Origin of the sequence: Blautia sp. MSJ-19, from assembly GCF_018918125.1 — a bacterium.
Classification (GTDB): domain Bacteria; phylum Bacillota; class Clostridia; order Lachnospirales; family Lachnospiraceae; genus Blautia_A.
In genome coordinates, this window is record NZ_JAHLQA010000034.1 from 170,132 (window position 1) to 227,377 (window position 57,246).

Sequence of the window (57,246 nt, forward strand, 5' to 3'; positions counted from 1 at the left end):
ACTATGGAAGAACAATCTGTCGATGAAGAAAAACTGTGGGAACTGCTTTCCGAACCATTAAAAGAAGCATGTACCAGATTTGTAGAAGCACGTACCAGAGAGGGACAGCATCTCAAAGAAGATCTTCTTTCCAAACTTACTGCTCTTGATGAAATGGTTTCCAGAGTAGAAACACGTTCTCCTCAGGTAGTTCAGGCATATCGGACAAAACTGGAACAAAAAGTCCATGAACTCCTTGAAGATTCACAGATCGACGATAACCGTATCGCTGCAGAGGTCGTATTGTTTTCCGACAAAATCTGTAATGATGAAGAAACGGTTCGCCTGCACAGCCATATCCACGGAATGCAGAAAATCCTTCAGGAAAAAGAAGGAGTAGGGCGAAAAATGGATTTCATGGCACAGGAAATGAATCGTGAGGCCAATACCATTCTTTCAAAATCCAGTGATCTGGAAGTTTCAAATATTGCGATCGATCTCAAAACAGAAATCGAAAAGATACGTGAACAGATTCAGAACATCGAATAACGGAGGCAGCTTTGGCTAAATTAATCAATATTGGATTTGGAAATGTAGTAAATTCCAGTAAAATCGTTGCAGTAGTCAGTCCGGACGCGGCACCAGTCAAGCGTATGGTCCAGAATATCAAGGGAACACGCTCCCTGATCGATGCCACACAAGGCAGAAAGACCAAGGCAGTTATTGTAACCTCTGATGATTATCTTGTTTTATCTGCGCTTCAGCCAGAAACAATCTCCAAACGTTTCGCAGAAGCCTATCATTATGAAGAAAAGGAAGAGGAACATGAGTAAAGGTATTTTAACTGTAGTTTCCGGTTTTTCAGGAGCCGGAAAAGGAACCGTCATGAAACGGCTTATGGAAAAATATGATAATTATGCTCTTTCTATCTCCGTGACAACAAGACAGCCACGCGAAGGAGAACGAGACGGTATCGAATATTTTTTCAGAAGCAGAGAAGAAGTAGAAGAGATGATCCGGAAAGATCAGCTCCTGGAACATGCAGAATATGTCGGTAATTATTATGGAACACCTCGTTTCTATGTTGAAGACATGCTTTCACAGGGCAAAAATGTCATTCTTGAGATTGAGATCCAGGGTGCCATGAAAATCAAAGAAAAGATTCCGGAGGCTGTTCTGGTGTTTATTACCCCGCCAACAATTGAAACTCTTCGGAATCGTCTGATCGGACGAGGCACAGAAACTGCCGAAGTAATTGAATCACGCCTGAAACGTGCTTCTGAAGAAGCTAAGGGCATCAATCTTTATGATTATATTCTGATCAATGACCAGCTGGAAGAATGTGTGGATCAGCTCCACAATATTATTTTAAGCGAACACTGCCGTGCGCAGCGCAATAAAGAATTTATTAATACGATCCTGGAAGATGCCGGGACTTTATGAAAGGAGATAAATAGTATGATACATCCGTCATATTCTGAACTTATTCAGGCAATCAACAACAATGTAGAGGAAGACGACAACACAATGATGCTGAACAGCCGTTACTCGCTGGTACTTGCAACCAGTAAAAGAGCAAGACAGCTGATCGCAGGTGCAGAACCACTGGTACCGGGTGCAGCAGGAAAAAAACCACTTTCTGTAGCAATTGACGAGCTTTACAAGGGCGAGGTAAAGATCGTAGCAGCTTCTTCTGCAGAAGAAGAAAAAACAGCAGAAGTTCAGCCGGTTGCTGAAGAGACAGGCGAAAGTGTTGAAGAAACAACCGAAAACAATCAGTAAACTACCATGATCAGAAGGCATTTGTCTTCTGATTATGTCTATCAGGAGATTTTATGAAAATATTATTTATATCACTTGGCTGCGACAAAAATCTTGCCGATTCTGAAGAAATGCTTGGTCTTCTCACAGGGAACGGACATGAGATCGTAGATTCCGAGGAAGAAGCAGACGCAATTGTTATCAATACATGCTGCTTTATTCACGATGCCAAGGAGGAGAGTGTTAATACAATCCTCGAAATGGCCGAGTACAAGAAATCCGGCACCTGCAAGGTTCTGATCGTAACCGGCTGCATGGCACAGCGTTACAAAGAAGAAATTACGCAGGAAATTCCTGAGGTGGATGCTGTTCTTGGTACTACTTCTTATGGAGATATCGTCAAAGCTTTAAACGAAGCACAGGCGGGAAATGTTTTTCAGGAATTCCGTGATATTAACGAGCTTCCGGAAGATTCCGGACGCAGAGTCATCACTACAGGTGGACATTTTGGCTATCTTAAGATCGCAGAGGGCTGTGACAAACACTGTACCTATTGTATCATCCCTTCTCTGCGTGGTAAATTCCGCAGCGTTCCAGAAGAACGTCTTCTGAAACAGGCTGAATATATGGCCTCCCAGGGTGTCAAAGAACTGATTCTTGTAGCTCAGGAAACCACTGTTTACGGTACTGATCTTTACGGAAAGAAAACTCTGCACATCCTTCTCAGGAAGCTTTGTCAGATCAGGGGCATTCGTTGGATTCGTGTGCTTTACTGTTACCCGGAGGAAATTTATGACGAACTGATCCAGGTCATGAAAGAAGAAAAAAAGATCTGCCATTATCTGGATCTTCCTATTCAACATGCAAGTGATCACATTCTTAGACGTATGGGACGCAGGACATCCAAAGCGCAGCTCATAGAGATTATTACAAAATTACGCAGAGAGATTCCTGATATTGTTCTCCGCACATCTCTGATTACCGGTTTCCCCGGAGAGACAGAAGAGGATCATCAGGAACTTATGGAGTTTGTAGATGAAATGGAATTTGACCGTCTCGGTGTCTTTACCTATTCACCGGAAGAAGGTACACCTGCTGAAACAATGGAAGGGCAGGTTCCGGAAGACCTCAAAGAAAAACGTCGTGATGAGATCATGGAGCTTCAACAGGAGATTTCCCTGGAAAAAGGAAATGGCCGGATAGGTCAGGAACTGCTTGTCATGATTGAGGGAAAAGTCTCCGGAGAAAGTGCATATATCGGTCGTACTTATGGAGATGCTCCAAAAGTAGATGGATATATGTTTGTTCAGACTGGTGAGCTGCTTGTTACCGGCGATTTTGCAAAAGTCCGTGTAACCGGTGCCCTGGAATACGATTTGATAGGAGAGTTGGCAGATGAATACACCGAATAAACTTACTGTAGCGAGAATGATCATTGTACCATTTCTTGTAATTTTTCTTCTGAGTGGATGGGGTGGAGATGCAAACCGCTACATTTCACTGGCTCTGTTTATTGTTGCGAGTGTGACTGACTGGTTTGATGGGTATCTTGCCCGAAAAAATAACCTGGTTACAAATTTTGGTAAATTTATGGATCCTCTTGCCGACAAACTTCTGGTCTGCTCTGCAATGATCTGCATGATCGAACTCAACCGGCTTCCGGCATGGTTTGTAATCATTATCATTGCACGTGAATTCATTATCAGTGGATTCAGGCTGATTGCAGCCGAAAACGGCATTGTGATCGCTGCAAATTACTGGGGAAAATTCAAAACTGTATCACAGATGATCATGATCATTCTTTTGATTCTTCATTTTGATGGTATTTTTGTTACATTGGAGCAGATTTTTATCTGGCTTTCCCTTGCACTGACGATCATTTCACTGATCACTTACATCTGGCAGAACAGATCCGTTCTTTCTATGCAGGAATGATTTTGTTAAAAAAATTAAAATCCCCCTCAGGACAGTGTAACTACTGCCTCAGGGGGATTTTTTATCGAATCATTTTCATAAGATTGACAATCCGGTCAATTTTGGCTGCTTCCTGTGAGGATTTTCCGGCTTTCATAACTTCAAGGACTGCCGAAATTTCTTTTTGCGAAAAATTCAGTCCGTTTTTTCTTCCTGATGCAGCCGCGTTCATGAGAAAGGGAAGCATGTCTGAAGCATTTTTTCCGTTTCCCTTTTCCGCGAGATTCTGAAGCATCTCCAGCTTTTCTTTCTCTATATTCCTAAGTTTCGGATCTTCTTTCCAGTCTTCGTTCATATTCCCTCCTGATTTTCTTCGTGGATCGTCTGCAGCATTTGGAGCATTACCAGTGCATTGGTAATCTGATCCAATCGTTGCCTGCTCCTGCCATAGCTGAATTTTTTTATATTTTCTAACATCTCAGCCGGATCCGTTGGCGAAATACTGCATATTTGTATTTCTTTACGGGGTCTTGAAAAAAGCTGTACAGTATTACGCAGTTCCTGGGTTTTTACATAAGCTGCAAGGATCTGCTGTCCCTGCATGGAAAGATACGGGACAAGCGCCTTAAGCATCTGCCCCTGCTCACTGCCAACCAGTTGATCGAGCATTGTCTGAGAGATGTTTTCCTGTTCCATCCTGCCAACTCCTTTCGGATTACTTTATGCTTTCGATAACTATTTTATGACGCGTCTGTTTCCTTTGACATATGATATAGTATCTTTATATTTGTAAAGGAGATTTCTTATGAATTCAGAAAAGCATAAACTTATCATAGATGGAAATGCATTTTATGAACTGGATCTGGAGTGTATAAAAAAACAAAAAGGATCCTGTCCGAATCAAAACAGAGAAAAAGAACTCTCCGGATCCGATTCCCGGCAAAAAAGGCAGAGGAAATAACCTCTGCCTTCGACTGCATATCAACATCCACAGCCGTTGTTTCCGCATCCGCCACAGAGCAGAAGCAGTACGATGATGATCCAGCAGGAGTCGCCATTATTGCCACATCCACAGCCATTTCCACATCCATTGTTTCCACACAGACACATCAGACAGATGATCCAGAGAATACAACTGCAGGAATTATCTCCAAAAAGACTGGTTCCATTGCCGCATCCACAGCCACAGTTGTTGCTGCATCCACATCCTTCATTTCCACATCCGCAGTTTGTAGCAGCCAAATCACTCATAATAAAGCCTCCAGATTTTGTTCACACTTCATATTATGGCAGATACCTGTCCGATGTGACATACTTATGTGACAGAGTACTTTCTAAATATTTTTATATCGCTTATTTCAATATTTCAGATTGAAAAAAGACTAAATAAGTAATTATTCAAAATATAGTTGAAAATAAGTGCCGATTGAGCTATAATCCAAATGTTAACATTGCTTGGATTGAGCAAAATCAGGGTTAAAGGAGAGGATAGAATATGCCTGATAAGGGACTGTTTGACATACATTGTCACATTGTTCCTTCGGTGGATGATGGAGCTTCAAGTGTAGAAGAAGCATTCAAAATGCTTCAAATGGAATACAAACAGGGTGTTCGAAATATTATCGCAACCCCTCATTTCAGATTACAGATGTTTGAAACCCCGATTGAAACAGTAGATCGTCAGTTTCATGTACTGAGACAACTGGCCCGGAAAGTCAGCCCGGACCTGCATGTATACCTGGGATGTGAATTTCACAGTAATCAGGAGATGGTACCGATGCTTCGCAGTGGAGAAGTTCATACTATGGCAGGTTCCCGCTATGTTCTTACCGAATTTTCCGGAAGTACAAAGTCCAGTTATATTCGAGAACGTTTATATTCCTTACTTTCTCATGGCTACAAACCGATCGTTGCACATATTGAGCGTTATGAATGCCTGCGCAAAGATTTGGGGCTTGTGGAAGAACTTGTGGATCTGGGAGCTTTTATGCAGATTAATGCAGACAGCATCATCGGAAAAGATGGATTTGGTACCAAAAGGTACTGTAAAAAACTTATGAAACTTGATCTGGTCAGTTTCGTCGGTTCCGATTGTCATGGAACCAGAGAACGTATTTCCCGTATAGGGGAGGCATACGATTATGTTGCAAAAAAAGAAGGTGAGTCTTACGCAGATCAGCTTTTCGTAAGAAACCCTCAAAAAATACTTGTGGATGCACAGCGTAGGAAGGAAAGATAAAATGGAACAGCAAAATTTACAAGACAATACCGATATTGAGATTGATGTATTAGAATTATTCCGGGTTTTATTAAATAAACTCTGGGCAATCATTTTATCCGGACTGATCGTCGGTCTGGCTTTTATTGCCGTAACAATTCTGTTCATCACCCCGCAGTATGAGTCAACTACCAAGATGTACGTCTTAAGTAAACAGGACAACAGTACTCTTACCCAGCAGGATATGCAGACAAGTTTGTCTCTGACAAAAGATTATGCAGAGCTGATCAAAAGCCGTACCGTTACAGAGGGTGTGATCACTCAGCTGGGACTGGAACTCACGCATGAAGATCTTTTAAAGAAACTGACTGTTGATTCTGCAACAGATACACGTATTCTTTCTATCACAGTACGTGATGCCGATCCGTACGAAGCATGCAAGATTGCAAATGCAATCCGTGATGTAGCTGCAAACCATATTAAAAACGTTATGGATATTGATGCTGTCAATGTTGTTGAAACAGCTAATATTCCAGATCAGAAATCCAGTCCGAGTCTCAGCAAAAACGGAATCATCGGCGGACTTCTTGGAGTTCTTTTATCTGTTATAATCATTTTGATTGCTTACGTATCAAACGATACTGTCAAAACACAGGAAGATGTCGAGAAATATCTGAACCTCAGTGTACTGGGAACTATTCCGCTGACAGAAACCGGACGTAAGAAAAAGAAAAAGAAACAGAAAAGAGTCAGAGGGAGAAAATAATCATGAAAGAAGTAAATATTTATCGTCAAAAACTTGATTACAGTGCAGATGAGTCCTATAAATCTTTACGTACAAACCTTCTGTTCTGTGGTGAAGACAAAAAAATCATTGCAATCACAAGCTGTACTCCAAACGAAGGAAAAAGTACCGTTTCTCTGAATCTGGCATTGTCTCTGGCTGATTCTGGAAAAAAAGTTCTTTTTATTGATGCCGATCTTCGTAAGTCTGTACTGGTAGGTCGTACTGAAGTAGAAGGAGAGGAGATTAAGGGATTGTCCCATCTTCTTTCACATCAGGAAACAATTGAAAATGTAATCTGCGCTACAAATGTTCCTAGATTTCATATCATTTATGCAGGTACAGTTCCACCAAACCCTGCTGAACTTCTGGGTGGACAGTATTTTAAAAGATTTCTTACTGCAATCCGTAAAGTCTATGATTATATCATCATTGACACACCGCCACTTGGAAGCGTTATTGACAGTGCTGTAATCGCAGAAGAATGTGATGGTTCCATTATTGTTCTGGAATCCGGTGTAATCAGTTACCGTTTTGCACAGGATGTTAAAGGTCAGCTGGAAAAATGCAACTGCCCGATTCTTGGAGTCATTCTCAATAAAGTAGATATGAGCAAACAGGGCTATTACGGTAAGTATTATGGTAAATATTATGGAAAATACGGCAATAAACCGGAGAAAGCAAACTAAGGAGCGATGTCGTTATGTCAAAAAAATGGATAGCTTTTATGGTTGTTGTTTGCGTTGGTCTGGCTGGTGCAGTTGTTACATTTCGTATGAATGCAGATCGTCAGGGTCCTGAAATCAACTTTTCAGATACAGCACCAACAACTTATAATGCCGATATGAATAATGCAGAGCTGTTGACAGGAATTACTGCAACAGATGATCGTGATGGAGATGTTTCTGCATCACTGACTGTAGAATCCGTATACGAAGTCAGTGATTCTGAAGTGGTGATCACTTATACTGCAAAGGACAATTCCAACAATATTACGAAGGTAAAACGTCAGTTGGAAGTAGATGCCTCCTCTAAAAATGCTCTGAACAGCAGTAACCTTGGAGAGCGTACGGACGAAGAAGAGTCTGCTGATTCTTCAGAAGCAGACAACGTAGATGCATTGTCTTCAGAACCTGTACTTTCTGGAACCCCGACACCGACCCTGGAGGAGGATAAAGCCGCCCAAATGAAAGAAGAGCAGGAAGCAGAAGCGGCAGCAATGCCAGCTCAGAATCCTAAAATTTACCTGACAGATTATCTTGTAACAGTTCCTGTTGGAACTTCTGTGGATCTTTTATCTTATGTAGATAATATCACGGATGATGTAGATGATCCTTATGCTCTTTGGCGTAAGATCCAGATTACCGGTGAAGTGAATTCAGCCATTCCGGGTACATACAAATGCACTTACTATGTAATTGACTCACAAAACAACATTTCCAACAATGCGGTTTTAACTGTTATTGTTGAAAAATAAAATTATAGGACGTGAAAAAATGAGAATAACCAAAAAACAGGATCGTCTGCCTGGAATCATTTTAACTATACTGTTGTTTGTAGCAGAAATCGCTTTCACTGTATTGCTGCTATATACAAATCTGCTTTCAGCGAAATACGTTGCTATCGTATTTGCAGTGCAGCTTGTTCTGCTCCTTGTAGTTTATCTGCTCGTCAGAAAATTTCGCAAACAGATTCGTTTCTGGATTGGAGTCATTCTGATGATCGTGATTCTTGCAATTCTTGGAATTGCCGGATTTTATATTTACAAGACAGTTTCTACATTGGATGATATTACCGGTGTAAATAAAGAAATCACTGAAATCAATGTTTATGTCAAACAGGATGATGCAGCACAGACATTACTGGATGCCTCAGGATATTCTTTTGGTATCCTTTCAGATCTTGACCGCAACAATACCGACACAGCGCTTCAGCAGATGTCCTATGAGACAGGTTCTGAAGCCGCACTTAAAGAATACAACAGCCTTACCGAACTTGCAGATGGACTTCTGAAGGGAGATTGTCAGGCAATTGTGCTTAACCGTGCTTATCTGGATGTGCTTGATCAGATGGACAATTATTCCACTTTCTCTTCCCAGATTCGTCAGATTGCTTCTGAACAGGTGGAGACTTTGATCGAACGCAACACACCTGCACCAGTCAACACAACAACTACTACAGATACTACTGTAAATACATCAAAGGATGTTGCTGTAACTGATCAGGTTTATACAATTTATATCAGCGGTATCGATACAAGGGGAGCGATGACATCTTCCAGCCTGAGTGATGTCAACATTATTCTTACGGTTAATCCACAGACTAAGCAGGTATTGATGATTTCCACTCCGCGTGATTATTATGTTCCGCTTTCCATCTCCAATGGAGTTCCGGATAAACTTACGCATGCAGGTATTTATGGCGTAAACGTATGTATGGATACACTGGATATGCTGTATGACATTGATATCAATTATTATTTCCGTCTGAACTTTGCGGGATTTATCAAGATCATTGATGCACTTGGTGGAATTACAATTGATTCTGATTATGATTTTACTTCCAAAAACGTAGAAGGTTTCCATTTCAACAAAGGAAGCAATCAGGTCAATGGTGAGCAGGCACTTGCGTTCTGCCGTGAAAGATATTCTTTCGCAGAAGGTGACCGTCAGCGCGGAAGAAACCAGATGGCTGTTATTCAGGGCGTTTTAAACAAAATTACTTCCCCGGATCTTCTTAAAAATTATCTGTCACTCTTAAACAGTCTGTCCGGATGTTTTGAGACAAATGTTCCTTATGATGTAATTACCTCTCTGGTAAAACAGCAGCTGGATGATGGTGGCAGCTGGCAGGTTCTTTCCTATAGTGCAGATGGTACCGGTGATTCACAGAAACCATACTCTATGAGTCAGAAAGCTTACGTTATGGTACCTGACCAGACTACTGTAGATAAGGCAAAGACTTTAATGCAGAAGGTCCGTGAAGGATTTGTACTTTCTGAAGCAGATGTTGCTGCTCAGTAAAATTTTTACAGCATTTTTTTAAACTATTTTCAATATAGAAATACTTTTATGGCACTTTAAGTTGTTAAAGTGCCATAAAACATACTTGACAAACTTTTTTTCAATTTGTATACTTTTAGAAGTATATAATATCGGCTTTGATGGGAAGAAGTAGCAGAAGAAACACACACAGAGAGTTGCCGGTTGGTGAGAGGCACGTGCACGACTTTTGTGAATACATCCCGGAGCTTCGCACCGAACAAATATAGTAGGCTGCGACGAATTGGCGCTCGTTATCGTGCTTAATGAGGTAGGAATATTTTCCTGCGAATTTAGGTGGTATCACGGGACCCGGTTCTCGTCCTAAGCGGACAGGAACCGGGCTTTTTTATACCATAGCATGTAAAGAAAACTGCTTGGCAGTTTTCTGCATCTCATAACAGGAGGAAATTATTATGACAGTATGGGAAGAACTTAAGGCCAGAGGCCTGATCGCCCAGGTAACAGACGAAGACGAGATCAAAGAAATGGTAAACAACGGTAAGGCTACTTTCTACATCGGATTTGACCCTACCGCAGACAGCCTTCATGTAGGACACTTCATGGCGCTCTGCCTGATGAAACGTCTCCAGATGGCAGGCAACCGTCCGATCGCACTTCTCGGCGGCGGTACCGGTATGATCGGTGACCCGTCAGGAAGAACTGACATGCGTCAGATGATGACAAAAGAAACCATCCAGCACAACATTGACTGCTTCAAGAAACAGATGTCCCGCTTCATCGACTTTTCCGATGGCAAGGCACTGATGGTCAACAATGCTGACTGGCTTCTGAATCTGAACTATGTAGATCTGCTTCGTGATGTAGGAGCTCATTTCTCAGTAAACCGTATGCTTACTGCAGAGTGCTACAAACAGCGTATGGAGAGAGGACTTAGCTTCCTTGAATTCAACTACATGATCATGCAGAGCTATGACTTCTATATGTTATACCAGAAATACGGCTGCAATATGCAGTTCGGCGGTGATGACCAGTGGAGCAACATGCTCGGCGGTACAGAACTGATCCGTCGTAAACTTGGCAAAGATGCATACGCTATGACCATCACACTTCTTCTGAACTCAGAAGGTAAGAAGATGGGTAAGACACAGTCCGGTGCTGTATGGCTTGATCCGAACAAGACATCTCCATTTGATTTCTACCAGTACTGGAGAAACGTAGACGATGCAGACGTTATCAAATGTATGCGTCTTCTTACTTTCCTTCCGCTTGAACAGATCGACGAGATGGCCAAATGGGAAGGAAGCCAGTTAAACAAAGCCAAAGAGATCCTTGCATACGAGCTGACCAACCTGGTTCACGGCGAAGAAGAAGCCAAGAAAGCTCAGGAAGGTGCAAGAGCACTGTTCTCCGGCGGCGCAGACACTGCACATATGCCAAGCACAGAGCTGACTGATGAAGATTTCACAGAAGAGGGAACCATCGACCTTATCACAATGCTGATCAAGGCAGGTCTTGTTCCGACACGTTCTGAGGGACGTCGTGCGATCGAGCAGGGCGGCGTTTCCATCGACGGTGAAAAGATCACAGACATCAAACACACAGTTGCCAAAGACGCACTCGCAGGTGACGGTGTTGTCCTCAAACGAGGCAAAAAGAAATTCAACAGAGTTTATGCTAAATAATAAGTATTTTTTTGATAAATACTTTTAGGAGGAAAGAATCATGAAGAAATACGGAGTAAACGAACTTCGTCAGATGTTCCTTGATTTCATGGAGAGCAAAGGACATCTCGCAATGAAAAGCTTCTCCCTGGTACCTCAGGGAGACAAGAGCCTCCTGCTGATCAACGCAGGTATGGCTCCACTGAAACCATATTTTACAGGCGCAGAGAAACCGCCGAGAACAAGAGTCACCACATGTCAGAAATGTATCCGTACCGGTGATATCGAAAACGTTGGTAAGACAGCACGTCACGGTACCTTCTTTGAGATGCTTGGTAACTTCTCTTTTGGGGATTACTTCAAGACAGAAGCAATCCACTGGTCCTGGGAATTCCTGACAGAAGTCGTTGGTCTGGATGCAAACAGACTGTACCCGTCAGTATATCTGGATGATGATGAAGCATTCGACATCTGGAATAAAGAAATCGGAATCCCGGCAGACAGAATTTTCCGTTTCGGTAAAGAAGATAACTTCTGGGAGCACGGCGCAGGTCCTTGCGGTCCATGTTCTGAGATCTACTATGACCGTGGAGAGAAATACGGCTGCGGCAAGCCTGGTTGCACCGTAGGCTGCGACTGCGACCGTTACATGGAAGTATGGAACAACGTATTCACTCAGTTCGAGAACGATGGAAACGGAAACTATACAACCCTGAAACAGAAGAACATCGATACAGGTATGGGTCTTGAGCGTCTGGCAGTTGTTGTTCAGGATGTTGACTCTATCTTTGATGTAGATACCATCTGTGCACTTCGTAACCTGGTATGCGAGATCGCAGGCAAGGAATATGAGAAGAACTATCAGGATGACGTATCCATCCGTCTGATCACAGATCATATCCGTTCTGCAACATTTATGATCTCCGATGGTATCATGCCGACCAATGAAGGACGTGGATATGTACTCCGTCGTCTGATCCGTCGTGCAGCACGTCATGGACGTCTTCTGGGAATCAAGGGAACTTTCCTTGCAAAGCTCAGTGCAGAAGTGATCAACGGATCCAAAGCAGGATATCCGGAACTGGAAGAAAAGAAAGAGTTCATCTTCAAAGTCCTGACAAACGAAGAGAACCAGTTCAACAAGACCATCGACCAGGGTCTCCGCATCCTTGCAGACATGGAAGAAGAAATGAAAGCAGCCGGAGTAAAAACTCTTTCCGGAGAAAATGCATTCAAACTGTACGATACTTACGGATTCCCGCTTGACCTTACCAAAGAGATCCTTGAGGAAAAGGGTTACGGAATCGACGAAGACGGCTTCCAGAAAGCAATGGAAGAGCAGAGAGTCAAAGCACGTACTGCACGTGAAGTGACCAACTACATGGGAGCTGACGCTACCGTATATGATGAGATCGATGTCAACGTAACGACAGAGTTCGAAGGATACGATCACCTCACATATGATTCCGAAATCACAGTTCTCACAACAGAAAAAGAAATCGCAACTTCTCTGATGGAAGGTCAGAAAGGTACTGTATTTGTAAAAGAAACACCATTCTACGCTACCATGGGTGGACAGGAAGGTGATACTGGTGTGATCGAGACTGCAAATGGCAAATTTGTAGTAGAAGATACCATCAAACTTCGTGGCGGTAAATTCGGTCATGTCGGACATATGGAATCCGGAATGCTTTCCACAGGAGAGACTGTAACTCTTAAAGTCAATGAGCAGGCCCGCCGTGACACAGAGAAGAACCACAGTGCAACACATCTTCTCCAGAAAGCACTCAAGACTGTCCTTGGTTCTCACGTAGAACAGAAAGGTTCCCTGGTAACTCCTGACAGACTTCGTTTCGACTTCGCACACTTCCAGGCAATGACACCGGAAGAGATCGCAGAGGCAGAAGCTCTCGTAAACAAAGAGATCCAGGCAGCTCTTCCTGTAGTGACAGATGTCATGGATATCGAAGAAGCCAAGAAATCCGGTGCAATGGCTCTGTTCGGCGAGAAATACGACCAGAAGGTACGTGTCGTATCCATGGGCGACTTCTCCAAAGAACTCTGCGGTGGTACACACGTTAAGAACACAAGCTCTATCATGCTCTTCAAGATCGTATCCGAGGCCGGTATCGCAGCAGGTGTACGTCGTATCGAGGCACTGACAGGAAACGGTGTTATTGAATATTATAAGAAACAGGAAGCTATGCTTCATGAGGCTGCCAAAGCACTCAAGGCACAGCCGGCAGAAGTTGCTGAGAAGATCACACATCTCCAGGCAGAAGTCAAATCTCTCCAGAGCGAGAACGAATCCCTCAAGAGCAAACTGGCTCAGGGATCTCTCGGTGATGTCATGGATCAGATCGTAGATGTCAAAGGCGTGAAACTCCTTGCAGCCAAGGTTGAGGGCGTTGACATGAACGGACTCCGTGATCTTGGCGACCAGCTCAAAGAAAAGATCGGAGAGGGCGTTGTTGTCCTTGCCGCTGTAAACGGCGGCAAAGTAAATCTCCTTGCCATGGCTACAGATGCAGCACAGAAAGCAGGAGCACATGCAGGTAACCTTATCAAAGGTGTCGCAGCGATCGTAGGCGGTGGCGGCGGCGGCCGTCCGAACATGGCTCAGGCCGGCGGAAAGAATCCGGAAAAAGCGGACGAAGCAGTCAAAGCAGCAGCAGGAATCCTGGAACAGCAGATTCACTAAAAAGCGCATTTTTTGTCAAAAATAATTTTTTTCTAAATTTAGCCAAAAGATGTTGACGAATGTTATCACTATGTTATATAATAACAGTCGTGCAAGAAAAATACCCAGACAGTTGTATTTTAGCACAATCTACAACTGGAGGGAGGTTAGGTGTGAGTCTATGTCAAACGTTATCGTAAAAGAAAACGAGACTTTAGATAGCGCTCTTCGCAGATTCAAGAGAAGCTGTGCAAAAGCAGGTATCCAGCAGGAAATCCGCAAGAGAGAGCATTACGAGAAACCAAGCGTTCGTCGTAAGAAAAAATCTGAAGCCGCAAGAAAACGTAAATATAATTAATTGTGCGCAAAAAATCCCTGGCGACAAGTTCGTCAGGGATTTTTAAAATTTGCAAATTGTCACTCAATTAACAATGCTGTAACAATGACTAAAGGAAATCTATATGCATCGTATTGTCCATACCTTTAAAAAGATCCTACAGTTATTATTTAACAGAATCTTCTATGTTGCAATTGCTTTGCTTGTTCAGATGGCCTGGCTTCTGATCACTGCCTGGCGACTTGCTGCATATTCAAAATATTTTTCCAACATAATAGGAATTCTCAGTGTTTTGATTGTCCTTTGGATCGTAAACAAAAAGATCAATCCTTCGTACAAACTTGGCTGGACAATCCTGATCATGACAGTTCCTGTATTTGGTGTGCTTCTGTATCTGCTTTTTGGCAAATCCAGAATTGCACAGGAAATACAGAACAAATACGCACAGGTTCAGGAAGAAAGTCTGCCCTATATGAAAGCTGTACCAGAAACAACCGAAGCTTTAAAAGAAGAATCGCCTTCTGCTGCCGTACAGTCCAGATATATCCATCAGTATTCCAGTTTTCCAGTCCATACAAATACAACTGCAGAGTATTTTCAAGTGGGAGATGACATGTTCCCTGTTCTGGTCCGGGAATTGGAACAGGCAGAACACTACATTTATATTGAATATTTTATTATCAACGATGGGGTCATGTGGCGTACGATTTTGGATATTCTGGAGCGCAAGGCTTCCGAGGGCGTTGATGTCCGTCTGATTTATGACGGCTTTGGCTGTCTGACCACTCTTCCGTATCATTATGATCGCTTTTTAAAAGGAAAAGGAATTCAGTGCCAGGTATTTAATCCTTTTCGCCCACTTCTGAATATCGTACAGAATAATCGCGATCATCGGAAAATATGCGTGATTGACGGAAAGACAGGTTTTACCGGTGGCATCAATCTGGCAGATGAATATATCAACCAGAAACGTCGTTTTGGACATTGGAAAGATACTGCTGTTATGCTAAAAGGCGAAGCAGTCTGGAATATGACCGTTATGTTTCTGCATATGTGGAATGTAATCGCCAACTCTACAGATTCAATTGATCATGAGGCATACCTTCCACACCGTTTTCATCCAGAACCTTTCGAAAGCGATGGATTTGTACAACCATACAGTGATACGCCTCTTGACGGAGAGATTGTTGGAGAAAATGTTTATCTGAACATTATTAATCGTGCCCGAAAATATGTTTATATCTGTACCCCATACCTGATCATCGACAATGAGATGATGACAGCGCTTTGTCTGGCCGCCAAAAGTGGGGTCGATGTCCGGATCATGACACCAGGCATTCCCGACAAAAAGATGGTTTTTCTTCTGACACAATCTTACTATGAACAGCTTCTGGAAGCGGGTGTACGAATCTATGAATATCAGCCTGGATTTCTGCATGCAAAATCTTTTGTCTGTGATGATGAGATTGCTGTAGTCGGTACCATCAATCTGGACTATCGCAGTCTGTATCTTCATTTTGAAAATGGTGTCTGGTTTTACAAAAATAATGTTATCCAGGACATCCTTGCTGATTTTCAGGAAACACTCAACTATTGCGATCCAATCAGCATCGAATTCTGTAAAAAACGTAATGTAATCATTCGAGGATTTCAGAGCATTCTCCGTTTATTTGCCCCATTACTCTGATTTTTATAAAACACAGGACATTTTTACTTGTTAATGAGATGTCCTGTGTTCTTTTTAAGTCATAATTCAGACTATTTTCTTTTACAATAATAACAAACAGTTCCTCTGAGGTTTTTATGAACAGCAAAAACCGATGTCTTCTTTCTATAATTCTCACATTTTTTATTCTGTATATGAACACGGCAAACATACTGGCAGAACCGATAGAAGCTGTTTCTCCGGAGATTTCTGCCCCAAGTGGTGTACTTATGGAAGCAGAAAGTGGGCAGATTCTCTATGCCAAAGATAAAGATACACGCAGAAGCCCTGCCAGTGTAACTAAAATCATGACTTTAATTCTTATTTTTGACAAAATTCATGATGGCAGTATCCAATTGAATGATACGGTTACGACCAGTGCACATGCCAAGTCCATGGGTGGTTCACAGGTGTTTCTTGAGGAAGGGGAAACTCAGACTGTGGAAACACTGATTAAATGCATTGTGATTGCCTCTGGAAATGATGCCAGCGTTGCCATGGCTGAATTCATTTCCGGAAGTGAATCAGAATTTGTAGCACAAATGAATCAGAGAGCAGCTTCTCTTGGAATGAAAAACACCCATTTTACAGATTGCTGTGGTCTGACAGATTCCGATGAGCACTATACTACTGCACAGGACATTGCTATCATGAGTCGGGAACTGATCATAAATTATCCGGAAATTTTTAAATATTCTTCTATCTGGATGGAAAATATCACACATGTGACCAGACAGGGCAGCAAAGAATTTGGACTGACAAATACCAATCGGCTGATTCGCACTTACCCTGGCTGCAAAGGTCTGAAAACAGGAAGTACCAGTAAAGCCGGCTTCTGTCTCTCAGCAGTAGCAGAACAAAAAAATCTTACATTGATCTCCGTAGTCATGGCTGCTCCGGACTATAAGGCCAGACTAAAAGATGCTGCAACGCTTCTGGACTATGGTTTTTCACACTGCAGCATCTATACCGATGAACAACCAGATCCTCTTCCTGATATTCCGATCCGTCAGGGAAAAATTTCTTCTGTTTCTCTGAAATACGAAAAAACTTTTCGTTACCTGAGTACAGATGGTACAGCACTTACAGAAATACAGAAATCGTATATTCTTCCCCAAAGTGCAGATGCTCCGGTCAAAAAAGGAGATAAAGCCGGAGAAGTCATATATTCCAATGGACACAAAGAACTTGGGCGTGTGTCGGTTCTTTATGCACAGACTGTAAAAAAACAGACATATCCGGACTGTATCCGGGAAATACTCTATACTTTCTGGTTCTGACCGGTTCTTCCGGATACCTGAAATCTTTTGACAAGGTCATCTGTTAAGGGTATAATATTATTCAAAACGCATTTGCATAATATCTCACAGACAGGAGAAAAGATATCATGAAAGAAATTCGAACTGAAGATGCTGTAGGTCATGTGCTTTGTCACGATATTACCCAGATCATAAAAGATGAAAAAAAGGGAGTTCTTTTTAAAAAGGGGCATGTTGTCCGTGAAGAAGATATTCCCGCCCTCCTTTCCGTAGGCAAAGAACATCTTTTTGTCTGGGAAAAACAAGAAGGAATTCTTCACGAAAACGAAGCTGCTGAAATCCTTTACAAAATTTCTGCAGGCAGCCATATGCATGGCAGTGAAATCAAAGAAGGTAAAATTGAACTGATTGCGGATTGTAACGGTATTCTCAAGATCCGTCGTGACGCTCTTCTGGCAGTTAACCGCCTTGGAGAGATGATGATTGCTTCACGTCATGGAGACTTTCCTGTCAAAAAAGGAGATAAAATTGCCGGAACGCGAATCATCCCATTGGTCATAGAAAAAGAAAAGATGGAGCACGCGACAGAAGTCGCAGGAGCGGATCCCATTTTTTCCATTCTTCCGTTCCACAGCAAAAAAGCTGCTATCGTAACCACCGGAAGTGAAGTTCAGAAGGGACTGATCAAAGATACGTTTACCCCTGTGTTACGCGAAAAATTAGAAGAATATTCCTGTTGTGTAATCGGGCAGACCATGCCTGGCGATGATCGTCATCAAATTACAAGGGATATTCTGGACTTCATTGACAAAGGGGCAGATATGGTAATCTGCAGTGGTGGAATGAGTGTGGATCCTGATGACCGCACACCGGGTGCAATCAAGGATACCGGCACAGAAATCATTACTTATGGTGCACCGGTTCTCCCCGGAGCAATGCTGCTTCTTTCTTATTATAACAAAGGGGAAAAACTTATTCCGATCCTTGGACTTCCAGGTTGTGTCATGTATGCCCGCAGAACGATCTTTGATCTGATTCTTCCAAGAATCATGGCAGATGATCCGATCTGTGCTGAGGAAATTTCCGCTTACGGCGAGGGCGGACTTTGTTTAAACTGTGAGATATGCACATTCCCAAATTGTGGATTTGGTAAATAACAGCCACCAGACAATCAACAGAGGACAATGATGAAAACTTTTAGAACCCGTACTTATTCTGTTTCTGATCATCGTCTGCCAGCAGGACGCAGCGTAACTTTCGCAGTCCTCGCTGATCTTCACGGACTCGTTTTTGGAAACAATCATCAGCAACTTTATGCTGCAATTGCCGAAGGCAGACCAGATGCCATTCTGGTCTGCGGAGACATGATCGTTAATCACAGACATGAAACCATGGAATCTGCTGCCGGACTTTTACTACGCCTGTGTGACCGTGTTCCGATCTTTTATGCACTTGGAAATCATGAATATAAAATGCTTTTGAATCCGGAAAGTCGAGAATTTTATCTCAATTACGAAAGGCTTCTCACAAGTGCAGGTATCTGTTTCCTTCATAATGAACATGTGGATATCTGTCTGGGTGATACCGACTTTGTTTTTTATGGTCTGGAACTTCCGCTCGAATATTATCACAAACCCAATTCACCGGCACTGAGTCTGACTTTCATGGAAAAACTGATCGGTATCCCCTCCCAGTCCGGGATTCATGTACTTCTGGCACATAATCCCAAATATGGTAATACGTATTTTTCCTGGGGGGCGGATCTGATCCTGTCCGGACACTATCACGGTGGAATCATGAGACTTAGCGAACATCACGGTCTGACCTGTCCACAGTATCTTTTATTTCCCCCATACTGTTGCGGAGATTTCCAAAAAGGCAGGCAGCATATGATTGTAAGTGCCGGTCTTGGAGAACATACAATTCCTGTTCGGATCCATAATCCACGGGAGTTGCTTTTTGTAAAAATTCACCACTGAAACCAAAAGGAATTCATTTATGGCAATACCTGTAAAAATTAACGTATTTGAGGGTCCTCTCGACCTTTTGCTCCATTTAATAGAAAAAAATAAAATTGATATCTATGATATCCCAATCGTGGAAATCACTGATCAGTATATGGAATATCTGCATTCCATGGAACAGGAGGATCTGGGGACCATGAGTGAATTTCTGGTCATGGCAGCAACCCTTCTGGATATCAAATGCAAAATGCTTCTTCCAAAAGAAATAAATGAAGAAGGAGAGGAAGAAGATCCCCGTGAAGAGCTTGTTCAGAAACTTCTGGAATATAAGATGTACAAATATATGTCTTATGAGCTAAAAGATTACATGGACAATGCTACCGGCGTTTTTTACAAGTCTCCTTCCATACCAGAGGAAGTTCTGAGATATCAGGAACCTGTTGATCCGGCAGAACTTCTTGCCGGTCTGACTCTGGAACATCTGAACAACATTTATCAGTCTGTACTGAAACGTCAGGAAGCCAAGATTGACCCGATCCGCAGCAAATTCGGTACCATCGAAAAAGAAGAGGTCAGCCTTTCTGATAAAATGCTGGATATGAAAAGTTATGCTGCTGAACACAGCCATTTCAGTTTCCGCCAGCTTCTGACCCGACAGTCTTCGCGTGTACAGATCATAGTCACCTTTCTTTCCATACTGGAACTGATGAAAATGGGATATATTCAGGTAGAACAGGACAATCTTTTTGATGATATTCAGGTTACTGTAACACAGAATCCGGAAACCTGGACGCATCTGACCGAATTTGCAGATGAATAACAAACAGAAATTGAGGAACGACTTATATGGAAATCAAAAAACTGGAAGCTGCTATCGAAGCCATTCTGTTCACAATGGGAGAATCCGTTGAGCTTTCTCAAATAGCGGATGCCATACAGCAGGATAAAGAAACCACCCGTAAGATCATCCAGAATATGATGGATCGTTATCAGGCAGAAGAACGTGGCATTCAAATCATTGAACTGGAACAGTCTTATCAGATGTGCAGTAAAAAAGAATATTATGAATATCTGATCCGTCTTGCCATGCACCCTAAAAAGCCGGCACTTACCGATGTTATGCTGGAAACGCTCTCCATTATTGCATACAAACAGCCTGTAACCAAGGCAGAAATCGAAAAAATCCGAGGAGTAAAATGTGACCACGCAATTAACAAACTTGTAGAATATGATCTGGTAAAAGAACTTGGACGACTGGATGCTCCCGGCCGCCCGATTCTGCTCGGCACGACTGAAGAATTTCTCCGCTGCTTTGGCGTACAGGGGCTGGAAGAACTTCCATCTGTAGACCCGGTACGACTGGAAGACTTCAAGGCAGAAGCAGAAGAGGAGATTCAGCTAAAACTTGACATTTAAGAAAGAGAGGTGTATTCTGCATGCCAACCACATATGCACATGATCTATATGGAAAAAAAGTTTATGCCGGACTTCCTGCGGAAATACAGCAGATAATCCGCAAAAATGTTAACCTGTACCGTATCGGACTTCATGGTCCGGACATCCTGTTTTATCATATGCTCAATACCAGAGTTACAGGGACCGGCATTGCTATGCATAAGGAAATCGCGGCCCCCTTTTTTGAGCGTGGCATGACCCTGGTCAGACAGACTCATGACCAAAAACTGCTGGCATATCTTCTTGGTTTTGGATGTCATTACCTGTTGGACAGTTCCTGCCATCCTTATGTATATGAAATGGCTGAAAAGAAAGTAATTTCACATACTCTGCTTGAAAAAGAATTTGACCGGACACTTATGCTTGAGACCGGGCGAGACCCTTATCATTATTATCCTGCATGTGGAGTTCTTCCCCGCATGACCTATGCCCGGGTCATTCATCGCGCAATTCCCCGTATCAATACCCGAGATATCCTTACTTCGCTCAGACGCATGAAGCTGATTACAAACTGTCTGGTTTATGATAACCATGGAAGAAGAAAAAAATTTCTTACCTTTCTGTCAAAAGCAGCCGGCAAAAAGCTTTCCTCAGAGATGATGGAATATTTCATGGAAAAAGATCCTATTCCGGGAAGTGCCATTCCCGTGCATACCTTGCGTCAATTTTATATTCATTCTATTGAAGAAGCACCAGATGCACTTTCTGAACTGTTTATGTTAAGCCATGAAGACATCCCACTGTCTGACCGCTGGCGAAGAACCTATAATGGATAAAAAGAATAATACCAGTTCGTCTGCATAAAATAGTCTTATATCAAAGAGAGGTGGACTATGAAATTCAGACGAACATTTTTTATTCTGTCACTGTTGGCTGTAAGTTTTCTGTTCACATCTTTATCACAAACAGCCGCATCTATGGATCATTCAATTCAGCTTGTTCCAGATTCTTCCATTCTGTCTCAGACAGCGTCCGCCACACATACCGGGACATCGCCGGGAGATCTGCATGCACTGTCTGCTGTTCTGATGGATGCTGATTCCGGGCGCGTTCTGTTTGAAAAGGAAGGTTCTGTTCCCAGACCCAACGCAAGCACTACCAAGGTTCTGACCTGTATCCTCGCCCTTGAACATGGAAAAGGGGACGATTATGTAGTGATTTCTTCTAATGCTGCCAGGCAGCCTGAAGTCCGTCTTGGACTCAGAAAAGGAGAGCAGTATTATCTCGAAGATCTTCTGTATTCATTGATGTTGCAGAGCCATAACGATTCTGCGGTCGCAATCGCAGAACATATCGGCGGATCTGTAGAAAATTTTTCAAAAATGATGAATCAGAAAGCCAAAGAACTAGGTTGTAAAAATACACATTTCCTTACCCCGAACGGTTTGGATGCAGAAGACTCTGATGGAACTCATCACACTACTGCCGAAGATCTTGCCTTGATCATGCGATATGCAATTCGCAGTAATACTTTTCTTAAAATCACGCAGACAGAGGAATACAGCTTTTCAGACCTGAGCAAAAAAAGAACTTTTTCTGTTCATAATACAAACGCATTTCTGCATATGACCGATGGAGTTCTTTCAGGAAAAACCGGATATACCGGTGAGGCCGGATACTGTTATGTATGTGCCTGTAAAAAAGACGGAAAAATTTTTATTGTTTCTCTGCTCGGCTCCGGATGGCCCGGACACAAAACATATAAATGGCAGGATACGCTGCAGCTTCTTAATTATGGTGCAGAAAACTATGAATATCAGACTTTCTGGCGGGAGCCGAATCTACGGTACATCCCTGTCAGAAACGGTATTCTTGACGAATCCTCTTTTCAATACAAAGTATATCTTAACGGCAGGATATCAATTACAGATGCTGAAAAAAATAAAATGATCCTTCTGGGAAAAACCGATGTACTCCAGTATCAGATCCGGCTGAAGGATGAATTGACTGCCCCTGTAAAAAAGGGTGAGCAGGTCGGACAGGTCGTCTACACTCTGAATCACAGAATAATTGCTTCATATCCTGTAGTGGCAGCAGACAACGTGCAGAAAAATACATTTATTCATTGTGCCCGCGTTGTATTTAAGAATTTTTTTCATTAACATCCAAAACTTCTCCTTCTACGGGAGAAGTTTTTTGATATCGACATTTTTTCTTTGGAATGTAGAAAAAACAACATAGGAGTTAAACTTTTAACAAAAAAACAGGAAATCTATTGAAAAAAACTTGAAAACAGGTTACAATTATAATCGGCTAAAATTTTGGTTATATTTAAAATTTTATAAAATGGAGGGCAAGAAAGAATGAGTAATGCAACACAAAGCTTAGCAGGCACAAGAATCACTTCTTTGCTTGACGCAAACAGTTTTGTTGAAATCGGAAAAAGCGTAACAGCCAGATCCACAGATTTCAATTTAACTGAGACAAAAGCGCCTTCAGACGGTGTTATTACCGGATATGGTGTGATTGACGGAAATCTTGTATATGTATACAGCCAGGATGCTTCCGTATTAAACGGAACTGTTGGTGAAATGCATGCCAGAAAGATTACCGCTCTGTATGACCTGGCAATGAAGACAGGAGCTCCTGTGATCGGTCTGGTTGACTGTGCAGGTATGCGTCTGCAGGAAGCTACCGATGCTCTTGAAGCATTCGGATCCATCTACCTGAAACAGACACTGGCTTCCGGAATGATCCCGCAGATCACAGCTGTATTTGGTACATGCGGCGGTGGTATGGCAATCATCCCAGCTCTTACAGATTTCACATTCATCGAATCCAAAAAAGGCAAAATGTTCGTAAACAGCCCGAACGCACTGGATGGAAACTATACTGAAAAATGTGATACAGCTGCAGCTGCATTCCAGAGTGAAGAAACAGGTCTTGTAGACGGAACAGGTTCTGAAGAAGAAATCCTCGGACAGATCCGTCAGCTGATCGGACTTCTTCCATCTAACTTCGAAGACAATGATTCTTTCGTAGAATGCACAGATGATCTGAACCGTACATGTGATGATATCGCAGCATGCGCAGGTGATACATCTATTGCACTTTCCAGAATCGCTGACAACGGTATCTTCTTTGAAACAAAGAAAGATTACGGTAAAGATGTTGTTACAGGATTCCTTCGTCTGAACGGAGCAACTGTTGGTGCCGTAGCTAACAGAACAGAAGTTTATGACGCAGAAGGAAATAAAACAGAAGAATTCGACGGAACTCTTTCTGCAAGAGGTGCAAGAAAAGCAGCTGGATTCGTTAAATTCTGTGATGCATTTGATATTCCGGTTCTGACACTTACAAATGTAACAGGATTCAAGGCAACTCTTTGCAGCGAAAAGATGATTGCAAAAGCAGTTGGCGAAATGGTTCACGCATTTGCAGATGCAACTGTTCCGAAGGTAAACGTTGTGATCGGCAAAGCATATGGAACAGCATATGTTGCAATGAACAGTAAATCCGTTGGTGCAGACCTTGTATATGCATGGGACAACGCTGAGATCGGTATGATGGATGCTTCCCTCGCAGCTAAGATCATGTATCCGGGTGAAGAAGCAGCAGTACTTAATGAAAAAGCAGCTGCATACAGAGAACTTCAGTCCAATGTAGAATCTGCAGCAGCAAGAGGATATGTTGACACTGTAATTGCTCCAGCTGATACACGTAAATATGTAATCGGAGCTTTTGAAATGCTTTTCACAAAGAGAGAAGACCGTCCATCCAAAAAACATGGCACAGTCTAAGTGAGGTGAGCATATGAATCAGATGTTTAAAAAAGCTTCCTCTGTCCTGACAGCAGTCGTATGTGCCGCATCCATTACATTTTCCGGTGCATCTCTGGTTCTGGCAGATGATGAAATTGACGCACAGACACAAACAACGATCGAGACAACTGCTGAAGGTCTGACCGAGACGATCATTCCTCTGACAGATGATCAGATTGCAGCATATCAGGAATCTGGTGATGAATTCACCGAAAATGCAATGGCTGCATGGGATGGTGTAAGAGAAGAACTCGGTGACCTGAAAGAAACCGGATCTGCTGAGATCGAATATTCAGGTGATGAATATACCGTTACAGTACCTGTTGAATTTGAAAAAGAAAATGCTGAATTCGTATACGTATTCGACAAAAACCTTACTCCAACTTCCATGTCTGTAGATGTAAAATATTCATTTGCTACAACTATGAAAAATGCAGCGCTGAACACACTGATGGGTATCGGAACTGTATTCGTAATTCTTATCATGCTGATCTTCCTGATCTCTCTGTTCCAGTTTATTCCTGGCTCCGGAGCACAGCAGGAAAAAGCAAAGAAAAAAGCAGCAGAAGAGGCAGCTTCTGCACCGACACCGGCTCCGGTTGCCGCAGCTCCTGTACAGGAAGCTGATAATTCAGAACTGATCGCTGTAATCGCAGCAGCTATCGCAGCATCCGAAGGAACTTCAACAGACGGATTTGTTGTTCGTTCCATCCGTAAAATCAATCGTAAAAAAAGGTAATTGACAATTAGGAGGATTTAAAATGAAAAGTTATACAATCACTGTAAACGGAACAGCATATGAAGTTACTGTAGAAGAAACAGGAAGCGTTTCCGCTCCGACAGCAGCACCGGTTGCAGCTCCTAAAGCAGCTCCGGCAGCAGCTCCTAAAGCAGCAGCTCCGGCAGCAGGCGCAGGCGCAGTTAAAGTTACCGCTTCAGTACCAGGCAAAGTTCTTAAAGTCGTTGCTTCTGCAGGACAGGCAGTAAAAGCCGGTGACAATATCGTAATTCTGGAATCCATGAAGATGGAGATCCCGGTTGTAGCTCCTCAGGATGGTACTGTAGCCAGCATCGATACATCCGAAGGTGCATCCGTAGAAAACGGAGATACTCTGGCTACAATGAACTAGGACGGGAGGTAATCAAATGTCTTATGTAACAGAAACCTTGTCCAACCTGATCCATCAGACAGCATTCTTCAATCTTACATGGGGAAACTACCTGATGATCGCAGTGGCGTGTGTATTCTTATATCTTGCTATCAAAAAAGGATTCGAACCGCTTCTTCTGGTTCCGATCGCTTTTGGTATGCTTCTGGTAAATATCTACCCGGACATTATGGCAAATCCGGAAGACATGTCCAACGGTGTTGGTGGTCTTCTTCATTACTTCTATCTGCTTGATGAATGGAGTATTCTTCCATCCCTGATCTTTCTGGGAGTTGGTGCAATGACAGACTTCGGTCCGCTGATTGCCAATCCGAAGAGCTTCCTTCTCGGAGCAGCTGCACAGCTTGGTATCTATGTTGCATACTTCCTTGCAATCTTCCTTGGATTCAACGGAAAAGCAGCAGCAGCAATCTCTATCATCGGTGGAGCAGATGGCCCTACATCCATTTTCCTTGCCGGAAAACTTGGTCAGACTACTTTAATGGGACCGATCGCGGTGGCGGCATATTCCTATATGTCCCTGGTTCCGATCATTCAGCCGCCGATCATGAAACTCTGTACTACAGAAGCAGAACGTAAGATCAAGATGGAACAGCTTCGCCCGGTAAGTAAACTTGAGAAGATCCTTTTCCCGATCGTAATCACAATCGTTGTATGCTTACTTCTTCCTACAACAGCTCCACTGGTAGGTATGCTGATGCTCGGTAACCTGTTCCGTGAGTGTGGTGTTGTTAAACAGCTGACAGAAACTGCATCCAATGCCCTGATGTACATCGTAGTTATCCTGCTCGGTACATCTGTAGGTGCTTCTACAAGTGCAGAAGCATTCCTTAATATTGATACTCTGAAAATCGTTGTTCTCGGACTTGCAGCATTTGCATTCGGTACATTCGGTGGATGTATGCTTGGTAAGCTGATGTGTAAACTCTCCGGTGGAAAGATCAACCCTCTGATCGGTTCTGCGGGTGTATCTGCCGTTCCTATGGCAGCACGAGTTTCTCAGAAAGTCGGTGCAGAAGCAGATCCTACAAACTTCCTGCTGATGCATGCAATGGGACCAAACGTAGCCGGTGTAATCGGAACAGCCGTTGCTGCCGGAACATTCATGGCTATCTTCGGAGTTTGACCTAGAGTACTTAATGAAAACGAATGTAATGAGTTTGAGTTTAGTACGAAGGTCGTTCGAAGGAACTTAATGAAGACGAGCCTTTGGCGAAGTCTGAATTTAGTGAATCGAACTTCCTTAAAAAAAATACAAGGAGAATTAATATGGCTGAATTAGAAAAAAAACCTGTAAAAATCGTGGAAACTGTTCTCCGTGATGCGCATCAGTCTCTGATTGCAACAAGACTTACCACAGAACAGATGCTCCCGATCGTTGATAAAATGGACAAAGTCGGCTACCACGCAGTAGAGTGCTGGGGTGGAGCTACTTTCGATGCTTCCCTTCGTTTCCTGAAAGAAGACCCATGGGAAAGACTTCGTAAATTACGTGACGGCTTCAAGAACACAAAACTTCAGATGCTGTTCCGTGGACAGAATATCCTTGGATATCGTCCATACGCAGACGATGTAGTAGAATACTTCGTACAGAAATCTGCTGCTAACGGAATCGACATCATCCGTATTTTTGACTGCCTCAATGATATGCGTAACCTTCAGACAGCAGTCAAAGCTGCTAACAAAGAAAAAGCACATGCACAGGTTGCTCTTTCCTATACATTAGGTGATGCATATACTCTTGACTACTGGGTAAACATCGCAAAACGTATCGAAGAGATGGGTGCAGATTCTATCTGTATCAAAGATATGGCAGGTCTTCTGCTTCCATATAAAGCAACAGAGCTTGTCGGAGCACTGAAAGATGCTGTCAGCATCCCGATCGACCTTCATACACATTACACCTCTGGTGTTGCTTCTATGACATACCTCAAAGCAGTAGAAGCAGGTGTTGATATCATCGATACTGCAATGTCTCCATTTGCACTGGGAACTTCCCAGCCGGCAACAGAAGTTATGGTAGAAACCTTCAAAGGTACACCATATGATACAGGATTTAATCAGAAACTCCTTGCTGAGATTGCTGACTACTTCCGTCCGATCCGTGACGATGCTCTCGACAGCGGACTTCTGAATCCGAAGAACCTTGGCGTTAACATCAAGACTCTTCTGTACCAGGTACCGGGAGGAATGCTTTCCAACCTGACATCCCAGCTGAAAGAGCAGCACGCAGAAGATAAATTCTACGATGTTCTGGAAGAAGTTCCGAAGGTTCGTAAAGATCTCGGTGAGCCGCCGCTCGTTACACCATCTTCCCAGATCGTTGGTACACAGGCTGTATTCAACGTACTGATGGGCGAAAGATACAAGATGGTTACAAAAGAAACCAAAGATATCCTGTTAGGAAAATACGGTGCAACTGTTAAACCGTTCAATCCGGAAGTACAGAAAAAGTGCATCGGAGATGCAGAACCGATCACCTGCCGTCCGGCAGATCTTCTTGACAACGAGCTGGACAAACTGGAAACAGAAATGTCCGCTTACAAAGAGCAGGATGAGGACGTATTATCCTACGCACTGTTCCCACAGGTAGCTACAGACTTCTTCAAATACCGTCAGGCACAGGAGAAAAAAGTAGACGAAAAAGCAGCAGATACAAAGAACGGAGCATATCCGGTATAAAAACAAAGGTGCAGGCCCGTCAGGTTATCTGACGGGTCTGTTTTGCAGAAAGGGCACTTATGAACAAAGTGATTATTGTCGGCGGCGGGGCGGCAGGTATGCTCGCTTCCATCATTGCAGCCAGAAACGGTTGTGACGTCTTATTATTTGAAAAGAATGAAAAGCTTGGAAAGAAAGTATATATTACAGGAAAGGGCCGCTGTAATGTTACAAATAACTGTGATCCTGAAGAACTTCTTCAGGCAGTTATGAGTAATCCAAAATTTCTTTACAGTGCATTTTATTCCTTTACCAGTCAGGATATGATGGCTTTATTAGAAGAAGCAGGTGTTCCGTTAAAGACAGAACGCGGCAATCGTGTGTTCCCGGTATCCGATCACTCCTCAGACATCATTCATGGTCTTGAGCGACTGATGAAGAAATATCATGTACAGATCCGACTTCACAGTGAAGTTTCAAAAATCCTGACAGAAAATGGAATAGTAACCGGTGTACAGTTGAAAGATAATAAGATCTATACAGCTGATTCTGTAATTGTTGCCACCGGGGGATTATCTTATCCGACTACCGGTTCTACCGGGGATGGCTATCGCTTTGCTGTCGAGACAGGACACAAAGTCACAGAATGTATTCCATCTCTTGTCCCTCTTACAACCAGAGAAGAATACATTCCTCTCATGAAAGGCCTTTCTCTGCGAAACGTAGAACTGACGATCAAAAGAGGCAAAAAAACAGTTTATCAGGATTTTGGCGAAATGATGTTTACGCATTTCGGCATTACCGGACCACTGGTTTTATCTTCCAGTGCCAAGATTGGTAAGTTTCTCCAGAAGGGAGAAGAACTGAATGCCTTTCTTGACCTCAAACCTGCTTTATCCCATGAACAGCTGGATGACCGTATCTTACGCGAGTTTTCCTCTGCTCAGAATAAACAGTTCAAAAATGTGATCGGTGTACTTTTCCCGTCTTCCCTGACACCTGTGATCATTGATCTTGGTCCGATTTCAGGAGATAAGGTCATTCATGACATTTCCAGAGAAGAGCGCCTTGCGTTTGGTTCTCTGGTAAAAGCCTTTCCATTTACCATTACAGGACTCGGCAGCTTTTCCGAAGCAGTCGTCACCCGGGGTGGTGTATCTGTAAAGGAGATCAAACCGGGAAGTATGGAATCCAAACTTATCAAAAACCTGTATTTTATCGGTGAGGTACTCGATCTCGATGCTGTGACTGGCGGTTATAACCTTCAGATTGCATGGTCAACAGCATATCTAGCAGCAACAGATGTATGCAGGAATAAACAGGAGGATATATCATGATCTACAATATTGCAATTGACGGACCGGCCGGAGCCGGCAAAAGCACGATCGCAAGACGTGTGGCAAAAGAATTATCATTCATTTATGTTGACACAGGAGCCATGTACCGTGCGATGGCATTTTACCTTCTCCGCGAAGGTGTCGACCGAAATAACACAGAACTGATCGGTGATACCTGCCAGAATGCCGAGATTTCTATCGAATATCAGGACGGAGAGCAGATTGTCCTTTTAAACGGCGAAAATGTAAATGCATATCTTCGAACAGAAGAAGTTGGAAATATGGCATCTGTAAGTTCCGCTGTACCGCGTGTCCGCGAGAAACTCCTCAGCCTTCAGCGCAAACTGGCAAAAGATATGAGTGTCGTCATGGACGGGCGTGATATCGGTACAACGATTCTTCCGGATGCAGATGTAAAAATTTACCTGACGGCCAGTTCACTGCCCCGTGCCAGAAGACGTTACCTGGAACTCCAGGAAAAAGGAGAAACCTGTAACCTGGACGAGATCCAAAAAGATATCGAGGAGAGGGATCAGCGCGATATGAATCGTGAGATTTCCCCTCTTCGTCAGGCTGATGATGCCGTACTGGTAGATTCCTCTGATCTTACGATCGAACAGGTCGTAGACCGCATCCTTGAAATCTTCAGATCAAAGACAGAAAAGGAAGTTTCTCATGAAAGTTAAAGTTGCAGAAACTGCCGGATTCTGTTTTGGAGTAAAGAGGGCAGTAGATAAAGTATATCAGCTGATCGAAGCGGGTGTAGAGCCAATCTATACACTGGGTCCGATCATCCATAATGAAGAAGTCGTTTCCGACCTTGCTGCCAAGGGGGTCCGGGTGATCGAAGAAAAAGATCTGCCGTCCCTTACAGGAGGCACGGTTGTCATCCGTTCTCACGGAGTAGGTAAAGCCATCTATCAGGAGCTGGAACAGAACCATCTTGATTATGTAGATGTCACTTGTCCTTTCGTATTAAAAATACATCGCATTGCAGAAAAACAGAGTCTCGCCGGAAAACATATTGTTATCTTCGGCGACCCGGATCACCCGGAAGTCAAAGGAATCTGTGGATGGTGCGAAGGTTCTTACACTGTTTTAAAAAACAGAGAAGATACCGAACAGTTTGTCCCTCCTGCGGGAAAAGATATATGCGTTGTTTCTCAGACGACATTTAATTACAACAAATTTAAAGAATTAGTTGAAATTCTCTGCAAAAAGAGGTATGATAATAGTGTTTTAAATATGGGCAATATTTTAAACACTATTTGTAATGCTACTGAAGAACGGCAGAAAGAAGCGCAAAACATAGCCGGAGAGGTAGACACTATGCTTGTCATTGGAGGCAGACATAGTTCCAATACTCAAAAGCTGTTTGAAATATGCAAAGAGGAATGTGGAAATACTTACTATATACAAACACCTGTAGACTTGGATTCTGAAATGTTCCATCACAGTAGTTATGTAGGTATCACAGCAGGGGCATCCACCCCAAAGAAAATTATTGAGGAGGTTCAAGAACATGTCAGAATTGAGTTTTGAACAGATGCTGGAGGATTCCGTAAAAACAATCAGAAATGGAGAGATCGTACAGGGTACAGTCATTGATGTAAAAGATGATGAAATCATCCTGAATATCGGTTATAAAGCAGACGGTATTATCACTAAGAGTGAATATTCCAATGATGCTTCACTTGTACTCACAGACGCAGTTCATGTTGGCGACAGCATGGAAGCAAAAGTACTGAAAGTCAATGACGGTGAAGGACAGGTTATCCTGACTTACAAGAGACTTGCTGCTGAAAAAGGCAATAAACGTCTTGAAGCTGCTTTCGAATCACAGGAAATACTGAAAGCACCTGTAACACAGGTACTGGATGGTGGTCTTTGTGTAAACGTAGAAGAAGCAAGAGTATTCATTCCTGCAAGCCTTGTTTCCGACACATATGAGAAAGATCTTTCCAAATATGCAGATCAGGAAATCGAATTCGTTATCACAGAATTCAACCCAAGAAGAAGACGTATCATCGGTAACCGTAAACAGCTTCTTCTTGCAGAAAAAGCAGAAAAACAGAAAGAGCTTATGGAGAAAATCCATGTTGGAGATACTGTAACAGGTGTTGTAAAAAATGTTACAGATTTCGGTGCTTTCATCGATCTCGGTGGAGCAGACGGACTTCTTCATATTTCCGAAATGTCCTGGGGCAGAGTTGAAAACCCGAAAAAGGTATTCAATGTAGGTGATGAAGTAAAAGTTCTGATCAAAGAAATCAATGGAGATAAAATTGCTCTTTCCATGAAATTCCCGGAAGAGAATCCATGGCTTTCCGCAGCAGAAGACTTTGCTGTAGGTAACGTTGTTACTGGTAAAGTAGCTCGTATGACAGATTTTGGTGCTTTTGTAGAACTTGCACCTGGAATCGATGCACTTCTTCATGTATCTCAGATTTCCAGAGAACATGTTGCAAAACCATCTGATGTACTTTCCATCGGACAGGAAATTCAGGCTAAAGTTGTTGACTTCAACGGTGAAGACAAAAAGATCAGCCTGAGTATGAAAGCTCTGGAAGCACCTGCTGAAGAAGCTACAGAAGAATAATTTTAGTCATTAAAAGACCTGGCAGATAACCTGCCAGGTTTTTTTGTATCACAATATATCACATAAGATATGGATTAATCCCATTATTTATTGAAATTATTAAGATAAAAAGACAATGTATGAGTCAGATACTGCATCTGTTTTTTCTCGTTATTCAGAAAATCCTCATCGCAGTTAAACCAGGTATAGCAAGTCTGCGGTGTAGCAGCAATCCTCAGGCTTTTATCCATATATCTGGTAAGCGATTTCGGCATTGCCATATCTTCTCCTGGAATATAATCATAATCTTTGTAATTTTTATAATATTGCCGTAGTTTTCCCTCTTTGAGATGGACCAGCATTTTGGCTTCCCGTCCACTCACTGTCAGATAAAACTCAGCATTTCCGCAGGAAACGCTTACAGGGACGTCCGTGGGTAATTCCAGCACAAGCTTTAATTCCTGTTCCAGAAGAATCCCCTGTACCGGTCGATATTCTCCGTCATAAAGCTTTTTATATGACAGGAGAGTAAAAATCCGACCAAGTCCCAAAAGATCTTCTTCATTATGTCCCATTACAATCTCTGCTGTATCTGCATCATTTTTCTTCATAAAGCTTTTATACAATCGAATGCATTGTCCGCCATCACAAAATTTTCTTTTGTGTATTCCGGCAAAACTTTCCAGATCTGGCTGTTTCATTCTGGTCAGTTTAAACAAACTCTGACATGGTTTTAACAACTGATAGAGATCAAGAGACAATATTTTCCAAAACGGACTTTCCATTTTGTGTTTTCGATAACGTTCTTCCAGAAAAGGCTGATCAAATCGATTTCCATTATACTGAATCGTACAGTCTGCACCGATTAAAAAATTATAGAATTCCTGCAAGATCAACGCTTCCTCGTCTTCATCCGCACACATCCACTGATATAGATACCATGCATTTTGCTCAAATCTGACCGCACCGATCAGATATACAAACGCAGTATATCTTGACAATCCAGTTGTCTCAATATCATAAAAAATTGGATTATAGTCTGACAATTCATTTTTTGCCTTCGATAAATATTTAACGGTTTCAAGTGCCGGAAACCCTTGTAAAATAGGTATTTTTTTAACAATCATCGTCTTTTTTCCTTTCATGATTGTATTTAATTATACACAATATTTTGAAAATTGGGTAGTGAATTTTTCGCAAAAAAGAGGTATAGTATATGTAGAGTTACTGTTAATATTCACAAAAATCATACAGTAACCGGACGGTCGTATGCAGAAATATTATCTGCATCATGAAAAAGAAAAAGAATATAAGCAGAACTGATGCTTATAAAATAAGGAGGAAAAATATATGGGAAAACTGACCTTTAGGGGCGGAATCCATCCTTACGAAGGTAAGGAACTATCCAAAGACCATCCGATCGAGAAGTATCTCCCAAAAGGAGAACTGGCCTATCCACTTTCTCAGCATATCGGAGCACCATCTGTTCCCTGTGTCAAAAAAGGAGACGTAGTCCTCGCAGGACAGAAAATCGCTGATGCCGGCGGATTCGTTTCAGTACCGCTTCATGCATCCGTTTCCGGTACCGTCAAAGGCATTGAAAAGCGACTGAACGCTACTGGTTCTATGGTTGACTGCATCGTTATCGAAAACGACCAGCAATATCAGGAAACAGAATTTCAGGAAGCTCGTCTGGAAGATCTGACCAAAGAAGAAATTCTGAATCGCATCAAAGAAGGTGGAGTAGTAGGTATGGGTGGCGCTGGCTTCCCAACACATGTTAAACTTGCACCGAAGGATCCTTCCAAGATTGAATATATTCTTGTGAATGGTGCTGAATGTGAACCTTATATCACCAGTGACTATCGTCGTATGATCGAAGAACCGGAAAAGGTCGTCAAAGGACTGCAGGTCATCCTGACACTTTTTGATTCAGCAAAGGGATATATCTGTATTGAAGATAACAAACCGGACTGCATCGCCAAGATGAAAGAACTGGTAAAAGATATCGACCGTATCGAAGTCAAAGAAATGATGACTAAATATCCACAGGGCGGTGAGCGTACTCTGATCTATGCCGCAACCGGACGTGAGATCAACTCAACAATGCTTCCGGCTGACGTAGGATGCGTTGTTGACAACGTAGAAACTGTTATTTCCGTATACAAAGCAGTTATCCTTGGAAGACCTGTCATCAACCGAATCGTTACAGTAACGGGCGATGGCATCAAAGAACCTAAGAACCTTTGTGTACTGACTGGTACCGATATGTCCGAGCTGGTTGATGCAGCGGGTGGACTCAAGGCCAAGATTGCAAAGGCAATTTCCGGCGGTCCTATGATGGGATTTGCTTTATATGACCTTCATGTACCATGTACAAAAACAACTTCTGCATTCCTGTTCCTTGAACATGATGCTGTATCTGAAGCCCAGGAAATCCAGACAGCCTGTATCAATTGTGGCCGCTGTGTAAGTGTCTGTCCTGGCCACGTTCTTCCTGCCCGTCTTGCCAAACTGGCGGAACGTGGTGATATGGCAGGCTTTGAAGCAATGGATGGTATGGAGTGCTGCGAATGCGGTTGCTGCAGTTATATCTGTCCAGCAAAGAGACCGCTGACTCAGAGTATCAAATCCATGCGTAAAATGGTTCTTGCCAGTCGCAGGAAGAAATAAGGGGAGGAAAAGAAATGGAAGAAATGTATAACGTATCATCTAATCCCCATGTCAGGGACAAAATGACAACAAGCCGGATCATGCAGCTGGTTGTGATCGCGCTGCTTCCTGCTACCTTATTCGGTATCTGGAATTTCGGCCTTCATGCACTTCTTGTAGTGCTCGTAACAGTAATTTCCAGTGTTTTCTTTGAATGGCTGTACGACAGACTCATGCATAAGAAAAATACGATCAATGACTTCAGTGCTGTAGTAACAGGTCTTTTGCTTGCACTGAATATGCCTCCGCAGATTCCGCTGTGGATGCCGGTTCTCGGCAGTGCATTCGCCATCATTGTTGTAAAACAGCTTTTTGGCGGTCTCGGACAGAACTTTATGAACCCGGCACTTGCCGGAAGATGTTTCCTGATGATTTCCTTTGCTGCAAAAATGACAGATTTCTCTGTATCTGACGGATACCGTGGAGTACTGGACACCGTTACAGGTGCAACACCTCTGGCAGCACTGAAAAAACAGGGATTTGTAGCAGCATCCTCCATTCCGGTAAAAAATCTTTTTATCGGTAATATTCAGGGTACGATCGGTGAGACATCTGCTCTTGCAATCCTGATCGGTGCAGTGATCCTGCTTGCATTCAAAGTGATCGATCTTAAAGTTCCGCTTACATATATCGGAAGTTTTACTGTATTTGTGATTCTGTATATGCTCGGTTCCGGAATGGGATTTGACGGCAACTACCTGCTCAGTCATCTGTTCGGTGGCGGTCTGATGCTTGGTGCATGGTTTATGGCAACCGATTACGTTACCACTCCAATCACCCCAAAAGGTCAGCTTGTCTACGGATGTTGTCTTGGTATCGTAACAGCTGTGTTCCGTCTCTTCGGCGGCTCCGCAGAAGGTGTTTCTTATGCAATCATTTTCTGTAACCTTCTCGTTCCGATCATCGAGAAAGCAACCAAACCGGTCGCTTTTGGAAAAGGAGGTAAAAAAGCATGAATACAATCGTAAAAAATACCATTTCCATTACAGTGATCACTCTGGTAGCCGGTCTTGCACTTGGCGTTGTTCAGGATATCACTGCTGGTCCGATTGCAGCACAGGCTGAAAAATCCAAAGAAGAAGCTTACAAAGCTGTTTTTGAAGATGCTTCCGGTTTCAGTGAATATTCTCTTGACGATGCCGGTCAGGCAGAAGATCTCGTTGGTTATCTTAACGATAACGGTTTTTCCGCTCAGACGATCGATGAGATCATGGTAGCAGAAGATGCTTCCGGCAAAACTCTTGGATATGCTTTTACAATCACTGATTCTGAAGGTTATGGTGGAGACATTCAATTTGCCATGGGCGTTCAGAACGACGGAACACTGAATGGTATCTCCATTCTGTCCATCAGTGAAACGGCAGGTCTTGGTATGAAAGCCACAACAGCCGATTTCCAGGATCAGTTCAAAGACAAAAACGTAGAAAAATTCGAATACACAAAAACAGGTTCCACATCTGATGATCAGATTGATGCCATCAGTGGTGCAACTATTACAACAAACGCCATGACAAACGGTGTGAATGCCGGGCTTTGTGCATTTCGGTATGTGGAAGGAGGAGCAGAGTCATGAAAGCAAATACACCTGCTGAACGTCTTGTAAACGGTATTATCAAAGAAAATCCGACTTTCGTGCTTGTGCTTGGTATGTGTCCAACACTGGCCGTTACAACATCTGCAATCAACGGTATAGGAATGGGTCTTACCACAACCGTAGTTCTTGCAATGTCCAACTTGATGATTTCTCTTCTGAGAAAATTCATTCCGGACGGAGTGCGTATGCCTGCATTCATTGTAGTCGTAGCGTCCTTCGTTACCATCGTACAGATGCTTTTACAGGGATTTATCCCAAGTCTGTATTCAGCACTTGGTATTTACATTCCGCTGATCGTAGTAAACTGTATCATCCTTGGCCGTGCAGAAGCATATGCTTCCAAAAATCCTCCGATTCCATCACTTTTTGACGGTATAGGAATGGGCCTTGGATTTACCTTAAGTATTACCTGTATTGGTGCAGTCCGTGAACTTCTCGGCGCAGGTCAGATTTTCGGACAGCAGATCCTTCCGCTTGCTGCTGACGGCAAAATGGGATATGAACCGATCACTATCTTTATCCTTGCTCCTGGAGCATTCTTCGTTCTTGCAATGCTCGCAGCACTTCAGAACAAATTCAAGATCGGTGCTGCAAAACGCGGAATTGATCCAAGCGAAGGATGCAATTGCTGTTCAGGTTGTGATTCCTGCAGCAATACCATGTGTAAAGGAGGCAAACAGGCATGAAAGAATTATTGATTATCCTTGTCAGCTCTGCCATTGTCCATAACGTAGTACTCAGTCAGTTTCTTGGTCTGTGTCCGTTCTTTGGTGTTTCCAAAAAAACAGAGACTGCAGTCGGAATGGGCGGAGCTCTTGTATTCGTTATCACTTTGTCTTCTTTTGTTACCGGACTGATCTACAAATTCATCCTGGTTCCTACCGGTATGGAATATTTGCAGACAATCGTATTTATCCTGATCATTGCAGCTCTTGTTCAGTTTGTGGAAATGTTTCTTAAGAAATGCGTTCCATCACTTTATCAGGCACTTGGTGTATACCTTCCTCTGATCACAACAAACTGTGCAGTTCTTGGTGTTGCACTTACAAACGTACAGGATGAATATAACATTCTTCAGGGAACAATCAATGGATTTGCCACAGCTGTAGGTTTTACAATCTCCATTACACTGATGGCTGGTATCCGTGAAAAAATTCAGTACAATGATATTCCGGAAGCATTCAAAGGATTTCCTACTGTACTTCTTACAGCAGGTCTGATGGCAATTGCATTCTTCGGATTTTCAGGATTAATTTAAGGAGGCGTCGTTATGAATATTGGAGCAATTATTATCGCAACCGTAGTCGTTGCAGCCGTCGGCCTCTTTATTGGTATCTTCTTAAGTATCGCCGGCAAGAAATTCGCCGTTGAGACAGATGAACGTGAAGTTGCCGTTCGTGAAGCACTCCCTGGAAACAACTGTGGTGGCTGCGGCTATCCGGGTTGTGACGGTCTTGCAGCTGCCATTGCCAAAGGCGAGGCACCTGTCAATGCCTGTCCGGTAGGTGGAGAAGCAGTAGGTAAAGTGATTGCAGGAATTATGGGACAGGAAGTTGTCGAATCTGCCCGTATGGCAGCATTCGTCAAATGCACCGGAACCTGCGAGAAAACAAAAGACAACTATACATACACTGGTGTAGAAGACTGTGAAATGATGGCATTCATCCCTGGTGGTGGATCCAAAGCCTGCAATTATGGATGTATGGGATTCGGAAGCTGCGTCAAAGCCTGTCCGTTTGATGCGATCCACATCGTAAACGGTGTAGCCGTTGTAGACCGTGAAGCATGTAAAGCCTGCGGCAAATGTGTTGCAAAATGCCCGCATCATCTGATCGAGCTTGCACCATACGAGCAGAAGACTTTCGTAGGCTGCAGTTCTCATGCCAAAGGAAAGGCTGTTACAACTGCCTGCGAACTTGGATGTATCGGATGTAAGAAATGTGAGAAGACCTGTCCGAACGGTGCGATCACTGTTACAGACTTCTGTGCACACATTGATTACGACAAATGTACAAACTGCGGTGCATGTAAAGAAGCATGTCCGAGACATGTTATTCTTTAAAAGAAAACTCATTCTTTCAATAGCCACTTGTTATCCCGGCAGAGGAAATCCCTTTGCCGGGATTTTCTGTATCTGTATATACCACGTTTCTGTGAACGGAGTGGACAGTAGCGATACTTTCTCATGGACATTGTTTCATTCGAATAGATGTTTGCTTTTTATGGATTGATATGTTATCATTGTGAAAGTAAATGGGAATTTGCATTTATCACAGTAGTTTTTGCATCAAATAACAACAGGAGATATACATATGATTTCATTTATTCGCGGGCTTATAGCCGATACAACAGAAACATCTGTCATTTTGGAGAACAACGGTATCGGATATGAGATTTTTATGACAGGCAGTTCCATTGAACAGGCATCCCGTTCAGATCAGGAAATAAAAATCTATACACACTTTCATGTAAGAGAAGACCTCATTCAGCTCTATGGCTTTTTGTCCAGAGACGATCTTGAAATGTTCCGCCTGCTTTTGAATGTTAATGGAATCGGTCCCAAGGCTGCACTGGGTATCCTTGCCGGTTTAAGCGCCGATGAACTTCGCTTTGCAGTTCTTTCAGACGATATCAAAACAATCTCCAAGGCTCCTGGTATTGGTAAGAAAACCGCCCAGAAACTGATTCTCGAATTAAAAGACAAGCTGAAACTGGAAGATGCTTTTGAAAAGAAACTTGCACATGAGCAGGAGACCGCCGCCATTTCCGGCACGTCGCTCCACGATGGACGTCAGGAAGCGGTAGAAGCACTGGTTGCTCTCGGATATAGCAATACCGATGCCATGAGAGCTGTCCGCAAAGTTACAGATGTCTCCCCGGATGATGTAGAGGGACTTCTCAGAGCTGCATTAAAACAGTTATAAAGTTATAATCGGAGTAAAAAATATTCATGGATAAAAGAATGATCACCACCGATGTCACAGAAGAGGATCTTCCCCTGGAAGGAAATCTCCGTCCACAGACTCTGGATGAATACATTGGTCAGGAAAAAACCAAAAAAACATTAAAAATCTATATTGAAGCAGCAAAACAACGCCACGATGCTCTGGATCATGTTCTCTTTTATGGCCCTCCAGGACTTGGCAAGACAACTTTATCCGGTATTATCGCCAACGAAATGGGTACTCATATGAAGGTAACCTCTGGCCCGGCAATCGAAAAGCCCGGTGAAATGGCAGCTATTCTGAACAATCTCCAGGAAGGAGATATTCTCTTTGTAGATGAGATTCATCGTCTGAACCGCCAGGTTGAAGAAGTGCTGTATCCCGCCATGGAAGACTTTGCCATCGATATCATGATCGGCAAAGGAGCTTCTGCCAGATCTATTCGTCTGGATCTCCCCAGATTCACACTGGTCGGTGCTACCACCCGGGCAGGACTTCTTTCAGCACCGTTACGTGATCGTTTTGGTGTTATGCATCATCTGGAATTTTATAATCACAGAGAGTTAGAGACAATTGTTTTACGTTCTGCCCAGGTTCTGGGTGTCGAAATTGATACAAAAGGGGCTGCCGAAATCGCCAAACGTTCCAGAGGAACACCTCGTTTAGCCAACAGACTTCTCAAACGAGTCCGTGATTTTGCACAGGTAAAATACGACGGAAAAATCACATATGATGTCGCCTCGTTTGCTTTGGATCTTCTGGAAGTAGATCAGTATGGTCTTGACAAGATTGACCGCCGTATCCTCCAGACACTGATCGTTAATTTTCAGGGAGGTCCTGTTGGACTGGAAACACTGGCCGCAGCAATCGGAGAAGACGCCGGAACACTGGAAGATGTATACGAGCCATACCTGCTCCAGAATGGTTTTCTGAACCGTACTCCCCGTGGTCGGACTGCCTCTTCACTTGCCTATGAGCACCTTGGTCTCAAAAAAAATTTGTAGTTTTGAAAAGATTACGTAAAAATTCCTATACATTTCTACAAAATTCGATTATAATGGTTGGAAGAAACTACAATTTTACGGGAGGCTTGTTATGGCAGTCAAAAATACGGCGCAGGTAGTGATCGGAGGCAAAATCATCACTCTGGGTGGTTATGAGTCCGAAGAATATTTCCAGAAAGTAGCGTCTTATATAAATAATAAAATCGCAGAGTTAAGCGAAATGCCGGGATATACCCGACAGCCGATGGAAACCAAACATACTCTGCTGAGCCTGAATGTCACAGATGATTATTTCAAGGCAAAAAAACAGGCAGAAATCTTTGAGCAGGATCTTCAGCAAAAAGATCAGGAAATGTACGAGTTGAAGCATGAACTGATCGCACTCCGCATGAAAATCGAAGAAACTGAAAAAAGTGAACAGGATGCTTTGCGCCAGAAAGAACTTCTGGAAGGCAAAGTCAAAGAACTGAATGACGAAATTGACAAATTGCTCAACTAAAAGAGCCGGAAGGGGATTGCTTAGGTAGTCCTCTTTATTTGTTTCACCATCAACATATATAAAGGAATGAATACATTTGAAAACAGATCATAATATCGAACTTCTCGCACCAGCCGGCTCTTATGAGGCATTTATTTCTGCCATTGGAGCAGGAGCAGACGCAGTCTATGTGGGCGGTCCGGACTTTGGTGCCAGAGCATACGCGCAGAATTTCAGTCAGGAAGAACTTCTGCAGGCAATTCACGTTGCACATATACATGACAAAAAACTGTATCTGACTGTAAATACATTATTAAAAAACCGAGAAATCCAAGAGCGATTATACGATTCTCTGCTTCCTGCATATGAAGAGGGACTTGATGCGGTAATTGTTCAGGATTTCGGTGTTTTTCAATTTATAAAACAAAACTTTCCAGGACTTCATCTGCATGCCAGCACCCAAATGACTGTCACTGGTCCCGGAGGAATGAAATTTCTGGAAGAACAGGGTGCAACCAGAGTAGTTGCAGCCAGAGAATTATCTCTGCTGGAACTTCGTACCATGCATCAGACAAGCCCAATTGAAATAGAAGCTTTTATTCATGGTGCACTGTGTTACAGTTTTTCCGGTCAGTGTCTGATGAGCAGCATGCTCGGAGGGCGAAGTGGAAATCGAGGCAGATGTGCCCAGCCATGTCGTCTGTCTTATCAGGTCCGCAAACCAGAAGATGCCTATCAATTTCAAAAAGATTTTTGCCCGCTCAGTCTGAAAGACATGTGCACAATCGATCTGCTTCCAGAAATCCTGAACGCAGGTGTCACATCACTCAAAATCGAAGGCCGTATGAAACAACCAGGCTACACAGCTGCCGTTACCGGAATGTATCGCAAATATCTGGATATACTTCTTAACAGCGATAAACCTTATCATGTAGCAGACCGGGATCGGCAGGATCTGCTCCGCATCTTCAGCCGCGGAGGTTCTTGTCCTGGATACTATCAGCAGCATAACGGATCTTCTATGATGGCTTTTAGCAATGAAAAGAAAACTTCTGGCCTTCCAGAAAAACTTCCTTCCAAAAAGGAATCCATCTCAGGATTTTTGTTTCTTTATCCACAAAGCCCTGCTTTTCTGGAAGTTTCCTGCCGCGGCATACAGGTGACTGTTTCTGCAGGAGAAGTTCAGTTTGCCAAAGAACAGCCAATGGCAGAGGAACGCGTACGTAAGCAAATGGAAAAACTTGGAAATACAGAATTTGAATGGAAAGAACTGAACATCCAGATGGGGGATCATATTTTCATTCCCGTCCGTACTCTGAACGAGCTTCGGCGTAACGCTCTGATGCAATTGGAGGATGCTTTATGCACCCCTACGAAACGGAGCCTTTCCAGCCATCCGGTGTTTTCACCCGATACAAGCTCTTCCGGCCATGATTCATCCGCACACATCCTTGTATCTTGTGAAAACATTCAGCAGGCAGAAACGCTCTGTCTGAATCCGGAAATATCCGGCATGTATCTTTATTATGATGCTATGGAATATTGTATTCACAAAGAGATTCAAAAGACAAAAGATCTTTATCTTTCCCTTCCATACATTACCCGTGGAGCTGCACCGGACGGTTTCTTTGATACCTGTCGTAACTGGCTTGCCGCCGGAATGAAGGGGTTCCTTGTAAAAAATCTGGAAAGTTATGAAATGCTGAAAGAAGCAGGATGGCAGCAGTTATGTATTTTGGATGCATCTGTTTATACCTGGAACAATGAGTCCATTGCTTTCTGGCAGAAAGAAAATATCCTTCGAAACACAGTTCCATATGAACTCAACGAAAAAGAAATTGCTCACAGAAACAACAGCAACAGTGAAATGATCATCTATGGCTATATTCCACTGATGCTTTCGGCACAATGTGTGCGTAAAAATACAGCCCAATGTGACTGTTCTGAAGAATCAATGATTCTGAAAGACCGTTATGACAAAGAATTCCACTGTAACTGTATCTGCCATCCATGGAAAACGGGAAATACAGCCAAAGAAGAGTATTGTTATAATATTCTCTATAACAGTCTTCCCCTTGGACTTCTGAAAGAATCCCGTAAAATCCAGAATCTTGGTATCAGACATCTGCGTTTGAATTTTACACTGGAGACACCACAGGCAGCAGCAGAAATCCTGCAGCAGTTTTTACAGGTTTATCTCCATCATGGCAGTGCGCCCGACAGAGACTATACCAAAGGACATTTTAAAAGAGGAGCCGAGTAAAGGCATATGATTAATGTAATTGTAGAATTATCCAAGTATATCATCCTGACACTGATGATTGTATATACCTTTCATTGTTTCTATACGGTACGACAATCAGATGAAGAAGAACGCAAAGAACTATTGCGGCAACAGCTTCTTTTGATCTTCTTTATTGACTTTACTGCATTTCTTGTTATTTACCTGAAAACCTTTAATTTTAAGGTTGTAGAATTTTATGCAGAAATGCTTCTGTTTTTTGCAGCAATTCAGATTCTGTACCGCCTGTTTTATAAAAAAGCATCCATCCTTCTTCTGAATAATATGTGCATGCTTTTGAGTGTCGGATTCATCATGCTGTGCCGGTTGGATATCTCCGCTGCGCAAAAACAGCTTTTGGTTGCTGCCGGAGCCAGTGCAGTTGCGCTCATTGTCCCGGTCATGATACGTAAGATGCGCTTTCTGCGCAAACTGACCTGGCTTTATGCTGGTGTTGGTATCCTTTTACTGGGGGCAGTATTCGCACTGGCACAGACCAGTTATGGTGCCAAACTTTCCCTGATGGGGGTTCAGCCTTCTGAGGCAATCAAGATTACTTTTGTATTTTTCATGGCATCTTATCTGTCAAGAAATACCAGTTTTCGTGCCATTGTACAGGTCACGATCGTTGCCGCACTCCATGTTGGTATTCTGGTTCTGTCCAGGGATCTCGGAAGTGCTGTTATCTTTTTTGTCACATATCTGGTAATGGTATATGTAGCTACAAGGAATTTTGGCTATCTTGCACTTGGGCTTGGCGGCGGTTCTGCTGGTGCCGTAGTTGCCTACCATCTGTTCGGACACGTTCGCCAGAGAGTCAGTGCTTGGAAAGATCCTATGGCAGTTTATCAAAATGAAGGTTATCAGATTGTACAGTCTCTTTTTGCAATTGGTACCGGCGGCTGGTTTGGTATGGGCTTATGCCAGGGTTCTCCGGAATCTATTCCTGTTGTAAAAAATGACTTTATTTTCAGTGCAATCTGTGAAGAACTTGGTGGTATTTTTGCCATTTGCCTGATTCTTGTATGTATGAGCTTTTTCCTGATGATCGTCAATATTGCATTGCGGATCATCAATCCATTTTACAAACTGATTGCTCTGGGACTTGGCGTGGAATATGCTTTTCAGGTATTCCTCACTATTGGCGGTGCTACCAAATTTATTCCTATGACAGGTGTTACACTTCCTCTGGTAAGTTATGGAGGAAGTTCCCTGTTATGTACCATCCTGATGCTTGCGATCATTCAGGGACTTTATATTCTAAGAGAAGACGAGGACGAGGAATTTGAGAAACGAAAACAGGAAGCAGTACAGAGACTCCGTTCAGGAGAGACAATCAACAGAACGCGTCAGATCCGATAAACGACGACGTACCAGAAATCGAGGCTATACCGGAGTTTCCTTCTTTTTTATCATTATCTTTATGGGACTGATCGGTTACCTGATTTATTTTAACACACTAAAAAGTGATGACTTCATTAACAGTCCTTACAATACACGCCAGGATTCTTTTTCAGACCGTGTTGTCCGCGGCAAGATCATATCTTCAGATGGAGAAGTACTTGCACAGACAAATGTTTCTGAGGATGGAACAGAAGAGAGATCTTACCCTTATGGAAGCATCTTTGCTCATGTAGTCGGCTACGATACCAACGGCAAAAGTGGACTTGAATCCGAAGCAAACTTCCAGCTTCTGTCCTCCCATGATTTCTTTCTGAATCAGATTCGTAATGAATTCATGGGAACTAAAAATACAGGAGATACGGTTGTATCTACTCTGAATGCAGATTTGCAGACCACAGCTTACAATTCTCTTGGCGATCGCAAAGGAGCAGTTGTTGCTTTGGAACCTTCCACCGGCAAAATTCTTGCCATGGTAAGCAAGCCAGATTTTGATCCGAATACCATTGCCCAGAACTGGGACACACTTGTAAACGATGAAACAAACAGCAGTCTTCTTAACCGCGCAACTATGGGACAGTATCCTCCGGGATCTACTTTTAAAGTCGTAACTGCGCTGGATTATTTCCGCAGCAAAGGAAGCTTCAACGGATTTTCTTTTGACTGTCAGGGCACGATTACAAAAGAAGAGCATACCATTCAATGTTACGGGGGAAAAGTTCATGGTACAGAAGATTTCTACTCTGCATTTGCCAACTCCTGTAACTGTGCATTTGCCGAAATCGGAACCGAGCTTGGAGGAGCTTCCCTGCTCAAAACAAGTGAAGATCTCCTCTTTAACCAGAAATTGCCATTAAACTCCTATAGAAAAAGTTCTTTTACTTTGAATGGCAGTTCAGGCATTCCACTGATCATGCAAACTGCAATTGGTCAGGGTAATACTCTGGTATCTCCTATGCATATGGCTCTGATCACAAGTGCCATTGCCAACAATGGTGTTCTGATGAAGCCATATCTTATTGATAAAGTAGTTAATGACAGCGGCGATACAGTCACAACAACTGAACCAGCTACGTATAAAAATCTGATGACCAGCAACGAGGCAGCTCTGCTTGGCAAACTGATGCAGGGTGTTGTACAAAACGGAACTGCTACTGCACTCAATGGGCGTGGATACAGTGTCGCCGGCAAAACCGGTTCTGCAGAGTATGATGAAAATGGTTCCAGTCATTCCTGGTTTATCGGTTATTCCAATGTCGATGATCCGGATCTTGTTGTTGCAATCATCGTAGAAGGTGGCGGAACCGGAAGTGAAGCCGCTGTTCCGATTGCCGCAGATCTCTTTGATGCCTATTACTTTGACTGATACCCGAAGTTATAGTTGCCAGTTAATTAAAAAAGAGTTATACTATAACCAGTTCGAGATATAAAACTCACACGCATTACAGGAGGAAATTGCAAAATGATAGAAGCAACGAGCTGTGGCGGTGTGGTAATTTATCGTGGTAAAATACTGGCACTGTACAAGTCTTACAAAAATCGTTATGAAGGCTGGGTGCTGCCGAAGGGAACCGTAGAGCCGGGTGAAACACATATTCAGACCGCTTTACGCGAGGTGCATGAAGAAGCAGGAGTCAAAGCTTCCGTAGTGAAATATATTGGCAAAAGTCATTATAATTTTACGGTACCTGAAGATATCGTTACAAAAGAAGTACATTGGTATCTGATGACGGCTGATAATTATCATAGCAGACCTCAGAGAGAAGAGTTCTTCGTAGATTCCGGTTATTACAAATTTCATGAGATCTATCACCTTCTCCGTTTCTCCAATGAGAAGCAAATTGTAGAAAAAGCATATCAGGAATATCTGGAAATGCGGAGTCAGGGACTCTGGGGGAAACAGCGCAGAGTTTAAGTTCTGCAAAAATGTATTCAGACAGGGCTGCGTACTTTACGCAGCCCTGTTTAAATTTAAAAAAAAGGGATATCCTTTGTATTGGGAAAGTCCTAATCTTATATTCTAAAGGAGCAATGAAGCAGATGCTGAAATGGCACAAAAAATATTATAAGGGCAACGGTATTCAGCATGCCTCCAGAATCCGTCTGAAACTTGCTCTGGGAAAACCCGTCCCCGGAGTTTATCTGATTACCCTTTCGGACAATCCTCATAATCTTCTGGAAATTTTGCCCGCCATGACACTTATTCAGGAAACTGCCGCACGTATGTGTCCGGAGATTGTTGGAATTGCCAGCGGAAAAGACGAAGCTCTGGAACTGGTTACACTGATGATTCAGACTATCTATGAAGAGACCGGTGATTTTAAAGTAAAAGAATATTGGAAGAACAGGTGAACGCATGCTACATATTTTGTGGATACTGATCAAATTTATATTAATACTGGCAGGCATACTGCTTGGGCTGATCTTATTAGCAGTCCTTCTCCTTTTATTCTGTCCGGTCAGATACAGTGCAGCTGTAGCAAAAGAAACTTCCTCTTTTCGCGATATATCTGCCCACGCCAAAGTAAGCTGGCTGTTTGGAGGCATCGCCATACATTTTGACTACAGCAGAGAACAGACAAAATCAGATTTCAGATTATTTGGCATCCCGCTCCTGAAACTGATACAGCATTTTCGTTCCCGCAAAATCTCTCATAATAAGAGACCGACATCTTCTGTGCAGGAAACCCTGTCGGACACCAATATTTCGGGCAGCTACAGTGAAACAGATCCTGCTCCTTCAGTTTCAGACACTATCTCAGAAAAAACAGACAGCCTTTTTCCGCCATCCTCTGATTTTTCTGAAAAAGCAACTGCAGAAGAACAAACAAAAGAAGAGAAGGAAGCAGAACTGCACTACTGGAAAATAAAAATAGAAGGATTCTTTTTCCGCCTCGGAAACATTTGCCGTACTATCTGCGACCATATCAGATATTTTCTGGAAAAAATCAAAAAGATTCCTTCCACTGTTGAGAATTTTTCTTTAACAATCGAAAATATTTGTGCTAAGATAGAGGCATACAGAAGTTTTCTGGAACACCCCAGAACCAGAGCAGCCTTTTCTCTGGTCAAAACAAAATTCCAAAAACTTCTCCGTCATGTATTCCCGACAAAAATTCAGGGAACGCTTACTTTTGGAAGCACAGATCCCTCTGTAACCGGTACAGTTCTTGCGGTTCTTGGAATGACTATTCCATTACATCAAAACTGTATTTCTGTTACTCCCGTCTTTGAGGACCGCAATATTCTGGAAGGTTCTGTTCAATTAAAAGGGCGTGTCTATGGATTTCTGCTTGTACGCACAGCAGTAGAATTATATTTTAACAAAAATATCAAATATGTCATCAGACGATGGAAACATAATAAGGAGGACTGATTATGTCAGGCGAAAACAATTTCAAAGATACTGTAAACTCACTCTTCAAAGGTCTGGATGCTTTTATTTCAGCCAAAACCGTTGTAGGAGATGCTATCCACGTAGGAGATACGATCATTCTTCCTCTTGTCGATGTCTCTTTCGGTGTAGGTGCAGGCGCTTTTGAGGGAGAAAAGAAGAGTAATGGAGGCGGTGGTATGACCGGAAAACTGACTCCAAGTGCTGTACTTGTCATTCAGAATGGTTCCACCAAACTGGTCAACATCAAAAATCAGGACGGACTTACCAAAGTTCTGGATATGGTTCCTGATTTTGTAGACCGTTTTTCATCTGGATTTGGAAAAGACGATTCTTCAGACACTGAAACAGCAGAATAAGACTCCTCACATTCATTCCCAGGAGCATCTTCGCATATAATACTGTAAGTTCTATTAGAACAGAGGTCGGAATATGGGAAGGCTCCTGGGTTTTATGCTGTTCTGTATTGGAATCGGAATGGTAATCGGTATGCTGGTCGCAGAACATGTGATCCTTGTAATCTCAGCCGGCCTTTGCCTTCTGTGCGGATATCATATGTTCTGTCGATAACCACTTATTGCTTTGTACGAAAAAATGCCTGGAAGGATATCCCCTCCAGGCATTTCTGCGATCGTTCTTATTGATTGAACTCTTATGCTCTTTCTACTTTTCCGGATCTCAGACAAGAAGTACATACATACATCTTCTGTGCACCGCCAGTAGCAGTCTTAACTCTAACGGACTTTACGTTAGATTTCCACATTTTATTAGATCTTCTATGTGAATGACTTACATTATTTCCGAAATAAGCACCTTTTTCACAAACTGCACATTTAGCCATGATAGCACCTCCTTGACGCTTTTTTTCAACAGGTCTTATTTTAACAGATGAATTTACCTTTTGCAAGTAAAAAAACAGAAATTCTAAAAATAATATTCCTTTTTCTTCAAAAAAAGGTTATAATACATGCATACTAAAAAATTGGAGGTACCTATATGAATGGACGTATAGATTCCGGATTAGGACAAATCGTCATTGATACAGACGTTATTGCTACCTATGCAGGAAGTGTTGCAGTCGAATGTTTCGGTATTGTAGGAATGGCTGCTGTCAGTATGAAAGACGGATTGGTTAAACTTCTTCGCAAAGAAAGCCTGAAACATGGCATTAGTGTATCGGTTACTGAAGAAAACAAAATTCGCCTGAATTTTCACGTGATCGTTGCATATGGAGTAAATATCAGCACGATTGCAGACAATCTTGTCAGCAATGTAAAATATAAAGTTGAAGATTTCACCGGTATGGAAATTGAAAAGATCAACATCTATGTGGAAGGCGTACGCGCCATCGATTAAAAGTCAGAGGAGGAACTTGTGGTGAATATAAAAACCATAGATGCCAAAGTACTTTCCAGAATGTTTCTGGCCGGTGCCAAAAACCTGGAAGCAAAAAAAGAATGGATCAATGAATTAAATGTATTTCCTGTTCCAGACGGAGATACAGGTACTAATATGACAATGACGATCATGTCTGCCGCTGCAGAAGTAAGCGCGCTGACAGATCCGGATATGGAGACCCTGGCAAAAGCTATTTCTTCAGGATCTCTTCGCGGTGCCCGCGGAAACTCTGGTGTTATCCTGTCCCAGCTTCTGCGTGGATTTACCAAAGGTGTCAAAAAACACAGCGAATTAGACGCTGTAACTATCGCTGATGCTATGGAACGTGCTGTTGAGACAGCCTATAAAGCAGTTATGAAACCAAAGGAAGGAACCATTCTTACTGTAGCCAAGGAAGCTGCCGCCAAAGCTCTTGAAATTGCTCCGGAAGCAGAAGCACTGGAACCTTTTTTTCATGATGTATTCCAGCATGCAGAGATTACTCTTTCCAAGACACCTGATATGCTTCCAGTCTTAAAAGAAGCAGGTGTTGTTGACTCTGGCGGACAGGGACTTCTTGAAGTCCTTCGCGGTGCGATCGACGGATTCCTTGGAAAAGAAATAGACTATTCTGCTTTTGAAAAACCGGCAGGAGCATCCGTTACAAAAATTTCTCCTCAGGCTGAGGCAAATATCAAATTCGGTTACTGCACAGAATTTATCATTCTTCTCAACAAGCCTATGCCTGTAGAAGAGGAACATTCTTTCAAGGAATTTCTTACATCTATCGGTGATTCTATTGTTCTTGTCGCAGACGATGAGATTGTAAAAGTTCATGTGCATACCAATCATCCTGGTCAGGCAATTGAACGTGCCCTGACTTATGGAGCACTTTCACGTATGAAAATCGACAACATGCGCGAAGAACATCAGGAAAAACTGATCAAAGATGCTGAAAAGCTCGCCAAACAGCAGGAAGAGGAAGAAAAGAACCAGACCCCACCAAAAGAAACCGGTTTTATTGCAGTTTCTGCAGGTGCTGGTCTTACAGATATTTTCCGTGAGCTCGGAGTCGATTATCTGATTGAAGGCGGTCAGACCATGAATCCAAGTACAGAGGATATGCTGAATGCAATTGATAAAGTCAATGCCAAAACAATCTATATCCTTCCAAACAATAAAAATATCATTCTGGCAGCCAATCAGGCACGTGATCTTACAGAAGACAAAAAGATCATTGTAATTCCAACCAAAACGATTCCTCAGGGAGTTACCGCACTGATCAGTTTTGTTCCAGAAAAGACGGATGAAGAAAATACCGAAGAAATGATCGATGCAATTTCCCGTGTACGTACCGGTCAGATCACATACGCTGTTCGTGATACCCGTATCGAAGACAAAGAAATTCACGAAGGTGATATCATGGGTATCGGTGACAAAGGAATTCTTTCTGTAGGAAGTGGCAAAGAGAATGTTGCCATCAGTACTGTAGATGCCATGATGACAGATGACGCAGAAGTAATCAGTATCTATTACGGAACAGATACAACCGAAGAAAAAGCAGAAGCACTGGCAGCTGCACTTGAAGAAAAATATCCAGAATGTGAAGTAGAAGTGAACAACGGTGGACAGCCGATTTACTACTACATTATCTCCGTAGAATAAACATGGGTGAAAGTTTACAGACCTTAAAGGGTGTAGGAGAAAAAACAGAAAAACTGTTTCAGAAACTCGGCATCTATGATACCGATGATCTCCTGCATTACTACCCGCGAAATTATGATGCATTTGAAACGCCGGTAGATATCGCAGACTTAGAAGAGGGGACGGTAAAATCCGTCTCTGCTGCGGTATGTTCCGGCGTTTACGTTAGTTCCGTAAAAGGAAAGCAGATCATCACTGCAACGATCCAGGACTCCAGCGGAAAAATCAACGTAATATGGTTTAACATGCCATATCTCCGTACAGTATTAAAAAAGGGCAGTGTTTTTGTTTTTCGTGGTCGTATTATACACAAACAGTCCAGGCTTCAGCTGGAACATCCGGAAGTCTTTACTCCGGCAGCTTATGAAGAAATCTTGCATAGCCTTCAACCTGTTTATGGTCTCACTGGAGGTCTTTCCAACAAAACTGTAACCAAAATGGTGCAGCAACTCCTGCAAAATCTTCCTATGTATAATGAATTTCTTCCGGAAGAAGTACGAGAACGCTATCAACTTGCAGACATCAACTATGCACTGCGCACGATTCATTTTCCTCATAATATGGAAGAGCTTCTTTTGTCCAGAAAACGTCTGGTGTTTGACGAATTTCTGTTTTTTATCCTTTCTGTTCAGATGTTAAAAGAAAAAACAGAAGAAACTCCCAACTGTTTTCCAATCAGTAAAACATGGACCACCGAACAGATCATCGAAAGTCTTCCATATTCTCTGACAAATGCGCAGTTAAATACCTGGCATGAAATTGAACGCGACATGTCCGGTCAGGCATTGATGTCAAGACTTATTCAGGGCGATGTTGGAAGTGGCAAGACGATCATTGCGTTTCTCGCTATGATCCTTGCCTGTGAAAATGGATATCAGGCTGCACTGATGGCACCTACAGAAGTCCTTGCCAGACAGCATTACGAGGGCTTTCTCAAACTGCAGGATGAACAGGGACTTCATTTTTCTGTTGTACTGCTTACGGGAAGCAATACTGCAAAAGAAAAAAGAGAGATTTACAGCCAAATAGCCTCTGGCGAAGCCAGTATCATCATCGGCACACATGCACTGATTCAGGAAAAGGTAGAATACTGCAATCTTGCCCTGGTCATCACCGATGAACAGCATCGTTTCGGGGTCAAGCAAAGAGAAGCCCTTACAACCAGAGGAAATCCTCCAAATATTCTGGTCATGAGTGCTACGCCGATTCCAAGAACGCTGGCTATCATTCTCTATGGTGATCTCAATATCTCCGTTATTGATGAACTTCCTGCCAGAAGGCTTCCAATCAAAAACTGTATTGTCGATACTTCATATCGTCCCAAGGCATATTCCTTTATCCAGAAGCAGATACAAGAGGGACACCAGGCCTATATTATCTGCCCAATGGTAGAAGAGAGTGAAGGACTGGAAGCAGAAAATGTTCTTGATTATACCAAAAAATTAAAAGGAATCTTTCCATCGGAAATTCAGATCACCTCCCTACATGGAAAAATGAAAGCCAAAGAAAAGAATCTGATCATGGAAAAATTTGCAGCAAATGAAATTCAGATTCTTGTATCGACTACCGTTATAGAAGTAGGTGTAAATGTTCCAAATGCGACTGTTATGATGGTTGAGAACGCAGAAAGATTCGGACTTGCACAGCTTCATCAGCTTCGTGGCCGGGTAGGACGTGGCGAACATCAGTCTTACTGTATTTTCATTCAGAGTTCCAAAGAAGAAACCACTTCCAAACGCCTGGAAATTCTGAATAAATCCAATGACGGCTTCTTTATTGCAGGAGAAGACCTGAAACTCAGAGGTCCCGGAGACCTCTTCGGCATCCGTCAGAGTGGAGTGATGGAATTTCGGATTGGGGACATTTACAATGATTCTGAAATCCTGAAATCTGCCAGCGAAGCCGCGGCAGAAATCCTTTCGTTGGATCCGGATCTCTCGCTTGAACAACATGCCCTTTTAAAAAAGCAACTACTGAAATGTCAGAAAAATGCTCCCGGTGGATTCGGTCTTTGAAAGAAAACGTTGCAAATTGGAGAAAAACGTAGTATTCTAGTACCGTAAAATTATATTCACCTTGTAAGGAGGCTATTATGGCTACAAGAACAACGACAAAAAAAGCAGAACTCAAGACATCTACTGCGAAACCGGCTACCGAAAAAGAGGCTCCTGCAAATATCGCTGTTGAACCAGCTAAAACTACTGTCAAAAAAACAGCTGCCAAAAAAACAACAGTTAAAAAAGCTGCTGTCAAAAAACCGGCTGCGAGAAAAACTGTTTCTAAAAAAGCTGTTTCTTTAAATACAGAAGTATATGTACAGTGGCTTGGCAAGGAAGTCTTTGAAAAAGACATCGTAGACAGCATCAAAAAAATCTGGACTGAAGAAATGGGCAAAAAAGAAGCAGATCTTGTAGATCTGAAAGTTTATATCAAACCGGAAGATAACGGTGCACATTATGTTATCAACGGTGATATAACAGGATTCATCGGATTATAAGACAATTCCTGTTATGCAAGAATCAGATGGTCAGAATTGATCATCTGATTTTTTTTACACCAGATTAACCGTTTCTTATCATTTTCTGTACTTTTTTGCAAATTCATGCTATTATAAAGAGAATCTGTCTGCTTTAGCACGACATTTGTTCTTACAAAACAGTCAAATAAGAAGAGAGGGATTAAATGAATGTTGTCTGTAATTGAATCAATCAACAATGCTGTAAACAATTTCATCTGGGGTGTACCCGCAATGATCTGTATTATCGGCGTAGGTCTTTACCTCAGCATACGCACAGGTTTTCTTCAGATAAGAAAATTCCCGTATGCCATGAAAACCACCGTTGGACGTATGCTCCGCAAGCGTGAAGCTTCTGATGGAAGCATGACCCCGTTTCAGGCTGTCTGTACAGCACTTGCCGCCACTGTCGGTACAGGAAATATTGCCGGTGTTGCAGGAGCGATTGCCATCGGAGGCCCTGGTGCCGTATTCTGGATGTGGATTTCCGCACTTCTCGGCATGTGTACAAAATTTTCAGAAGTAACACTGGCCGTCCATTTCCGTGAAACAAATGCAAATGGTGAACTCGTTGGCGGTCCGATGTATTATATCAAAAACGGTCTCAAAAAGCACTGGCATTGGCTTGCCTATCTTTTTTCTGCTTTTGGTGTACTTACCGTATTCGGAACCGGAAATGCCACACAGGTAAATACGATCACTGCAGCTGTTGATTCTGCCCTGATGAACTATAACCTCATTTCTTCTGACGGTATTTCAACAGCTAACCTAATCATGGGCATTATCATTGCTGCGCTTGTCGCTCTGGTTCTTCTTGGAGGAATCAAACGAATCGGTCAGGTAACAGAAAAGCTCGTTCCATTTATGGCAGTTTTTTATATCGTTCTTGCACTTGGTGTTGTTCTCCTCAATGTAAATCGTGTTCCTTATGTATTTTCTTCTATTTTTAAGGGTGCGTTTACTCCGGCTTCTGTTACCGGCGGAGCAGTGGGAAGCTTTTTTATGAGTATGAAAAAAGGTGTGTCCCGAGGTATCTTTTCAAACGAAGCAGGACTTGGTACCGGTTCAATTGCACATGCATGTGCCGATACTCGCAAACCTGTCAAACAGGGATTCTTTGGAATTTTTGAAGTATTCACAGATACTATTGTAATCTGTACCCTCACAGCACTGGTTATTCTCTGCAGTGGCATACCGGTTTCTTATGGCGACGCAGCCGGTGCAGAGCTTACCATTCTTGGCTTTACTTCTACATATGGCAGCTGGGTCTCTATCTTTACTGCTGTTGCAATGTGCTGTTTTGCATTTTCCACGATCATCGGATGGGGACTTTATGGTGCAAGATGCTGTGAATTTCTGTTCGGAAGTTCCAAAACAATAAAACCTTTCATGGTTTTATATTCCCTGGTAGCCATTCTTGGTGCCACTGTAGATCTTGGACTTCTGTGGAATATTGCCGAAACCTTTAACGGTCTGATGGCAATCCCGAACCTGATTGCTGTATTCCTGCTTTCCGGTGTAGTCGTAAAACTTGTACAGGAATATTTTACCAGCGGAGACGGCAAAAATGCCTGATCGTGATTTTTAAATTTTCTTCCAGTTCGTGCAGAATGTTCCAGTGTATTTCTTTTTTATCTTCATATACTAGCACTGTAACATCCAATTAAACGAAAACCAAGGAGGAAATAATCATGACAAAAAATACTTCTTCTAACAGAGCAGTTGTACCGGAAGCCAAAGGAGCCCTGGATCGTTTTAAATTTGAAGTTGCAAATGAACTGGGGGTTCCGCTTACAGACGGATACAACGGAAACCTTACTTCCAAGCAGAACGGAAGCGTAGGCGGCTATATGGTCAAAAAAATGATCGAGCAGCAGGAACGTCAGATGTCCGGCAATTCTCAGAACGAACAGTATTAATTTTTTGTTCCGTGAATCAGATTTGACGATTTCTGACTGAAATAGTGCTGTTTTATAACTGTTCGCAGATATAAAACAGCACTGTTTTTTTCTGCGTGCAATGGTTTACATTTTGCAAAAAGAAGTGTAAAATAATAGAAATATTAATTTTCCATGAATTTTGTATATATTTGCAAGATTTAATTGCCATTTTTTTGTTGACTTGTTATAATATATGCGAATAGCTGCATTATAAAAAAACCAGTAAATGTATTGGTGAAAATGGAGAGATGAACGATGAATTTAGGAATCATTGCACACAACAGTAAAAAAGTACTTATTGAAGATTTCTGTATCGCCTACAAGAATATCCTAGCCAAACATGAGGTCTATGCCACTGGAACCACCGGTCGTCGAATCGAAGAGGCCACAAACCTTCATGTTCATAAGTTTCTTGCCGGAAGCATTGGCGGGGACAAACAATTCATGGAAATGGTAGAGCGTCAGGATCTTGACATGGTTATTCTTTTTTATAATCCGGTTATGATTGACCCGAAAGAACCGGATATCACAGCTATCGTTATGCGCTGTGACCAGTATAATATACCGGTTGCCACCAACATCGCAACGGCAGAGCTTTTGATTCTCGGTCTTGCCCGTGGTGACCTGGATTGGAGACTGAATCTGAAATGAGAGTAATTGCTGGAAAAGCCAGACGTCTTAGTCTTAAGACCGTTCCTGGCATGGAAACCCGACCGACTACTGACCGGATCAAAGAAACTTTATTCAATATTTTACAGCCGGAAATTCCTGACTGTCGTTTTCTTGATCTGTTCAGTGGCAGTGGCGGTATTGGAATTGAAGCACTGAGTCGTGGTGCGGAATCTGCTGTCTTCGTAGAAAAAAATCCCAAGGCATGCGCATGCATCCGGGAGAATCTTACATTTACAAAACTTGCTGAACATGGTAAACTGCTGAACATGGATGTTTTACAGGCACTTCGTTCTCTTGAGGGTGAAGAGGCCTTTGACTGTATTTTTATGGATCCTCCATACAGCAAAGATCTTGAGCATCAGGTACTTGATTATCTGAAGGACAGTACTCTGGCAGATGCCGATACCCTGATCGTGGTCGAGGCTGATCTGCACACAGATTTTTCGTATGTTGAAGATCTTGGATACGAATTATCCCGTTCCAAAGAATACAAAACAAACAAACATATATTTTTGCATAAAAGAAAGTGAGAAAACACATATGGTAACAGCAGTATATCCGGGAAGCTTTGACCCTGCAACTTATGGTCATCTGGATGTTATCCGCCGTGCAAGCGTCTCTTTTGACAGAGTAGTAGTGGGAGTTTTGCAGAATTCTGCAAAAAGTCCGTTGTTTTCTGTGAGGGAACGTGTTAATATATTGGAAAAGGCAACAAAAGACATTCCAAACGTGATAATCAAACCGTTTGATGGGCTTTCTGTTAATTTTGCCAGAGAAAATCATGCACAGGTGATTGTTCGTGGTCTGCGTGCTGTCACAGATTTTGAATATGAACTCCAGATGGCTCAGACAAATCGTGTCCTGGCTCCGGATGTTGATACCGTATTCCTTACAACCACTCTGGAATACGCTTATGTCAGCTCCACGATCATGAAGGAAGTTGCCCGTTTCGGTGGTGATCTGTCTAGCTTTGCACCGCCGGAGATCATAGAGACACTGTA

The 57,246-nt window shown here is 42.7% G+C and carries 63 protein-coding genes and 1 other annotated feature (2 of these 64 only partly in view); of the genes, 58 read left to right on the forward strand and 5 right to left on the reverse strand.

Going from position 1 to position 57,246, the window contains the following annotated elements; genetic code table 11:
• The 6 genes in view from KQI91_RS11845 to pgsA are tightly spaced (at most 53 nt apart) and all read left to right on the forward strand, a layout consistent with a single transcriptional unit that may run on beyond the window.
• Nucleotides 1-528 carry the 3' portion of a YicC/YloC family endoribonuclease gene (locus KQI91_RS11845; protein ID WP_216392984.1) on the forward strand. Its footprint begins 351 nt before the window's first position, so 528 of the gene's 879 nt are visible here — the last part of the coding sequence; the start codon falls outside the window, past its left edge; it ends in the stop codon at nt 526-528.
• Nucleotides 529-539: 11 nt separating this feature from the next.
• Nucleotides 540-812, forward strand: coding sequence for a DUF370 domain-containing protein (locus KQI91_RS11850; RefSeq protein ID WP_216392985.1), 273 nt, complete (start codon nt 540-542; stop codon nt 810-812).
• Nucleotides 805-1,422 (forward strand): guanylate kinase, encoded by a 618-nt coding sequence (gene gmk / locus KQI91_RS11855; RefSeq protein ID WP_216392986.1) that lies wholly within the window; start codon nt 805-807, stop codon nt 1,420-1,422. The genes KQI91_RS11850 and gmk overlap by 8 nt, the downstream gene beginning before the upstream one ends.
• 15 nt (nt 1,423-1,437) lie before the next feature.
• The gene (gene rpoZ / locus KQI91_RS11860) at nt 1,438-1,761 is read left to right on the forward strand and encodes a DNA-directed RNA polymerase subunit omega (protein ID WP_216392987.1); all 324 of its coding nucleotides are present in this window, start codon (nt 1,438-1,440) and stop codon (nt 1,759-1,761) included.
• Nucleotides 1,762-1,814: 53 nt separating this feature from the next.
• Nucleotides 1,815-3,152, forward strand: a complete 1,338-nt coding sequence (gene rimO, locus KQI91_RS11865; protein ID WP_216392988.1) for a 30S ribosomal protein S12 methylthiotransferase RimO — start codon at nt 1,815-1,817, stop codon at nt 3,150-3,152.
• Nucleotides 3,136-3,675, forward strand: coding sequence for a CDP-diacylglycerol--glycerol-3-phosphate 3-phosphatidyltransferase (gene pgsA / locus KQI91_RS11870; protein ID WP_216392989.1), 540 nt, complete (start codon nt 3,136-3,138; stop codon nt 3,673-3,675). Before rimO ends, pgsA begins: the two co-directional genes overlap by 17 nt.
• A 61-nt stretch (nt 3,676-3,736) precedes the next feature.
• On the opposite strand, the gene KQI91_RS11875 is transcribed toward pgsA, so the two are convergent.
• Nucleotides 3,737-4,009, reverse strand: coding sequence for a hypothetical protein (locus KQI91_RS11875; RefSeq protein WP_216392990.1), 273 nt, complete (start codon nt 4,007-4,009; stop codon nt 3,737-3,739).
• Complete coding sequence (locus KQI91_RS11880) at nt 4,006-4,350, reverse strand: hypothetical protein (protein ID WP_216392991.1); 345 nt, start codon at nt 4,348-4,350, stop codon at nt 4,006-4,008. Before KQI91_RS11880 ends, KQI91_RS11875 begins: the two co-directional genes overlap by 4 nt.
• Nucleotides 4,351-4,459: 109 nt before the next feature.
• On the opposite strand from KQI91_RS11880, the gene KQI91_RS11885 reads away from it, so the two are divergent.
• On the forward strand, nt 4,460-4,615 hold the full coding sequence (locus KQI91_RS11885) for a hypothetical protein (RefSeq protein WP_216392992.1): 156 nt from the start codon (nt 4,460-4,462) through the stop codon (nt 4,613-4,615).
• Nucleotides 4,616-4,635: 20 nt separating this feature from the next.
• Here KQI91_RS11885 and KQI91_RS11890 read toward each other — a convergent pair whose 3' ends face one another.
• Entirely contained in the window at nt 4,636-4,905 is a 270-nt protein-coding gene (locus KQI91_RS11890; protein ID WP_216392993.1) for a hypothetical protein, read from the reverse strand.
• Between the two features lie 244 nt (nt 4,906-5,149).
• On the opposite strand from KQI91_RS11890, the gene KQI91_RS11895 reads away from it, so the two are divergent.
• The 25 genes from KQI91_RS11895 (at nt 5,150) to rpsA (ending at nt 32,249) form a co-directional block, all read left to right on the forward strand.
• On the forward strand, nt 5,150-5,893 hold the full coding sequence (locus KQI91_RS11895) for a CpsB/CapC family capsule biosynthesis tyrosine phosphatase (RefSeq protein WP_216392994.1): 744 nt from the start codon (nt 5,150-5,152) through the stop codon (nt 5,891-5,893).
• Nucleotide 5,894: 1 nt separating this feature from the next.
• A complete protein-coding gene (locus KQI91_RS11900) occupies nt 5,895-6,638 on the forward strand; it encodes a YveK family protein (RefSeq protein WP_216392995.1) in 744 nt (247 codons plus the stop codon).
• A gap of 2 nt (nt 6,639-6,640) precedes the next feature.
• Nucleotides 6,641-7,345 (forward strand): polysaccharide biosynthesis tyrosine autokinase, encoded by a 705-nt coding sequence (locus KQI91_RS11905; RefSeq protein WP_216392996.1) that lies wholly within the window; start codon nt 6,641-6,643, stop codon nt 7,343-7,345.
• A gap of 14 nt (nt 7,346-7,359) precedes the next feature.
• A complete protein-coding gene (locus KQI91_RS11910; protein WP_216392997.1) occupies nt 7,360-8,133 on the forward strand; it encodes an immunoglobulin-like domain-containing protein in 774 nt (257 codons plus the stop codon).
• A gap of 19 nt (nt 8,134-8,152) precedes the next feature.
• A complete protein-coding gene (locus KQI91_RS11915; protein WP_216392998.1) occupies nt 8,153-9,679 on the forward strand; it encodes an LCP family protein in 1,527 nt (508 codons plus the stop codon).
• A 128-nt stretch (nt 9,680-9,807) separates the two neighbouring features.
• Nucleotides 9,808-10,027, forward strand: a binding site (T-box leader).
• Nucleotides 10,028-10,113: 86 nt separating this feature from the next.
• Entirely contained in the window at nt 10,114-11,343 is a 1,230-nt protein-coding gene (tyrS, locus tag KQI91_RS11920) for a tyrosine--tRNA ligase (protein WP_216392999.1), read from the forward strand.
• Nucleotides 11,344-11,383: 40 nt separating this feature from the next.
• A complete protein-coding gene (alaS, locus tag KQI91_RS11925) occupies nt 11,384-14,023 on the forward strand; it encodes an alanine--tRNA ligase (protein ID WP_216393000.1) in 2,640 nt (879 codons plus the stop codon).
• Nucleotides 14,024-14,183: 160 nt separating this feature from the next.
• Nucleotides 14,184-14,360: a 30S ribosomal protein S21 gene (rpsU, locus tag KQI91_RS11930; protein WP_004222305.1), complete on the forward strand. Its 177-nt coding sequence runs from the start codon at nt 14,184-14,186 to the stop codon at nt 14,358-14,360.
• Nucleotides 14,361-14,463: 103 nt separating this feature from the next.
• Entirely contained in the window at nt 14,464-16,026 is a 1,563-nt protein-coding gene (gene cls, locus KQI91_RS11935) for a cardiolipin synthase (RefSeq protein WP_216393001.1), read from the forward strand.
• Nucleotides 16,027-16,199: 173 nt separating this feature from the next.
• Nucleotides 16,200-17,324: a D-alanyl-D-alanine carboxypeptidase family protein gene (locus tag KQI91_RS11940; RefSeq protein ID WP_253288571.1), complete on the forward strand. Its 1,125-nt coding sequence runs from the start codon at nt 16,200-16,202 to the stop codon at nt 17,322-17,324.
• A gap of 107 nt (nt 17,325-17,431) precedes the next feature.
• Nucleotides 17,432-18,460 carry a molybdopterin-binding protein gene (locus tag KQI91_RS11945; protein WP_216393003.1) on the forward strand — a complete coding sequence of 343 codons (1,029 nt, stop codon included), beginning with the start codon at nt 17,432-17,434 and terminating at the stop codon, nt 18,458-18,460.
• Nucleotides 18,461-18,490: 30 nt separating this feature from the next.
• On the forward strand, nt 18,491-19,282 hold the full coding sequence (locus KQI91_RS11950; RefSeq protein ID WP_216393004.1) for a metallophosphoesterase: 792 nt from the start codon (nt 18,491-18,493) through the stop codon (nt 19,280-19,282).
• Nucleotides 19,283-19,301: 19 nt separating this feature from the next.
• Complete coding sequence (locus tag KQI91_RS11955; RefSeq protein ID WP_216393005.1) at nt 19,302-20,087, forward strand: segregation and condensation protein A; 786 nt, start codon at nt 19,302-19,304, stop codon at nt 20,085-20,087.
• A 26-nt stretch (nt 20,088-20,113) separates the two neighbouring features.
• A complete protein-coding gene (gene scpB, locus KQI91_RS11960) occupies nt 20,114-20,683 on the forward strand; it encodes an SMC-Scp complex subunit ScpB (RefSeq protein WP_216393006.1) in 570 nt (189 codons plus the stop codon).
• 20 nt (nt 20,684-20,703) lie between these two features.
• Entirely contained in the window at nt 20,704-21,498 is a 795-nt protein-coding gene (locus KQI91_RS11965; protein ID WP_216393007.1) for a zinc dependent phospholipase C family protein, read from the forward strand.
• A gap of 57 nt (nt 21,499-21,555) precedes the next feature.
• The gene (locus tag KQI91_RS11970; RefSeq protein ID WP_216393008.1) at nt 21,556-22,824 is read left to right on the forward strand and encodes a D-alanyl-D-alanine carboxypeptidase family protein; all 1,269 of its coding nucleotides are present in this window, start codon (nt 21,556-21,558) and stop codon (nt 22,822-22,824) included.
• 201 nt (nt 22,825-23,025) lie between these two features.
• The gene (locus tag KQI91_RS11975) at nt 23,026-24,462 is read left to right on the forward strand and encodes an acyl-CoA carboxylase subunit beta (RefSeq protein WP_216393009.1); all 1,437 of its coding nucleotides are present in this window, start codon (nt 23,026-23,028) and stop codon (nt 24,460-24,462) included.
• Nucleotides 24,463-24,475: 13 nt separating this feature from the next.
• Complete coding sequence (locus tag KQI91_RS11980; protein WP_216393010.1) at nt 24,476-25,222, forward strand: OadG family transporter subunit; 747 nt, start codon at nt 24,476-24,478, stop codon at nt 25,220-25,222.
• A gap of 22 nt (nt 25,223-25,244) precedes the next feature.
• Nucleotides 25,245-25,613, forward strand: coding sequence for a biotin/lipoyl-binding carrier protein (locus tag KQI91_RS11985; RefSeq protein ID WP_216393011.1), 369 nt, complete (start codon nt 25,245-25,247; stop codon nt 25,611-25,613).
• Nucleotides 25,614-25,629: 16 nt separating this feature from the next.
• On the forward strand, nt 25,630-26,778 hold the full coding sequence (locus KQI91_RS11990) for a sodium ion-translocating decarboxylase subunit beta (protein WP_216393012.1): 1,149 nt from the start codon (nt 25,630-25,632) through the stop codon (nt 26,776-26,778).
• Nucleotides 26,779-26,921: 143 nt separating this feature from the next.
• Nucleotides 26,922-28,334 carry an oxaloacetate decarboxylase subunit alpha gene (locus KQI91_RS11995; protein ID WP_216393013.1) on the forward strand — a complete coding sequence of 471 codons (1,413 nt, stop codon included), beginning with the start codon at nt 26,922-26,924 and terminating at the stop codon, nt 28,332-28,334.
• Nucleotides 28,335-28,393: 59 nt separating this feature from the next.
• Nucleotides 28,394-29,650 (forward strand): NAD(P)/FAD-dependent oxidoreductase, encoded by a 1,257-nt coding sequence (locus KQI91_RS12000; protein WP_216393014.1) that lies wholly within the window; start codon nt 28,394-28,396, stop codon nt 29,648-29,650.
• Entirely contained in the window at nt 29,647-30,336 is a 690-nt protein-coding gene (cmk, locus tag KQI91_RS12005; protein WP_216393015.1) for a (d)CMP kinase, read from the forward strand. The genes KQI91_RS12000 and cmk overlap by 4 nt, the downstream gene beginning before the upstream one ends.
• Nucleotides 30,326-31,192 (forward strand): 4-hydroxy-3-methylbut-2-enyl diphosphate reductase, encoded by an 867-nt coding sequence (gene ispH, locus KQI91_RS12010; RefSeq protein WP_216393016.1) that lies wholly within the window; start codon nt 30,326-30,328, stop codon nt 31,190-31,192. Before cmk ends, ispH begins: the two co-directional genes overlap by 11 nt.
• The gene (gene rpsA, locus KQI91_RS12015) at nt 31,173-32,249 is read left to right on the forward strand and encodes a 30S ribosomal protein S1 (RefSeq protein WP_216393017.1); all 1,077 of its coding nucleotides are present in this window, start codon (nt 31,173-31,175) and stop codon (nt 32,247-32,249) included. The genes ispH and rpsA overlap by 20 nt, the downstream gene beginning before the upstream one ends.
• Before the next feature lie 83 nt (nt 32,250-32,332).
• On the opposite strand, the gene KQI91_RS12020 is transcribed toward rpsA, so the two are convergent.
• Complete coding sequence (locus KQI91_RS12020; RefSeq protein WP_216393018.1) at nt 32,333-33,355, reverse strand: ribonuclease H-like domain-containing protein; 1,023 nt, start codon at nt 33,353-33,355, stop codon at nt 32,333-32,335.
• Between the two features lie 223 nt (nt 33,356-33,578).
• On the opposite strand from KQI91_RS12020, the gene rsxC reads away from it, so the two are divergent.
• The 17 genes from rsxC to KQI91_RS12105 all read left to right on the forward strand — a co-directional run bounded on the left by rsxC (nt 33,579) and on the right by KQI91_RS12105 (nt 48,607).
• A complete protein-coding gene (gene rsxC / locus KQI91_RS12025; protein WP_216393019.1) occupies nt 33,579-34,901 on the forward strand; it encodes an electron transport complex subunit RsxC in 1,323 nt (440 codons plus the stop codon).
• 14 nt (nt 34,902-34,915) lie between these two features.
• The gene (locus KQI91_RS12030) at nt 34,916-35,896 is read left to right on the forward strand and encodes an RnfABCDGE type electron transport complex subunit D (RefSeq protein WP_216393020.1); all 981 of its coding nucleotides are present in this window, start codon (nt 34,916-34,918) and stop codon (nt 35,894-35,896) included.
• On the forward strand, nt 35,893-36,513 hold the full coding sequence (locus KQI91_RS12035; protein WP_216393021.1) for an RnfABCDGE type electron transport complex subunit G: 621 nt from the start codon (nt 35,893-35,895) through the stop codon (nt 36,511-36,513). Before KQI91_RS12030 ends, KQI91_RS12035 begins: the two co-directional genes overlap by 4 nt.
• Nucleotides 36,510-37,220, forward strand: coding sequence for an electron transport complex subunit RsxE (rsxE, locus tag KQI91_RS12040; protein ID WP_216393022.1), 711 nt, complete (start codon nt 36,510-36,512; stop codon nt 37,218-37,220). Before KQI91_RS12035 ends, rsxE begins: the two co-directional genes overlap by 4 nt.
• On the forward strand, nt 37,217-37,792 hold the full coding sequence (rsxA, locus tag KQI91_RS12045; protein WP_216393023.1) for an electron transport complex subunit RsxA: 576 nt from the start codon (nt 37,217-37,219) through the stop codon (nt 37,790-37,792). The genes rsxE and rsxA overlap by 4 nt, the downstream gene beginning before the upstream one ends.
• Nucleotides 37,793-37,804: 12 nt before the next feature.
• Nucleotides 37,805-38,596, forward strand: a complete 792-nt coding sequence (locus KQI91_RS12050; RefSeq protein WP_216393024.1) for an RnfABCDGE type electron transport complex subunit B — start codon at nt 37,805-37,807, stop codon at nt 38,594-38,596.
• Nucleotides 38,597-38,846: 250 nt separating this feature from the next.
• Entirely contained in the window at nt 38,847-39,458 is a 612-nt protein-coding gene (gene ruvA / locus KQI91_RS12055) for a Holliday junction branch migration protein RuvA (RefSeq protein WP_216393025.1), read from the forward strand.
• A gap of 26 nt (nt 39,459-39,484) precedes the next feature.
• Nucleotides 39,485-40,483, forward strand: a complete 999-nt coding sequence (ruvB, locus tag KQI91_RS12060) for a Holliday junction branch migration DNA helicase RuvB (protein ID WP_216393026.1) — start codon at nt 39,485-39,487, stop codon at nt 40,481-40,483.
• Between the two features lie 91 nt (nt 40,484-40,574).
• Nucleotides 40,575-40,982, forward strand: a complete 408-nt coding sequence (zapA, locus tag KQI91_RS12065; RefSeq protein ID WP_216393027.1) for a cell division protein ZapA — start codon at nt 40,575-40,577, stop codon at nt 40,980-40,982.
• Nucleotides 40,983-41,058: 76 nt separating this feature from the next.
• Nucleotides 41,059-43,224: a peptidase U32 family protein gene (locus tag KQI91_RS12070; RefSeq protein WP_253288562.1), complete on the forward strand. Its 2,166-nt coding sequence runs from the start codon at nt 41,059-41,061 to the stop codon at nt 43,222-43,224.
• Nucleotides 43,225-43,230: 6 nt separating this feature from the next.
• Nucleotides 43,231-44,604: an FtsW/RodA/SpoVE family cell cycle protein gene (locus tag KQI91_RS12075; protein ID WP_216393028.1), complete on the forward strand. Its 1,374-nt coding sequence runs from the start codon at nt 43,231-43,233 to the stop codon at nt 44,602-44,604.
• 61 nt (nt 44,605-44,665) lie between these two features.
• Nucleotides 44,666-46,009: a peptidoglycan D,D-transpeptidase FtsI family protein gene (locus tag KQI91_RS12080; protein ID WP_216393062.1), complete on the forward strand. Its 1,344-nt coding sequence runs from the start codon at nt 44,666-44,668 to the stop codon at nt 46,007-46,009.
• A gap of 96 nt (nt 46,010-46,105) precedes the next feature.
• Nucleotides 46,106-46,558 carry an NUDIX hydrolase gene (locus KQI91_RS12085; RefSeq protein ID WP_216393029.1) on the forward strand — a complete coding sequence of 151 codons (453 nt, stop codon included), beginning with the start codon at nt 46,106-46,108 and terminating at the stop codon, nt 46,556-46,558.
• Nucleotides 46,559-46,683: 125 nt separating this feature from the next.
• Nucleotides 46,684-46,995: a hypothetical protein gene (locus KQI91_RS12090; protein ID WP_216393030.1), complete on the forward strand. Its 312-nt coding sequence runs from the start codon at nt 46,684-46,686 to the stop codon at nt 46,993-46,995.
• 4 nt (nt 46,996-46,999) lie between these two features.
• The gene (locus KQI91_RS12095; RefSeq protein ID WP_216393031.1) at nt 47,000-48,019 is read left to right on the forward strand and encodes a DUF2953 domain-containing protein; all 1,020 of its coding nucleotides are present in this window, start codon (nt 47,000-47,002) and stop codon (nt 48,017-48,019) included.
• A 2-nt stretch (nt 48,020-48,021) separates the two neighbouring features.
• Nucleotides 48,022-48,396, forward strand: coding sequence for a GerW family sporulation protein (locus KQI91_RS12100; RefSeq protein ID WP_216393032.1), 375 nt, complete (start codon nt 48,022-48,024; stop codon nt 48,394-48,396).
• A gap of 73 nt (nt 48,397-48,469) precedes the next feature.
• Nucleotides 48,470-48,607 carry a hypothetical protein gene (locus KQI91_RS12105; RefSeq protein ID WP_216393033.1) on the forward strand — a complete coding sequence of 46 codons (138 nt, stop codon included), beginning with the start codon at nt 48,470-48,472 and terminating at the stop codon, nt 48,605-48,607.
• Nucleotides 48,608-48,689: 82 nt separating this feature from the next.
• Here KQI91_RS12105 and rpmB read toward each other — a convergent pair whose 3' ends face one another.
• Nucleotides 48,690-48,878 carry a 50S ribosomal protein L28 gene (gene rpmB, locus KQI91_RS12110; protein WP_072521178.1) on the reverse strand — a complete coding sequence of 63 codons (189 nt, stop codon included), beginning with the start codon at nt 48,876-48,878 and terminating at the stop codon, nt 48,690-48,692.
• A 155-nt stretch (nt 48,879-49,033) separates the two neighbouring features.
• On the opposite strand from rpmB, the gene KQI91_RS12115 reads away from it, so the two are divergent.
• From KQI91_RS12115 to coaD, 9 genes are all read left to right on the forward strand, one after another.
• Nucleotides 49,034-49,393 carry an Asp23/Gls24 family envelope stress response protein gene (locus tag KQI91_RS12115; protein WP_216393034.1) on the forward strand — a complete coding sequence of 120 codons (360 nt, stop codon included), beginning with the start codon at nt 49,034-49,036 and terminating at the stop codon, nt 49,391-49,393.
• A gap of 21 nt (nt 49,394-49,414) precedes the next feature.
• Nucleotides 49,415-51,079: a DAK2 domain-containing protein gene (locus KQI91_RS12120; protein WP_216393035.1), complete on the forward strand. Its 1,665-nt coding sequence runs from the start codon at nt 49,415-49,417 to the stop codon at nt 51,077-51,079.
• A gap of 2 nt (nt 51,080-51,081) precedes the next feature.
• Nucleotides 51,082-53,133, forward strand: a complete 2,052-nt coding sequence (gene recG / locus KQI91_RS12125) for an ATP-dependent DNA helicase RecG (RefSeq protein WP_216393036.1) — start codon at nt 51,082-51,084, stop codon at nt 53,131-53,133.
• 77 nt (nt 53,134-53,210) lie between these two features.
• A complete protein-coding gene (locus tag KQI91_RS12130) occupies nt 53,211-53,615 on the forward strand; it encodes a DUF6465 family protein (protein WP_216393037.1) in 405 nt (134 codons plus the stop codon).
• 189 nt (nt 53,616-53,804) lie between these two features.
• The gene (locus tag KQI91_RS12135) at nt 53,805-55,208 is read left to right on the forward strand and encodes an alanine/glycine:cation symporter family protein (RefSeq protein WP_216393038.1); all 1,404 of its coding nucleotides are present in this window, start codon (nt 53,805-53,807) and stop codon (nt 55,206-55,208) included.
• A gap of 116 nt (nt 55,209-55,324) precedes the next feature.
• Complete coding sequence (locus tag KQI91_RS12140; protein WP_216393039.1) at nt 55,325-55,552, forward strand: alpha/beta-type small acid-soluble spore protein; 228 nt, start codon at nt 55,325-55,327, stop codon at nt 55,550-55,552.
• A 276-nt stretch (nt 55,553-55,828) separates the two neighbouring features.
• Complete coding sequence (locus tag KQI91_RS12145; RefSeq protein ID WP_022389309.1) at nt 55,829-56,224, forward strand: methylglyoxal synthase; 396 nt, start codon at nt 55,829-55,831, stop codon at nt 56,222-56,224.
• Nucleotides 56,221-56,775, forward strand: a complete 555-nt coding sequence (gene rsmD, locus KQI91_RS12150) for a 16S rRNA (guanine(966)-N(2))-methyltransferase RsmD (RefSeq protein ID WP_216393040.1) — start codon at nt 56,221-56,223, stop codon at nt 56,773-56,775. Before KQI91_RS12145 ends, rsmD begins: the two co-directional genes overlap by 4 nt.
• A gap of 10 nt (nt 56,776-56,785) precedes the next feature.
• Nucleotides 56,786-57,246 carry the 5' portion of a pantetheine-phosphate adenylyltransferase gene (gene coaD / locus KQI91_RS12155; protein ID WP_216393041.1) on the forward strand. Its footprint extends 49 nt past the window's final position, so the window shows 461 of its 510 coding nt (coding positions 1-461); it begins with the start codon at nt 56,786-56,788; its stop codon lies beyond the right edge, outside the window.

Excerpts from the sequence above, each read along its gene's own strand:
- KQI91_RS11915 (WP_216392998.1), top strand. The coding sequence starts at position 8,153 with ATGAGAATAACCAAAAAACAGGATCGTCTGCCTGGAATCATTTTAACT.
- KQI91_RS12035 (WP_216393021.1), top strand. The coding sequence starts at position 35,893 with ATGAATACAATCGTAAAAAATACCATTTCCATTACAGTGATCACTCTG.
- KQI91_RS12090 (WP_216393030.1), top strand. The coding sequence starts at position 46,684 with ATGCTGAAATGGCACAAAAAATATTATAAGGGCAACGGTATTCAGCAT.
- scpB (WP_216393006.1), top strand. The coding sequence starts at position 20,114 with ATGGAAATCAAAAAACTGGAAGCTGCTATCGAAGCCATTCTGTTCACA.
- KQI91_RS12075 (WP_216393028.1), top strand. The coding sequence starts at position 43,231 with ATGATTAATGTAATTGTAGAATTATCCAAGTATATCATCCTGACACTG.
- KQI91_RS11950 (WP_216393004.1), top strand. The coding sequence starts at position 18,491 with ATGAAAACTTTTAGAACCCGTACTTATTCTGTTTCTGATCATCGTCTG.
- KQI91_RS11995 (WP_216393013.1), top strand. The coding sequence starts at position 26,922 with ATGGCTGAATTAGAAAAAAAACCTGTAAAAATCGTGGAAACTGTTCTC.
- KQI91_RS12095 (WP_216393031.1), top strand. The coding sequence starts at position 47,000 with ATGCTACATATTTTGTGGATACTGATCAAATTTATATTAATACTGGCA.
- tyrS (WP_216392999.1), top strand. The coding sequence starts at position 10,114 with ATGACAGTATGGGAAGAACTTAAGGCCAGAGGCCTGATCGCCCAGGTA.
- KQI91_RS11990 (WP_216393012.1), top strand. The coding sequence starts at position 25,630 with ATGTCTTATGTAACAGAAACCTTGTCCAACCTGATCCATCAGACAGCA.
- ruvA (WP_216393025.1), top strand. The coding sequence starts at position 38,847 with ATGATTTCATTTATTCGCGGGCTTATAGCCGATACAACAGAAACATCT.
- KQI91_RS12140 (WP_216393039.1), top strand. The coding sequence starts at position 55,325 with ATGACAAAAAATACTTCTTCTAACAGAGCAGTTGTACCGGAAGCCAAA.
- rsmD (WP_216393040.1), top strand. The coding sequence starts at position 56,221 with ATGAGAGTAATTGCTGGAAAAGCCAGACGTCTTAGTCTTAAGACCGTT.
- KQI91_RS11880 (WP_216392991.1), bottom strand. The coding sequence starts at position 4,350 with ATGGAACAGGAAAACATCTCTCAGACAATGCTCGATCAACTGGTTGGC.
- rsxC (WP_216393019.1), top strand. The coding sequence starts at position 33,579 with ATGGGAAAACTGACCTTTAGGGGCGGAATCCATCCTTACGAAGGTAAG.
- KQI91_RS11900 (WP_216392995.1), top strand. The coding sequence starts at position 5,895 with ATGGAACAGCAAAATTTACAAGACAATACCGATATTGAGATTGATGTA.
- rimO (WP_216392988.1), top strand. The coding sequence starts at position 1,815 with ATGAAAATATTATTTATATCACTTGGCTGCGACAAAAATCTTGCCGAT.
- KQI91_RS11885 (WP_216392992.1), top strand. The coding sequence starts at position 4,460 with ATGAATTCAGAAAAGCATAAACTTATCATAGATGGAAATGCATTTTAT.
- alaS (WP_216393000.1), top strand. The coding sequence starts at position 11,384 with ATGAAGAAATACGGAGTAAACGAACTTCGTCAGATGTTCCTTGATTTC.
- KQI91_RS12085 (WP_216393029.1), top strand. The coding sequence starts at position 46,106 with ATGATAGAAGCAACGAGCTGTGGCGGTGTGGTAATTTATCGTGGTAAA.
- KQI91_RS12020 (WP_216393018.1), bottom strand. The coding sequence starts at position 33,355 with ATGATTGTTAAAAAAATACCTATTTTACAAGGGTTTCCGGCACTTGAA.
- KQI91_RS11940 (WP_253288571.1), top strand. The coding sequence starts at position 16,200 with ATGAACACGGCAAACATACTGGCAGAACCGATAGAAGCTGTTTCTCCG.
- KQI91_RS12115 (WP_216393034.1), top strand. The coding sequence starts at position 49,034 with ATGAATGGACGTATAGATTCCGGATTAGGACAAATCGTCATTGATACA.
- KQI91_RS12000 (WP_216393014.1), top strand. The coding sequence starts at position 28,394 with ATGAACAAAGTGATTATTGTCGGCGGCGGGGCGGCAGGTATGCTCGCT.
- KQI91_RS11965 (WP_216393007.1), top strand. The coding sequence starts at position 20,704 with ATGCCAACCACATATGCACATGATCTATATGGAAAAAAAGTTTATGCC.
- KQI91_RS12135 (WP_216393038.1), top strand. The coding sequence starts at position 53,805 with ATGTTGTCTGTAATTGAATCAATCAACAATGCTGTAAACAATTTCATC.
- KQI91_RS12030 (WP_216393020.1), top strand. The coding sequence starts at position 34,916 with ATGGAAGAAATGTATAACGTATCATCTAATCCCCATGTCAGGGACAAA.
- recG (WP_216393036.1), top strand. The coding sequence starts at position 51,082 with ATGGGTGAAAGTTTACAGACCTTAAAGGGTGTAGGAGAAAAAACAGAA.
- ruvB (WP_216393026.1), top strand. The coding sequence starts at position 39,485 with ATGGATAAAAGAATGATCACCACCGATGTCACAGAAGAGGATCTTCCC.
- zapA (WP_216393027.1), top strand. The coding sequence starts at position 40,575 with ATGGCAGTCAAAAATACGGCGCAGGTAGTGATCGGAGGCAAAATCATC.
- rpsA (WP_216393017.1), top strand. The coding sequence starts at position 31,173 with ATGTCAGAATTGAGTTTTGAACAGATGCTGGAGGATTCCGTAAAAACA.
- KQI91_RS12100 (WP_216393032.1), top strand. The coding sequence starts at position 48,022 with ATGTCAGGCGAAAACAATTTCAAAGATACTGTAAACTCACTCTTCAAA.
- rpoZ (WP_216392987.1), top strand. The coding sequence starts at position 1,438 with ATGATACATCCGTCATATTCTGAACTTATTCAGGCAATCAACAACAAT.
- KQI91_RS11955 (WP_216393005.1), top strand. The coding sequence starts at position 19,302 with ATGGCAATACCTGTAAAAATTAACGTATTTGAGGGTCCTCTCGACCTT.
- KQI91_RS12145 (WP_022389309.1), top strand. The coding sequence starts at position 55,829 with ATGAATTTAGGAATCATTGCACACAACAGTAAAAAAGTACTTATTGAA.
- rsxE (WP_216393022.1), top strand. The coding sequence starts at position 36,510 with ATGAAAGCAAATACACCTGCTGAACGTCTTGTAAACGGTATTATCAAA.
- KQI91_RS11875 (WP_216392990.1), bottom strand. The coding sequence starts at position 4,009 with ATGAACGAAGACTGGAAAGAAGATCCGAAACTTAGGAATATAGAGAAA.
- rsxA (WP_216393023.1), top strand. The coding sequence starts at position 37,217 with ATGAAAGAATTATTGATTATCCTTGTCAGCTCTGCCATTGTCCATAAC.
- KQI91_RS11910 (WP_216392997.1), top strand. The coding sequence starts at position 7,360 with ATGTCAAAAAAATGGATAGCTTTTATGGTTGTTGTTTGCGTTGGTCTG.
- KQI91_RS11975 (WP_216393009.1), top strand. The coding sequence starts at position 23,026 with ATGAGTAATGCAACACAAAGCTTAGCAGGCACAAGAATCACTTCTTTG.
- gmk (WP_216392986.1), top strand. The coding sequence starts at position 805 with ATGAGTAAAGGTATTTTAACTGTAGTTTCCGGTTTTTCAGGAGCCGGA.
- pgsA (WP_216392989.1), top strand. The coding sequence starts at position 3,136 with ATGAATACACCGAATAAACTTACTGTAGCGAGAATGATCATTGTACCA.
- cmk (WP_216393015.1), top strand. The coding sequence starts at position 29,647 with ATGATCTACAATATTGCAATTGACGGACCGGCCGGAGCCGGCAAAAGC.
- ispH (WP_216393016.1), top strand. The coding sequence starts at position 30,326 with ATGAAAGTTAAAGTTGCAGAAACTGCCGGATTCTGTTTTGGAGTAAAG.
- rpsU (WP_004222305.1), top strand. The coding sequence starts at position 14,184 with ATGTCAAACGTTATCGTAAAAGAAAACGAGACTTTAGATAGCGCTCTT.
- KQI91_RS12050 (WP_216393024.1), top strand. The coding sequence starts at position 37,805 with ATGAATATTGGAGCAATTATTATCGCAACCGTAGTCGTTGCAGCCGTC.
- KQI91_RS12130 (WP_216393037.1), top strand. The coding sequence starts at position 53,211 with ATGGCTACAAGAACAACGACAAAAAAAGCAGAACTCAAGACATCTACT.
- KQI91_RS11970 (WP_216393008.1), top strand. The coding sequence starts at position 21,556 with ATGAAATTCAGACGAACATTTTTTATTCTGTCACTGTTGGCTGTAAGT.
- KQI91_RS11895 (WP_216392994.1), top strand. The coding sequence starts at position 5,150 with ATGCCTGATAAGGGACTGTTTGACATACATTGTCACATTGTTCCTTCG.
- cls (WP_216393001.1), top strand. The coding sequence starts at position 14,464 with ATGCATCGTATTGTCCATACCTTTAAAAAGATCCTACAGTTATTATTT.
- KQI91_RS11890 (WP_216392993.1), bottom strand. The coding sequence starts at position 4,905 with ATGAGTGATTTGGCTGCTACAAACTGCGGATGTGGAAATGAAGGATGT.
- rpmB (WP_072521178.1), bottom strand. The coding sequence starts at position 48,878 with ATGGCTAAATGTGCAGTTTGTGAAAAAGGTGCTTATTTCGGAAATAAT.
- KQI91_RS12080 (WP_216393062.1), top strand. The coding sequence starts at position 44,666 with ATGGGACTGATCGGTTACCTGATTTATTTTAACACACTAAAAAGTGAT.
- KQI91_RS11945 (WP_216393003.1), top strand. The coding sequence starts at position 17,432 with ATGAAAGAAATTCGAACTGAAGATGCTGTAGGTCATGTGCTTTGTCAC.
- KQI91_RS12105 (WP_216393033.1), top strand. The coding sequence starts at position 48,470 with ATGGGAAGGCTCCTGGGTTTTATGCTGTTCTGTATTGGAATCGGAATG.
- KQI91_RS11905 (WP_216392996.1), top strand. The coding sequence starts at position 6,641 with ATGAAAGAAGTAAATATTTATCGTCAAAAACTTGATTACAGTGCAGAT.
- KQI91_RS11980 (WP_216393010.1), top strand. The coding sequence starts at position 24,476 with ATGAATCAGATGTTTAAAAAAGCTTCCTCTGTCCTGACAGCAGTCGTA.
- KQI91_RS11985 (WP_216393011.1), top strand. The coding sequence starts at position 25,245 with ATGAAAAGTTATACAATCACTGTAAACGGAACAGCATATGAAGTTACT.